Genomic DNA, 43,446 nt, shown 5'->3' with positions numbered 1-43,446 from the left:
TATATGTCGGGATTAACTTCACTTAGCGAAGAGGAACAGCAAGCCATCTTCGAATCTTTACGAATGGATGAATTGAAAAAAGGAAAATACCTCCTTAGACAAGGAGAACACTCCACCATTAAATGCTATTTTGTAATAAAGGGGTGTGTCAGGCAGTTTTTTGTAGATGAATCAGGTAAGGAGGTAACATCCAATTTTTTTACCGAAGAGCAAGCGATTCCCATTATCAACGACCAGAAAAGAAATGATGTATCAAAGTATTCATTAGTGTGTGTCGAAGATTGCCTATTAGTGGTTGGCGAAGTTGATTCTGAAAAAACAATGTTTAGCCAATACCCACAACTGGAAACCATGGTACGTAAAATGATGGAGATATCCCTTGGTGAAATACAGGAACAATTCGGAGAATTTATCAATTCTTCTCCTGAAGAGCGCTACGAAACCATCCTAACGAAACGGCCCCAGTTAGTTGACCGGGTACCACAGCATCAATTGGCTAGTTATCTTGGAATCACCCCTGAGTCATTAAGTAGAATCAAAAAGCGAATGAAGAAAAGTTAATTTTAATAGTTATAATCCACATTTCTCTCTCCTTTAAAACAGCATCCAAATAACCAAATAAAAAACGCTAAAGTCTCTAGACATTAACTTAAGTCAATGAAAGGTTTTAATCCCCTTGTTACGATTAAATAAATTCAAAGCAAGGAAAATCTAAGCCTTTCATTTTTAAGAAAATTGGAGTGGTTATTTATGAAAGCCATCGTTTGTGATAAATATGGTTCACCGGATGTCCTTGAATTAAAAGAGGTAGAAAAACCAGTACCCACCGAGAATCAAGTATTAGTAAAAGTTCATTCAGCCTCCATAAACTTCGGGAACTTGGTTCTTTTGAGTGGAAAACCTTTCTTAGCCCGCTTTGCCTTCGGACTTATACGACCAAAATACGCCATACCAGGAGGTGACATAGCGGGTACAATCGAAGCGGTTGGTAATGACGTTAAGCTATTTCAAGTAGGTGATGAAGTATTTGGCGACCTCTCTGTTTTTGGCTGGGGCGGTTTTGCTGAATATGTAACTGTACCTGAACAGGCTTTAGCCTTAAAGCCAGCCAATATCTCCTTCGAGGAAGCTGCAGCAACACCTATGGCAGGTGTAACTGCCTTACAAGGACTACGTGATAAAGGTAAGATTCAATCGGGACAAAAAGTATTAATCTATGGGGCATCTGGCGGTGTCGGAACGTTTGCGGTACAAATTGCCAAATCATTTGGGGCTGAAGTTACAGGTGTATGTAGTACAAGAAATGTAGAAATATTGCGTTCAATTGGAGCCGACCATATCATGGATTATACAAAAGAGGATTTTACCCAAAATGTGAAGCGTTATGATCTGATTCTTGGAGTCAATGGATCTAATTCCATTTCAGCTTATGAACGTGTACTAAAACCAAATGGGAAATTTATTCACGTAGGCGGTTCCGAATCTCAACTGTATCAAACACTATTTCTTGGACCTTTTATTTCAATGACTGGAAACAAGAAAATAGGTAACCTGTTACAGAGAGCAAACCAACAAGATTTAAATCATGTAAAAGAACTGCTGGAAACTGGAAAAATAAAACCAATAATTGATAAACGGTATAAGTTACATGAAATAACTGAAGCCTTTAAATATTTTCAGGAAGGTCACGCTCAAGGCAAAGTGGTCATTTCGGTTTAATTTTAAACGGACATCCCCTCTTACCAACTTAAATGTTGATTATCAATGAAAAAGCAATGCGATTTCCTCTGCGAAACGCATTGCTTTAATATTTGTTTTTATAGTTGTTGGTACAGAAAAAGAGCTTAAGAATTTCTTGCCGAACCGTCCACAAACATTAACGAATCGCTTCAACAAACCTCTTGGTTATCTCCATTGGTCTAGTAATAGCAGATCCCACCACTGCCGTATACGCCCCATGGTCAAATACAGCCTTTAATTCCTCAGGCGACCAGATACCGCCCTCTGCAATGACGGGAACCGGAATTTCTTTTGCCATTTTTTCAATTAAATCAAGGTCTGGTACCTGATGACCTTTTGTGTAGTCGGTATAACCAATTAAAGTGGTTCCGACACAATCGAAACCTAATTCATAGGCTAATTTGGCTTCCTCAAAAGTTGAGCAATCGGCCATAAAGAGCTGGTTAGGATACTTTTCCCGTACAAGAGGAAAAACCTCCTGAATTGTTTTTCCGTCTGGCCTTATCCTTGAAGTGGCATCTAATGCAAGAATATCTACTCCTTCTTGATAGAGGAGCTCGATTTCTTCTAGGGTTGGAGTAATAAACACATCGGATCCTTCCATATCCCGTTTGATAATGCCGATAATCGGTAAATCCACCGTTTTTTTGATTTCTTTGATATCTTCCACACTATTGGCCCTTATCCCGGCAGCACCACCCAACATGGCCGCATAAGCCATTCTCCCCATAATAAATGGACTATGAAGCGGCTCTTCCGGCAATGCTTGACAAGAAACAATCAGTTTTCCTTTTAACTGTTCCAATACTTTATTGGTTTTCATTTAAAAACATCTCCACATTGAAAAATTTACACTTGCACTGCTCTATCTACCTTAGGATTAGTATGTTCGTACAAACTATTAAAATATATCATAATGGAACAACATCATAAATCATTTACTTCTTATGTTGATCCATGGTTCCTTTCAAAAAATTTTATCCCTGTTCTCCAACCTCACTAAATTTTGGTAAAATAGTAAGAGTTCATTATCCAAAAAATACATACATACGCTACCAAAAATTGCAAAAGAAGAGGAATTTAAAAAATGAATGAAACCTACTTAAAGACAGCTTTCCAAAACTGGATGCGCCGGCAAAGAAAAACAAATGGGGAACTATACAAACCAGCTACAATCAATGCTTATACAACGGCACTTAAAAATGCCACTGCGAAATTAAACGTTCAGAATGTGCCGTCCGATATATTTACGATTACTTCTTCAGATGAATTTAGTGATTTACATGCCGTGATCACTTCAGCACCCAATTTTCATGAAGTAGATATTGCGGCCGGCAATAGAGCGTATTCGAATGCCCTCATCTTATATGGGAGATTTCTGATGGAGCACGAAGAACCCTCCTGTTGGATTTTCCAAGGAAATCCGAAATACTATGACATAATCGGGGCCGTCAACCATTCTGATACGCTCACTTGGTCGGTTAATCAATATACAAAGCAAATCAAAAAGGATGACAAAGCCTATATCTGGCTTTCCGGATCCGATGGCGGCATTATGGCCAGCGGCATCATACTGACTGATCCCGTAATGACCCCTCCAGATTTGGATGATCCTTTTAATCGGAATGAGACCTTAAACAGCGAGCCCCATTTGGCTGTTGAAATCAAGCTTCAAAAGAAACTCACGGACAAAATAGTCAAAAGAACCACGTTACTTTCCGATGACAGAACCAAACGAATGGAAATCTTAACTTATCCGGGTGCAACCAATTTTCGGGTGACAAAGGAAGAAAACGAGGTGATTGAAAGTATCATCAACGGCACTTTTGAGCCAAAACAGGTAACCGCCAGCCCAAGCACAGGCGACCGCAAAAAACGATATTGGATTTATGCCCCCGGTGAAGGTTCCCGGTTTTGGGAGGAGTTTTACGAAAAAGGGATTATGGGAATTGGCTGGGAAGAACTTGGGGACCTGAAACAATACCCATCAAAAGAAGCCATGAAGGAGAAAATGAAGGAACTCTATGGCAACGACTATACCTATACGAATGCCGGGCATGCCACCTGGCAATTTGCCAATGAAATGAACATTGGTGACGTGATTATCGTCAAAAAAGGCCTGAAAAAAGTGATTGGCCGAGGTATTGTCGCTTCAGACTATGAGTATGACAAAACAAGAGATGTGTATAACAACATTCGCAAAGTCCACTGGACCCACAAGGGTGAATGGGATCATGAAGGACAAATTGTCGCGAAGACCCTGACCGATATCACCCCTTATACCGACTATTATAAGAAACTGGAAAATATGTTCGTGGAATCGTCAGATGAGGACATCTCGACAGAAGAGGAAGCCTCAAAATACGACGTTTATACCGCTGCTGACTTTTTATCCGAAGTCTATATCAATGAAGAAAAATATAATACGCTGAAGAATCTTCTTCTCAGAAAGAAAAACCTGATCCTAATGGGTGTACCCGGAGTGGGCAAAACCTTTGCAGCGGAACGCCTCGCCTATTCAATCATGGGAGAAAAAGATACAAGCCGGGTGATGCTTGTGCAATTCCATCAAAGTTATAGCTATGAAGATTTTATTATGGGTTACCGCCCCACTGAAAAAGGATTTTCCTTGTCCAATGGGCCATTTTATCAATTCTGCAAGAGAGCTGAGCCCGATGACCGTCCCTACTTTTTTATCATCGATGAAATCAATCGGGGAAACCTCAGCAAGATTTTTGGCGAATTATTAATGTTAATCGAAACGGATAAGCGCGGAAAGGATATCCGCCTGTTGTATGCGGATGAACAATTTTCTGTCCCCGAGAACGTCTACATCATAGGCATGATGAACACCGCCGATCGGAGCCTTGCGATGATTGACTATGCCTTAAGGCGCCGGTTCGCATTTTTTGAATTTGAACCCGCTTTTGAGAGTGTCGGGTTTCAACAGTATCAAGAAATCGTGGCCAATAAGAAGTTTGATTCTTTAATACAGACCGTGATGACGCTAAACCGGGAAATTGCCGAAGATATCTCGCTTGGCACCGGGTTCCGAATCGGACACAGCTACTTCTCCACAGAGGAGGAAATCAATGATGAGTGGCTGTCAAGCTTAATTGAATATGAACTGATTCCGCTTATCCAAGAATACTGGTTTGACGAACCCTCCAAGGTGGAACATTGGATGAATCAATTGCGTGGTGCCCTTCGTGATTAAAATCAAGAATATCTATTATATGCTGGCTTATGCTTACCAAACGCTGAACGAAGCCGGTTATAAAGACATCCAGGGGGAAGAATTCGAAAATATTCATGATCTTATGGCCGCCATCCTGATTCGGGGTGTCGCCAACCAAATCAAACGCGGGTTGAACCGCGATTATCTGACGCAAACGGAATCCACAGGAAATTTACGCGGGAAAATTGACGTAACCAATTCTGTGAAGCAAAATACCTTGCTGCGGCAACGGATGGTTTGCCATTTCGATGAATTTTCGCCGAACACCATGTTAAACCAAATCCTGAAAACCACCATGCTGTTCCTGCTAAGAAACGGGAAGATAAAAAAGGAGCAAAGGAAGGATTTACGGAAACTGCTGCTTTATTTTGGAAACATCGACACGGTCCATCCTTCCTCCATCAACTGGAGCGGTATCACCTATCACCGGAACAATTCTTCTTACAAAATGTTAATCAATGTTTGTCAGCTGGTTATTAAGGGACTTTTAATGACCACTGATACCGGAGAATTTAGAATGAGAGAATTTCTGGACGACCAGCAGATGTCCCGTCTATATGAGAAATTTCTTCTCGGGTATTTCAAGAAAGAATATCCGCAGTACCGGGCAAATGCCTCTTACATTGAATGGAACGTGGATGATGGGATGACCGATTTTCTGCCGGCCATGAAATCGGACATTACCCTTACCTTTGGCGGGAAAACCTTGATTATGGATGCCAAGTATTACGGAGAAACTCTAAAGACCAACACGATGTTTCAAACGAAATCGATTAGTTCCGCCAACCTTTATCAAATTTTTACGTATGTAAAAAACAAGGATCGGACGGGTTCTGGAAATGTAAGTGGCGTCCTGCTGTATGCCAAAACAGAGGAAGAAATAACACCGGATCATGATTATCAGATAGGCGGTAACAGGATAAGTGTGAAAACGCTCGACCTTGACGCAGACTGGTCAGGCATTGTGAACCAGCTAAACGCGGTAGCTGCCCTGATGAGTGAGATATGAAAATACTATGAAAAAAGGATCAGGCTGTACAGGTAGCATGTTCCGTTACCTTTCGTTAACATTAACCATGTAACAAGAGGAGTCCCAAATTGTATATGAATTTGGTACTCCTTTTCTATGGATATAAAGCCGAAATTGCCCAAAAATTGTATTGGAAAATGCCCCCCAATTTACCGCAAAAGTTAGTTCTAGAAGGAAATTTTTGGACTAATATGGAATAAGATTCGGTAAATATTCGAGAAAGGTGGTCTCCTATTGGATAAAAAATTTTTTATGTGGTTCAGCATCAGTGCTATAGTTTGGTTTATTATAATTGGTATTTTCAAAGGTAATTTTGAGTGGGACAACTTAGCTACTGTACTTGTGGGTGGATTTGTTGGTATTGCTGTTGCTTCTTTTTTAAAAAATAAGTCCAATAAAAACAAACCTTCGTGAAGAAATGACTGGGCTGTTTTTTATAAACAAAAAGCACCGCAAATACGGTGCAAATGGATAGTCATCTTACTTTACATATTTTGCTGTACATTCACTGAACTAATAGGAGTAGATCCTTTTCCCCATTAAGGTAGGTCACCACCACCTTCACTTCATCTATCTTCTCAGGATGAATCTTTAGAATATCCTGGTCCAGCACGATAAAATCGGCATGTTAACCGGCTTTAGTTGGGCAACTTTGGCAATCAAAGAATAGCGGATAGCAAAATTTCCAACTGTCCCCCTTCTCAGTTTCAACTCAAGAATATTGTATTTGGACGGTGAACCATCCAGAATCCCAATTTGAGCACCTTTGGATGGTCATTCTATTTCATATATGCAAACACTGTCATTTATTGTCTAACGAAAAACGAAGGAATTATTGGTATTTCGGCAAATTTGTAACATGGTAGATTTATTGTACAACATTCCATATCGGGGGTTATTTTTGATGAAAGAGTATAAACAAATTAGTCTATTCGAAAATATTGAAAGCGTGGGTAACTCCCCCACTCGGACACTTCCAGAAAATGATGATAAAATAGAAAAATCGGAAAGCGAACAGTACGATGATGAGACAATGGAAGATGATAATAATGAATTCGTGGACGATGAGGAGGAACAGGATGATGACCCTGTGTCCTTTATTATAGGGAGAAAAGTCGATTTTAATCGATCGGAACGCAGAATACGAGATTTAAAAGCGGATGAATCTGACGGTATTTTGGAGAAACAGCCTATTTTTCAACGAAATTACGTTTGGAATGACAAAAAAGCATCGCTATTAATAGAGTCCATCCTGCTTAACGTCCCGATTCCGTTAATCTTTACTGCCGAAGACAAAGACAGTGGAACCGAGCTAGTTGTGGATGGCCAGCAAAGAATCACCTCGGTCTTCGAGTATATCGATGGTAAATTTCCCCTTTCCGGTTTAAAAATTTTTCATGAATTAAACGGAAAGACGTTTAAACAATTGGATAGAGTTTACCAGCTAAAAATTAATAGATACCCTTTTTCTGTAATAAAAATATCCGGAGACTCTGATGAGGAAGTAAAATTCGAGATTTTCGAACGGATTAACAGTGGGGCAGCCAATTTAAACGATCAAGAGTTAAGAAATTGCATATATAGAGGCTATTACAATGAATTTATTAAGAAACTGGCCAAATCAAAGCTTTTAGTTAATCTGATGTTTGGGGGCAACGTCCCGAAACGGATGGAAAACACAGAAATGGTCATTAGATTTCTAGCTTTCCATTTGGGTACTTTATCCAACTATCCTGGCAGCTTAAAACGTTTTTTGAATGCCCATATGAAAGAAAAAAAGATATTTTTTGATAATCTTGAAGAGCCTGAACGGGAAAGCATATTTAAAAACTATCAAAAAAAATTCAATGATAGCCTGCAACTAGCTTTTACCGTTTTTGGGAACCGGGCATTCAGGTCGGTTACAATCAATAGTCACGGCCAGTTACAATGGACAAAACTGAACAAAGTACTTTTCGACCTCATCATGGTAAGCTTTGCCCAATACGAAAAATCCCAAATTATACCTTATAGTGACTCCATCCGTGAAGCACTTATTCAGCTTATCCTAAATGATCGGAAATTTTTACCGCAGGATGGTACATTATTAAAACTAAATGTCCAATACCGGTTTAATTTATGGAATGCGGAATTGCAATCCATTGTTGGCCATAAAAAACAGCCAAGAAGTTTCAGTTACCAATTAAAGGAGGAACTTTACAAATCGGATCCAACCTGCAAATTATGTCATCAAAGGATTCACCATATTGATGATTCTGTTGTTGATCATGATAATCCATACTGGCGTGGTGGTGAAACCATACCGGAAAATGCCAAACTCATGCATATTGATTGCAATCGAAGAAAGAATGGAAAATACTAGACTTTATTCATCATTGATTATACTAAACTACTATGTTACGGATAATCCACCCTGGTTAGCCAAAACTCAAGGTGGATTTTTTCTTATGATTAGGCACGGATTCTTAAAGGTTGTGGATGAACCATTGTCTTTTGTCCAATAGGATGGAGGCAATCCCATTCATGAGTTCCGCATAGTTCCATTCTGAACCGATATTGCTGAAAATGATGATGGATAGGTCCTGATCCGGATAATGGCTGCCCCCTACTCTTAAGCCTGGCAAGGAACCGCCATGTGCAAATTCTCTCTCGTTAAAGGAGATGATTCCATCCGATACATACCAACCATACCCATACCCTATTCCGAATGGATTCACTTTAATAGTAGAAGTCATCATTTTTTCTTTTTGTTCAGGTGATAGCAGGATATTTTGCTCAATCGCTGACAAATAGTTGGCCATATCTGCTTTTGTTGATAAAACATTACCTGAAGCCATTAACAATGATGGATGAATTTGTTCCACCAACTTCCCTTCTTCGTATCCCTTAACCATCACTTTTTTCATATTTTCTTCGTTCATAATGATGGTATCACCCAGTCCTGCTTTTTCAAAAATATTCTTCTCCAAATAGGAAGCATAATCCACACCTGAAACCATTTCAATGATTTTTCCCAGCAAGTAATATCCCGAATTGATATAGGCAAATTTCTCCCCAGGTTCAGATTCAAGAGGTTCGGAAGCAAAACTGCTGATAATTTCTTCATAGGTATGGGCTTTCGTGAAATTTTTCCTGATCTTTGGAGTTTCTAAAAAATCAACATACCCGGAAGTATGATTTAACAAATGACTTAGCGTGACCTTATCACTATTTGGAAGATCCGGAAAATAGTTCGACAATGGATCTTTCACAGACAGCTTCCCTTGCTCTTCTAGCTGTAATATAGAAATGGCCGTCATGGATTTTGTCATAGACCCAACTGGAAACAAGATGTCATTCGAAAAAGGGATTTGATTTTCTTTATCCGCCATTCCATAGGATTGATTGAAAATAATCTTGCCTTTTTGAGTTACAAGAATCGTTCCGCTGAATTGTTCACCTTTTACATAGGTCTCCACATACTTTTCTACTCGCTGCTGCCTATTCCCCTTAAGATCGGAGTGAGTCGTGCTCGTGGCCAAAGCCGCAGCCCCTCCCAAACCCATTAATGCAACCAATAAAAACCCCGTTATTTTTAAAAATTTCTTCATTTGTCCTGCCTCCCTGGATTCACGATACCTAAACAATAAACATTTATAGTCATAGCGAATAGTGAACAATGGCTAATTCGGGCTGTCAAAAAGTCACATTATCCGGCACCGCACGGATCGGGCCACAAAAAAACCCTCTATTCCAGAGGGATTTCTACGCTATTTTTCCTTTACTATTTTTTCATTCATCGCTTTCATAATCGCGGACGGCCGGTTTTTAACATCTAATTTCGAATAAATAGTGGAAATATAGTTTTTTACGGTCCCCAGTGACAAAAACATTCTTTCTGAAATGGCTTTATTGGAAAGCCCTTGAGCCAAATAGTATAAAACCTTTCGTTCCTGCTGATTTAATTCATAGGTTTCAACCGCAGTTGATGGCTCGACTAAGCCCTCTTTCACACCGGGATGAAAGGATTGAAAAACCTCTTTTGCCAGTTCTTTTGGGATCAGGGAACCACCATGATAAACCATCTGAATCCCCTTGACTAAAAACTGTGGGTCCACTGCTTTCAAAATATACCCTTCAGCGCCAGCATGTAGAGCATCGAACACATAGTGAATATCTTGAAAGGTAGTCAAAATGATGACTTTTATATGTGGCAGGCGCCTTTTGATTTCTTCTGTTGCCTTGACCCCATCCATCTCTGGCATTTGGATATCCATTAATACCATTTCGGGGTTTTCTTTTTCACACAAGGCAATCGCTTCTTTACCATTGGCAGCCAACCCAACAATACGAATATCTGAAATGCTTTCCAAAACAATCTTCATACTTTTCCGGATCAGCTCTTGGTCTTCTGCAATAATCGTCTTAATCATACTCCTGACACTTCCTTCATAAACGGGATGAAACATTGAGTTTTCGAATCCTTAGGTGATGAGGTATGCTTCTCTTGCTTTATCCAAACCATTACTAGCTAGAATAGAGATTTCGTATTCATCGAATAACGTTTTTATCATTTTCCTCACATCGATACAATAACAACGAAAAGTCACATCCTAAAGTGGCTGAAGGTCATAAAATTGGTCTAAAAAAATACAAACACACCAAAAAAGAGAGGTGAAACTAACGAGTTCCGTTTTCCTATCGCAAATAGGTAATTTTGCAATCAAAATTGAAGTCCAATTTGTACTGCCTTATAGTTTCTGTATTTGCAAAGGAAAATTAAAAATGGCTCAGTACACTAAACTGAGCCATTTTAACATCCATTTTTGACAGCTTGTTTAACGAACGCGGCCGTTGCTTTAAGCCAATAGTTCACAAATTTTCTTTGCTAGGACTGGTAACACTTTTAATAAATTCCATAGTATTTTTGATTAAGTCTGATTATTTGCCATGCAGACGACCACCTTGCCCTTGACGTTACCTTCGCCAAGATGAAGAATAGCCTCTTCAACCTGATGTAACGAGTATCGTCTATCTATAATAGGTACAAGTTTACCAGCAACGAAAAGTTCCTTTAAAAAATTTTGGTCATTTTTGTTAGGTTTATGAATAAGAAGAGCCATTTTTTTACTTTCAGCTTTAAAAATCATAGGCCCCAGTATCAACAGTTGCAAGATTCGAGACGTGGAGCCTCCAATCATAACATATCTTCCTTTAGGATTTAGTACCCGCTTGTAGTCGAAAATAGAACGAGTTCCTACAACATCGAGAATCAAATCATAAAACTTTCCTTTTTTTGTGAAATCTTCTTCAGTATAATCAATAACATGGTCTGCACCAATGGACTTAAGAGTATCTAATTTTTTCTTACTGTCCACACAAGTTACTTCAGCTCCATATAATTTGGCAATTTGCAATGCGAAAGTCCCAACGCCTCCACCTGCACCATTAATTAAGACTTTTTTAGCTTCATGAATCTGTCCTATGTCACGAAGCCCCTGTAGAGCTAAAACTCCCGCTTGTGGTATCGCAGCAGCCTCATCAAATGTCATACGGGCTGGCTTTAACGTTAATGCCTCTGCATTCACACTTACATATTCCGCAAACCCACCCCAACCACACCAGGATATGTCACCAAATACCTCATCCCCTACAGAGATATGATTGACTTCTTTACCAATTGCTTCAACCTTTCCTGCTATATCCGCACCCAGGATTTTGTATTTTGGTTTTAGAAGACCACCAAGGCGATTCAGGAATGGTTTACCTCTAAGGAGATCCCAGTCCCAAGAATTTACAGAAGCTGCATGAATCTTTACTAATACTTCATTTTGTTTTAGAGCAGGTATTTCTAGTTCTTTTAGGTTAAGAACGTTAGTCGTTCCGTATTTATTGTATATCATTGCTTTCATTGGGTTCTCCTTCACATTTGAGTTTTGATAAAAAATTCATTCAGTTCTGCCTTTATTACCTTACTTATTTTAATGAAGTTATAAGGGGTATTTGTTTTTAGAAGATTAACTTTACAGACTAATATATATGTGGAATATTGTATACTTCTCCCTAATTTTGTTAATTCCTTCTTCAAGTAACCTGACCCGTTTGTTCAACAAAAAAATGACCGCCGCTACGATCATCCTCTTTAACTCAAGCCCCTGTTATTTTAATTACAATTCTTCACAATCTTGGATTTATTATTGAATAGGTTAAACACAGCTTATGTGCAAAAAAAGAATAGATAAAAAGAAGAAAATATTTGCTTTATCTATCCCTTTTGTTCTTCAAATAACTTATTACTACTACACAGGTGTTGTTGTAAGATTCCCACTATTATCAACTGTTAATAGCCAATGGGTATTATTTGGTGCTGTTAGTATGATCCCATGACCAGCACCCCTCATCTCGATATGCCCATGTCCCACAATTAAAGTAACAGTAGGTACAACCTGTCCACCTAAATAACCAGCTAAATCCAAAGTGCCTGCTCGGAGACTTCCACTACCGATTACGTCACTTTCTGGAACTACCTCTAAATGCTGGCCAACAAAAACATGGTTGTTAAAAATGTTATTTGTGCCAAAAAAGAGGGTATTCGATAGTGCCTCAAAGGCTCCGTTCACTTGTAATTCGCCACCCACAGTAAAATCGCCACTAGTTGTTAAATTATCAATCACTATTTCCGCATTTAAATTTCCATTGACCGTTAAATCACCTTGTATGGCTGTATTTCCAGCTACTGTTACAGTATCTGTCAATGCATTACCTAACTGTGTGTTACCCTGCACCGTAAAATTCCCTTGTACTGTTTCACTTCCTGCTACATTAACGGTATCTGATATGGAATTCCCTAATTGAGTATTTCCATTCACTGTTAAATTTCCTTGTACCGTTTCACTTCCTGCTAGATTAACGGTATCTGATATGGAATTCCCTAATTGAATATTTCCATTCACTGTTAGATTCCCTTGTACCGTTTCACTTCCTGCTACATTAACTGTGTCTACAGATGAATTGCCTAATTGAGTATTCCCATTCACTGTTAGATTCCCTTGTACCGTTTCACTTCCTGCTACATTAACTGTGTCTACAGATGAATTGCCTAATTGAGTATTCCCATTCACTGTTAAATTTTGTGTGACTGTAATATCACTAAACGTAGCCACTCATTCATTTCCCCTTTCTAATTACTTCATATACATAATACAAATAATTGTTAGAAACGCTTGTACACTTGTCCAGACTTGTCCAATTAAATTTATAAAATGGTACTTAAATAAGGTAAAAGCGATTCTTCGTTTATTGAAGAATCGCTTCCGTTTATAAAGATAATATGATTTTATATTTAAAGATAAGTAAACGAATAGTAAATTATTGCTGAATTTCTCGCATTGAACCTAATACGATATTATATCCATCGGGGTCTTTTATACAGGTATTTTTAAACTCCCATTTGCCATGTGTATCCGTAAAGGGCTCGACTCCAATATTTCCACCATTCCGTCGAACTTCTTCAACTAGAGAGTCCAAATCATCCCAACTAACGTGAATAAACGTATCCCATCCGAATTCAGGACCTTTCCAATCGGTTGGATAATCTGAACGGCTTTTTGATATCGCGTTTGGCTGCACATCTTCTGGGGAGTTCGATTGTTGGAGAATAATAGTCATTCCATCTCGTTCTGCATGTCCCCAATCATCAACTTTACATCCAAGTACATTCCGGTAGTATTCCTGCGATTTTTTCAAATCGGAGACTAAGCGGACTTGAATGGTTTTCCCTAATTTTGCTTTTTTTTGTTGGCTTGCTTCCAATCATTTTCACTCCCTAAAGCGAAGTTATTAGCTGTATAGGCAAGATTATTATTTCTATAAATTACAACAATTTCCTCCTTTGTTTTTGTAATAATTGTTCAAAAACGATAGAATAATTAATCTTCCCCATTAGTGTGAGTACTTTTTTTCACAAACTTCATTTTTCTTAACATATATATTCAATTAAAATGTGCTTCTTAGCTTTTTTTGTAAGACAATTTGCTAGTCCAATGGAGGTGAAAATTGTAGGATCCAATGGCTGTTGAATTCCTACAATTTGGGGTGCATTTTCCTATAATTCCACAAATGGTTTAACACACAGTATAGATATGTTTGGGTCATTCAATATTTAACAGTTTCGGCAACGGAACCATGCATGTCACCGTAGTTCCCATTTTTTGTGAGGACTGAATTTTGAAAGTTCCTCCTACGGTCAACATCCTGTCAGACATGGAGTTCAAGCCAAAGCCGTATTTGAGCTCATCCGTCCCAGTTCCGTTGTCGGTTATCTGCATTTGAATCGCGTCATCTAAAAACTGAATAGATAGATAGATTTCTGTGGCATGACCATGTCTTACAGCATTGGTCAAAGACTCCTGAAGGCAACGGAATAAAGAAGAACGTACCAAGTATCCCAACGTAGGCTCCTGTCCTTCTGTATGGATCTCCACCTTTGTTCCTGTATGCTTAATAAATTCATCCACTAGATCTGTACAGCTCTCCAAGAAAGTTTGCTCTTTTTCTTCTACAGGTAAGGTGTGGATCGTATGACGCAAATCGGTAAGCCCTTTTCGAGCTAAATTGGATAGTTCCTTAATGTATTGATTGGCTTCTTCCTTGTCTGTAATAAAGGGGAGTGCATCCAGACTGGTAATAATGGCTGTAAAGACATGACCGACGGTATCATGCATATCTTTCGATAGCCTTCTTCTTTCTTCCAGCAGGGTTAATTCTTCAATCCTGTTAGAATATTGTTCTAACGTTCTAGAAAACACTTTCAGGTTAGAATAATTGTCCTCAATCGTATTCATCTGTTGGATGGCTGTTTGAATGAATTCATCCGGTGTAAGATGGTCTTCTTCTGATGGTTGTTCGATTTTATGCGGTTCTTCACTGATTTGATGGGCAGTAGTAATAACTTTGCTAATTAAGCTCTTTATGTTGGTAACTGCCGTATTGAAACCTTCGGCCAACTTCCCTAAATCATCTTTTCTGTTGATTTTAAGACGGATACTGAAGTTTCCCTGCCCTAATTCCTTTACGGCGTTGAGTAAAAGTTTAAGTGGAGACAAGGTTCTTTTTAGGGCAAGCGTTTGAATGGTAATGAAGAATAGAAGTAATACGGCAAAAGCAGTAACCAGCCGGGTTAAAACCTTTAGCTGGTCTTCCCTTATTTTACTGGCACTCATATCCATGACAAACATGGCGATGACTTTTCCGTTCTCATCCTTAAAGGGAATTAAAATACTGGACCATTCACCAAGCATATCCCGATAAATCCCGGAACTTCTCGTTTCCCCTGTCCGCGCAATTTCCTTGTACAACTTTACAAAAGTAGGATGCTGTTCCACTAAGTCCCCGGGTCTCATGCCAATATCCAAGTAGTTTTGATGTATGGCCAATGCCATCGATTGGTCTTTTTCATTTACTCCAATATCCACAATGACAACCTGTGCAATATTGGGATTTTCCTTTGTTATTTCTGTGAGTTCCTTTAAAATTCTTTGATGAACATCGGAATCTAACTCGTGATTGGTTTCGATTTCCTTAATATCCTTTAAGTCAAAACGGCTAAAAGCCATTTGCGCCACTCCCCGAGCCTGCTTATCCAGATTTTCAGACATGAGTTTCCCTTGGATATAGTAGCTGGCGGCGGTGAGCACGGTTCCAATCAGGATGATGCTGATCGTGGATAAGAGGATGGTCCGTTGTACGATAGAAAACTGAAAGTATTCCCCGCTTCTTTTCATGGTATATTCCTCCGAACTTATTAGCATCGGAATAGATGCAAATCAATCCAGTCACACATACATATTTGGCTACCATAATTATCCTATTACCAAAGGCCTAGGGTCAATATAATACTGAAAAAAAGCCTTGGAGAAGATTCCTAGCTTAATAAGCTGCTAGGAACATCACCACCGCTACGGTATGGAGATATGGATAGGCAAAGTGAAAAACAAAAGTAAATGGTTATTTCAGTATGTGCAGGACTTTATAATTATTTATTCCAAAAATTCACATTATTAGGAATAAAATTTGTATAATATGCTTGTACTATCGTCGGGAATTTATGCAACATATACAAACCAACACCCCCGACAATTCAAATCTATTAAAGGAGGAAAACAAAAAATGCGAAAGACCCAGCACAAACTCGTATCCCTGACCATGGTCCTGGCCATGTGCCTGTCCCTGGTCGTCTTCAGCTCCCCGGCATCGTCATCGGCTGCGGCAGATGGCAAGTCGTCCAGTCTGCGCCCGATGGAGTACCTGACACGCGGCCTGGTCGCCGCCCAGGTCCAAGACGGAGTATTCCTGAGCTGGCGCTTCCTGGGAGACGAGCCTGATGGCCTCTCCTGGAACGTCTACCGAAAAGACGGAGACGCCGACTTTGTAAAAATTGCCACCATCACGCCCCGGGATGTACAGCCCGAGAGCAACTACGAGACAAACCCCGGCATTGTCAAAGAAAACGTCACCCCGTCCAACTACAATGACCCGGATGGCCTCGTCACTTCCATCTATGAGGTAGCACCGGTCATCAACGGTGTTGAGGGGTTGAGGCAAGGCATGTCCGTACCCATGCTGTCGGCCCTTGCAGGAAGCTCGGGTCAGGCGGGCAGAGGCGCCGTGCAATATATTCCGATGAAGCCGGCCCCGGACCCAGTGCCGCTCGCACACTTCACCTACCGCGGCCATAGGTTCGGCCCAGGCACCAATCTGAAACAGGATGAAATGGTTATCCCCGGTACGGGAGGACAGAACTGGTACGTCGTCGACATGGATTTACTCAGGGCTTTCCGTGAGCCCCATGACAACAAGACCCCGGTCAGCGTGGCAGATTTGAGCGGTTGGGTGGACAAGCTCAACGGATACAATCATGAAACCTGGCAGCCGGCCCATTCCCTCGGGAACGACGGGATCATCAGCGACGCCCTGTACGCCGAGCTGGAAGCCAAGTTCATAAAGTACGTCGAGGAACTGGATAGCGGCACTAAGCTCCCCTACGCAAAAACCAGCACCGGCGAGATCTATACGTCGCAAAGCAGCGCCTACTCTACCCATGACATGACGGTGGGCGATTTTGACGGCGACGGCGAATATGAGATCGTCGTTAAGTGGCGCAGCACTCAGCAAGACCCCATGTATTCCGAACCAATATATGCTGGCAGTAACACCACGACAGCCCCCGAGTACATAGATGTGTACAAGCTAGATGGCACCCTGCTGTTCCGCGTCGACATGGGTTATAACGTAAGAGCAGGCAACGACCACGAAACCACCCTGTTCAGCCAAGACTTTGACGGGGACGGCAAAGCCGAGCTGATGCTCAAGACCGCCCTAGGCACACGTATCGGCAACTGGGACGAAAAGTCGCAGTCCGTCATCTATCCTGACACACTAAAAACCGTCGTGGGCGGCGAGGACGGCTTGAACGCCACTACGGACAAGTTTAAGGAATATTTCGCCACTGGCAACGAAAAGGCACTCGACACCTACTGGTCGCTTCTTAACAGTTTCACTATCTCCTACCGCAGCCCGATCGCCGTAGGCGGCAATGACGGAGTTAATGACCCGTCTGTCAAACGGTGGATCAAGACCTACCACGTGGGACCGATCGGCCCAGCCAAGGACGACCAAGAGTTTTTCTCGGCCTTTAAGTGGGACGCTGACGCTGGAAAGGGCGTGCTCGTGGACAGCGCCAAATATCCGTTTCCTTATAAAGGCAGCGTAGACGGAGAGAACTGGGCCATGACGCCTGCCACCCAGCGCGGCAATTTCTCTTATCTGGCCTACCCTGGCCCAGGCGCTGGCAGTTCATCTAGTGATTATAAAGCGCAGATAATGGCCGAGAAAGAATCCTACTGGCTTGAACATCCTTGGAAAGCGGCCGTGTGGGGCGACGCCCAGGGCAACCGCGCCAACCGCTACCTCGGTGTCGTAGCCGCCCTTGACGGAGTTAACAACTACGCCGTCTCCCAGCGTGGCTACTACGCAAGGACGACCTTTGCCGCCTTCAACATCGTGAACGGCAAGGTCAACCTCCAGGCCAGCTTCGATTCAGCTGACTCGCGGTACTGGGCCCTGGGTGGAACAGCTTACGACTACCAGAACCGCGGCAACCATCAGACCCAATCCGCCGACCTAAACGGCGACGGCCGAGATGAAATCGTCATGAAAGCCATGGTCCTCGGACTAAACGCCGACAAGACCATGATTCTGCCAAAGGTACTTAACGGCGACATCATGCCAACAATCGAGGGGCAGAACAGCATCCCTCCGGTTGCTAACAACTTTGAGTTCGCCACCGACGCAATCCGGAACAACCCGTTGAACGTGTGGGCTCCGCTCCGCCACGGCGACCGCAGCGCCCTTCTCCCGGTTGACAAGGACAACAACATCCGCATGTGGTCCGGCAACGAGGAGCACTTGCTTGATGACATACGCACCGGCAAACAGTACGGCTGGCTGCCAGGTCCGGACGCCCACGACCCGATGAAGGGCAAGCGGCTGAACGAACAAGGCGATATCGTCTATGAAAATTCGCTCATCTTCAGCGTATACGCCGGCAGCGACGCCGAAGGCGCGGTGGCCGGAAACTTTTCTAACCGATGGCCCGGCGCGCAAGGATACTCGCAGAACGGTGCCAGAAGCATGGTCACCGGTGAGCTCTTGAACGGCAGCAAAAACCTAGGCAGCGGCCAGTACGCCATCTGGTTCGGCGGCGGCCTGACGGCTATGGCTGTAAGCGGTGCCACTATCAATACGGTTGATGATATGACCTTCGCGACCTCCCCATATCTCGCGACCGGCCTTACATCGACCGGCAATAAGAGCACACCAACACTCAAAGCCGACATGTTTGGAGACTGGCGCGAGGAGCTCATTCTCCGGGCGAGCAATAACCGTCTGGCCATCGTCACGACCCTGGCGCCTACTGAGTACGGCATCCGCACGCTGATGCACGACCCGATGTACCGCAACGGCGTGGCAAACAAGAACACCGGCTACGATCAAATGGGATTTTCCAGCTTCTATCTGGGCGACGAGGCAAAGTTGCCCACTAAGAGGACAGACATCGCTGTCCCAACGATGGCCTCTGCCAAGACCCAGGTAAGTGTCAAGAGCGTGACGGCGAATGCAATCGGGATTGAATGGACACCAGTTTCCGGCGCTACTTCCTACACCCTGTACAGGGATGGCGTGAAGATTGGTGAACTCACCGGCACGAGCTATCTTGACAAGGGTCTCGAGCAGGGTACCACGTACAGCTACACCGTGACCCCGGGCGATGGTGTGAACACTGGCGTGGAATCCCTCCCGCTGCAGGTCACGACCAAGACGGCCACCGTCAAGGCTTCGGTCCAGAAGCTCGATGGCAACCGGAACACGCTGACAATCACGGTCACTGAAAATGATCTGGACGGGACCCCTTCGGATTACACGGAGAGCTACATCATCAACAACAACGCCGCCGGCACCTATGTGGTCGGCCCGTACGAAGTCTATGTGGACACCAAGGGCAACACCCAAGTCCGCGAGTGCTACATCATAAAGTAAAGCTTCAATAGAGAGGCAAATCCAGTCAAAAAAATCGGAGGGCGGCGCGATGCCGCCCTCCGATGCGTTTATACAGGCGAAAAAGAAAGCCGCGGAAGTTGCGCGGCGTGCGGTTTTTTTAAATCACAATATTGATCTGAGTTGTCAATGAATGAAAAGGCGAACAGTGCCTATTCACTGTTCACCTTTTCTTTTCCTATAGGGATTGTTATCAATGGAACGTACTAGAGTACATTAGCTTTTGGTTTGAGCGTGTGCTTTAACACCTTTCCGCTAGCATTTCGAGGCAATGAATCAAGGAATTCTACTTCCGCAGGCAGCTTATATTTAGCTAGTTTTTGGCGGCAATAGGAAATGACGTCTTCCTCTGCCAAAGATTTGCCTTCTTTTAACACAACATACGCTTTTGGTACTTCGCCGTATACCTCATGTGGAACACCGACTACAGCTGCCTCGAGGATTTCTTCCATCGCATATAAAACTTCCTCAATTTCGACTGGGTAAACATTTTCCCCGCCGCGGATCATCATGTCCTTTTTCCGGTCCACAATGTATAACAATCCATCCTCATCCAATCGGCCCAGGTCGCCGCTGTACATCCAGCCATCCTTCATGGTATCCCGCGTCGCTTCCTCATTTTTCAAATATCCCTTCATGACCTGGGGACCCTTTACAATAATTTCCCCTACTTCTCCAACCGGAACATCCTGCCCGTATAAATCCACAACCCTTACTTGTGTATGAGGGAGCGGCTCTCCCACAGAGCCGATTTTATCAAGCGCGTAATGATCTTTTAGAGTGGTCGCCCCCGGAGAGTTTTCCGTTTGGCCATATAAGTTTTGGACTCTTACATTTGGATAAAGCGTTTTCACTTTTTTCACCAATTCATAAGGCATTGGCGCGGCACCATACGTAAATAAACGTAAATTGGATAGGTCCGTTTGGGCCAGTTTTGGGGTATTGAGCAGAATGCTGTAAATTGCTGGGACTCCAAAGAAAATGGTGGCTTTTTCCCTTTCCATCGTTTCCAACGTTTTTTCTGGTGAAAAAGCCTCCTCAACGACGACCGTTCCGCCCCGTAAGATTGTGGGTATGGAAAAACAATGGCTGGCTGCGCAATGGAACAGCGGTGTGACGATGTGCATGCGGTCAGAAGAATCGATTTTCAAAGACTCGGCCCAAATATTCGCAATTGCCCGGACGTTGCCAGCAGAAAGCATGACACCTTTTGGCTTTCCAGTTGTGCCGGATGTGTAGAAAATAACAGCCGTATCCTCTTCCTTAACATCTGGTTTAGTATAAGTAAACGAATCATCCGCTATGACCGTCCTGAAAGATTCGTTGCCTCCCACCTCAAGAAGGTCTTGGAACCGATCAATCGGAGTCTCCATTTGATCGAAAACGTCTTTTAATCGTACATCATAAATGAGTGCTTTTGCTTCAGAATGATTAAAAATATATTCTACTTCAGGTGGAGCGAGCTTGGTATTGACGGGAAGCACTGCAAATCCTCCCAGTTGACATGCATAGTAGACAATAAGAAAATCATCAGAATTCTGCAGGTAAAGGGCAATAATGTCTTCTTTTTTATACCCTTTCTCTTGAAAATAGCCTGCTAGATTGATTGCTTTTTGAAAAAAATCCCGGTAGGTAGTTTCCCTGTTCTGAAAAGTGGTGATAACTTTATCAGGCTGTGTCTGCGCATGTTGTGCCAACTGTTCAAAAATAAACATAGTACACGCTCCTTTTAGTCTGTTCGCAATCATTATACTAGATTTAATATTCTGACAACAATAGTTATATTATGCAGCAAGAAGATTCCGGCAGTTCCAGGTATAGATTTTGTCTATTCTTTTCCATCTATTTCTTAAATATAATCATGGCGGTGTATTTTGTATCTGGATTTACTCCATATTCTGTATGTGAGCTGACAGCGAGAGGAACCGTATTGTATTTAACATCTACAAGCTTACCTTCCTTTAATGAGCCAAGAAAATCATTAACTAACCGAATAAGCTCTGTAAAGTCTGTACTTTGAAAACCTTTTGCCTCGTACATTTATTCACCCTCTTTTCATAAAATTTAAAGTTTTGATAAAGTTAATCCTATTAAAACAAAAGGGTTGTCTTTAAGACACCCCTTTTAGGTTTAATAGTTTTATTGACCGCGCCCTGTTCAAAATAGGCTATATATAAAATTTTAAGAATTAGAAACGGGAGCAGTGTAGTAAATTCCTAAATTTTAGATGTTAGGTAATGTAACTTTATGACGATTGATAGTTTTTAACAATAAATCCTTGAAAGTTAAAATTGGAAAGGAAGAACTTATCCAATCTTTTTGTTTATTAAGTCTAGTGCTTGATTTTCAGTAATACCTCTAATGACACCAAGTTCACTAATAAAAATTTTTCGTGCGCTCTCTAGCATCTGCTTTTCGCTTGTATTGAGTGATTTACTTTTGTTTAATCGCATTAGATCCCGAACAACTTCAGCGCCTTCTTGAAAATTACCTGTTTTAAGTTTTTCCGTATTAATCTTGTATCTTTCTTTCATCGAAAGAGTGGTGTCTGTTACGCCATGATAAAAAATGTCCATAACGTTTTCAAGATTATTTAAATCGGTAGCTAAGCGGATTCTTAATTTGTCTACATTAAAGCGCAATAGGAATCATAACTTGCATTTTATTGATTCTCATATTTATTATACAATACTGCTGTTGCTTCCTTGAATTTCCTTTAGCTCGATTGCTTCAATAACTCCTACTCCCTGCATGGGATAAACAATGTAATCACCAATGTGAAACAACTAACCACCTCCAAATTAAAAACATCTTAATTATAACACAAAAAAATCAAATTAAAAATTTATTATTATATCACCCACTTAAAGTTAGAGTCAATATTTTTTTCGCGAGAGCTATTACTGAACCTCTCGGCTTTAAAAATCCCAGGTTTTTAAACAACTACCAACAGTTACAAAGAAACCGGAAAATTCAAAAGGGAGAAAGAAAATCGCTCTTTTCCTCTCCCCCACCGAACCTAGGGAATGCAATTCTCCATAATCTCACTAGGAGCTAAGAATCATTTATTCATTAATTCCTCCCGATCATCAGCTTGAGGAGGTTCCTCTAACCATCCATGTTTAATCATGATATTAGCTCCGTCTTCCGCATACAAAGCAATTTCCGGGATTAATGTGGCATATCTTTTTGCTTAAATCTCTTCTAGGACTTGCTGCCATAGCCATTCGTAATTTCCTCATCCCCGCCGCAACCATCGCAGAGATTTGAAACATCATAATTTTGTCTGAAAAAATTCTTGTCGTGCAATCAGATGTATTTGGCAAGTAAAAAATGCATTAAACGGCAATTAAAAATGTATCCACTTTGCCAACATTCATTTTAAGCTTTTAGTAAAGATTCTTTATAGCGATGACTATCACCATTGAACATCACGAGAATGATGAACGAAACAATCGAGTGACTGCCTCCGTCAAAATGATCACCAAAAGATGTGACCTACTGACCAAACTGATTAGTCGCATACTGTCGTTTCTTGCTTCGTAACACATCGAAAATAACCTGGAACAAAATTCTCCACCTGTTTATGCAGCGGTATGTAGCCCAGCTCATCAAGGATCAGGCAGTCCAGCTTCTCGACGGTTAAACAATTTAATAAGTGTTCCTTTTTCATTTGCTTCAAGAAGCCGATTTACCAGCTCCGCAACGGTAGAATTATCGACTTGGTGCCAACCTTTGTATGGTATTTAAGCCAATCACAATGTTGTTGCTGGCAGTTTTTTTTTTCTTGCCGGGCAACGGATCACGCCGTAAAAATGCATTCTCCTTGTCGTTCAATAACCTCGTTTACTAGACTGTCCTTAGTCATTCCTGCCGGAATTTGTACCTCATTCCAGTCAAAAGGCTTGCCCTGTACTTTAAAGTGTAGCCTGGTTGGATAGTAGATTGGTCCCATGTCTTCTTCACGTTGCTGGAGCTCCGTCAAAATCTTTAATGGGGTCATCTTCGGTCGCAGCTTAGCTTCATGGAAATGCTCTTAATCCAGCCAAGCTTTTAACCTCTTTGCGGTTCTGAATTTCGCCTCGTATTATGCATCGCCCCTTTATGAAGCCGATCAACGATTGAGCCCTCAAGCATTTCAGGCAGGGAAGGAAGCGTCATTTTCGGTTTTATTTCTTCCGATTCCACGGCCATTGATAAGCTGATAGAATACTTGTTTTATGGCATCCACGGAGGGATGCCCGTGTTCAGTGGTGACAAGCGCTTTTGTTATAAGACTGAAATCATGCTCTTTCAAAAATTAAGCATAATAGTTTCAATGCTTCTGACTTTTCTGCCACAGTACAGGATTGAAAATAGTTTTTCCATTCTTCCGGCAGCTTGGATCAAAGAAACTGGTGTATTTAAGTGCCGTAGGGCGTTTGGCCATTAGCTTCAAATAAGGCTGCCACTTCATTGATTTTCGATATTGACCATAAAGCCTTGAATGCTTAACTACTAGAAGATTCTCCTCTATCTGTAACTTCAATCGAGTTGTATGAAATCTTACGAGAACCTCTTTTAGCGTATCTCGGCGAAGTCGAATATAGATTGAGGTCCACCCTCACATAACCGTATTTATCAGCTTTTAGGGTCTCATATCTTACACATTCGTATTCCTTTGCCGGTATTAGTAAGAAGGCGGCCTTATCCTCCTCAAAACAATTCAGAAATTACTCGGATCCTGATAATGTTTCCTTTGGACGATCTTTCTCGGCCTTTCCCCATAATTCCTTATTTAACTCATCTAATTAATCACATGGAGCCCTGTGAAGAAAGTTATTCCAACATATTCTGACCATTGCCTCCACATGTCCTTTTTCATTTCATGCGGGGTTACAGAATTCACATTCAAAGCTGTAATGTAAAACGAAGTTTCAACTTGTTAATTGCTGCCTCATTTGGCGCAATATTTTTTTAACGGCAGGTGTGAGATTATCAAAGCGAATCGCTTTGGCACTCCTCCCATATAATGAAATACTCTCTTAAACCTTCTAGGAAACACTCTTTATTCTGTGAAGGAAAGACTTGAAAATAAAAGCCATTGCTATTTGGAAATGACATCACAAGAAACGGAAGAACAATTTCATCCCCTCCATAAATAAATGGGGCCTCACCAAAATCCAATTCAGCTGTTCCAGGAATGGGACTCAAGTGGTGCGCTGCTTGATCCGCCTCGTTTACCACCTTCTTCTCCTAGAAACATAATCACGAACAGAGTTCTATCAGAACCTTGTAACCACTGATCTGTAACAAAATCCCATATCTTCTTAGCTGTTCTACGAAACTTCTTTTTCTTCTTTAATCCTCCTTAAGCCAATCGTCAATTATTGGCTTCACTGGCCCTAAACCTTTTTGATGTTCTTGTTTGTTTCTCCTTCGGCTGTTCGTTAAAGTCTTCCTTATCCGCATACTTTAACTGTTCTGGGATCTAATCCTATCTTTTAGCTACATTTGAATACCTGCAGCCTTTATTATTAACCTGTTGTCTGATATACTTGATTTCGGCCACTGCCAACATCTTCCTTAATACCTCCTGCACGACTTGTCCCAACAGGAAGTGTAAGGTTTTAATTTATGGCACTTCGGGGGGCCTGCATAAATTAAGTGCCATACCCTACATATTTAGAATGCCATAAACAAATCAGAAATTCCAGAATCCCAACTCATTGGAGCAGGCAAGTCCTCTTTGGTTAAAAAGTGGCTAAAAATGTCCATATGTTTTTGGGCTAATTCTTTTCCCCTTAATAAATACTGCTTTACATCGTCCTTTTCCGCAATTTGAGCAAATCCAGTTATCAATGCCTTTCCAATAGCGTTGGTTTGAACATTCAAAAATAAATGGGTAACTTCCACTGCTGTTAAGGATCTTTTCTTCCCGAAAAAGCCAGCGAGAAACTGTTGTTTTTCCACGAAATCAACCTCATCAGGGGTCGATATAAAAGGAGGCCTGATATATGTTCCTTGTTTTAACATTAGTCTTCGTGTTTGGTCTTGCAACTGTATTGCATCTTGTAAAACAACTTTATGAAAATCGACCACATCTTCTCGTGTTACAATCCCTAACGATGCTCCACTTGCTGCCATGGCTAGGATGGACATTTCTCTTAAATACATTAAAACGAAAGTATCTGAAAAAAGCCTTGGTGCTTTTGGAATCACATCCTCTTCGGTGAATCCAATGGGGATAGGAAATTTTTCATTCATGAAAAGAGTTTTTAAAATAGAGATTCGTCTCTCGGAACATTTCAAAACCAATTCAATAATAGGAAGAACCTCTGCATCCTCCACTTTTTCGAGAAAGTGGCTGTTCATACATACAGAAACTGTGTCATTTATAAACTGAGCCCACAAAGTAGACATTTCCGCTGCGGTTAATCGAATTTTTGTTTGGTCTTCCACAGTTGTGATTCCTGCCTTCGATTTGTATTTAATATTTTTAGCTTTTGAAGACTGTATCTATTCAAGTTTATTTTCCATTTTTTTAACTTTTAAAGGTAGGTAATCAGTAATAGCTTGTGAAAAAATAAGATAAAAATCACCAGCTAGCAGCATTACTAGCCAAGATGTTTATGTTTATGGACAAGAAGGGATTAAAATTAGGATTAAACATGGATGGCTTGAAGAACCGCCACAAATGGAGGATCGAGCTGCTATCATAAAAGGAGAAACGCATTAATTTGTTTTTGCAGGTGAAAATAAACGTGGTGGTATTTATTACACCTAAAATTTTATGTGGAGGGATGTATTATGAATACTTCATTTAAAAGCTTACTATCAGCCCTGATTACTTTGTTGGTTAAAATCCATTTCTTAATTGAAAAGATAAACACCAAGTTAACATCTACATCAATAAGAATACCAACCTTGGCTTAAGCAAAAGTATTCCATAAATATCTTCATTTCCACATAGATTTAAAAAGGGCGAGTACATGATTTGTACTCGCTTATTTTTATGCAGCCCAGTTGCTGATTTCATTTATGCATCTGGAAATGTTAGAACACCAAAAAAATAATAATTGAAGTGACCTTCAGTTCCTTCTCCGCCAGTGCCCCTATTACCCTAACAGTGTCAAAAAACATAGCTTTTAATGAGAAGATGTTCAAGCTTCTCCAATTGGAATTTAAGGCTTGTCACTCACTTTAGGCGGTGATTCCATCCACCCTTTATCAATTAAGATATTCATGCCGTCGTCAACAAATAAACCAATGTTTATAAGGGTTCTAGCATACAAAAAACTAATATCTCTTCTTGCCGTTACGGCCAGTGAGTTTCCGAATGACCTTATTTTCATGGCGAACATGTCCACTTTATGGAACAACATGATTTTATCGGAAAAAGGTGGATAGGTAGATGTCGTCACCAAATGGTCCAGGTACGTTGGTGATTGAATATGTTCAAGGTGCAGTTTTTCCTGATACTGCTTTACAGCCTTATCCGTCATGTCTAAACCCCGTTTAAACAAAGCCTTTATCTTTTTATCTTGAACAATCTGATGAAAACCCAATAATAATCCCAAACTTGTTACGTTATTCTCAATGTTATCCCAAAGATGGATGATTTCTAACGCCTGTAATGGCCGTACATCACCCATAAAACCACTTAAGTAACTTTGTTGATCAATTTTATCAATTCCATCTGGTGTGGGAATCGTAGGAGGCGCTGCAATGAATTTTTTATCCATTAAGATATTATTTATTTGCCCTAAAAGAATAGTAGTACATTGATTACAATAAATAAAAAACTCCCTGATATCCTCCCCTCATGACCAATGGAACCGCTACTGCATAAAGACTCAATCCCGCCTTAGCAGCATATTTTAAATAGTGAACGTAAAATTCATCTTCATATAAGCGGGGAGCACCAAGATTAACATCATCTTTTGTAAATCCAATTGGGATAGGAAAACTTTCTTTTTTAAAAAAACCTTCTATCCTCTGAGTGAAATCCCCTGATAAGGCTAAAGCATTTTCCAATAGACTCTTGATTTCTTGATCCTCACAATGATGAAGGAAATAACATAAGATTTGAATGGACATGCTGTTTCCCATATAGGTAGCCCAAAGTTTACCTATTTCAAAAGTCGAAAAAGGTTGGGATTCATCTAATATAGGGGGATTAATATTTAATGGCTTCAACACATTCATTGGGTTTAAATCTTTATCGGCAGTCATAACTAATCTCCTTATTCCCGCATTATATAGGTTTATAATTTCCATTGGAAAATGATTTAATCCCAACAAAGGTGACCCTTTAACTTATATTGGCAAAAAAAATGGATTGTTTCTATGTACCAGCCAGAATTTTCCTCTTAGAAAAAATGGCAAAGAAATTAGGAAACCCACCATTTATATGCTACACTTGGTTTACCATTTGATTTACTGTTTTCATGTGCCCTACTCCTTTTTGAGTGGGGTTCTTTTTTTTTAGAAAAATAAAAAACAGACTTAAAAAGAGTCTGTCCAGGTTTAGATTATATTGCTTTTACGAACGTTAGCTGTTTATACCGCGTTGTCCTTGTTCAACATCGAAAAGTCAAAGCAGATTGACCTTCTTCAAGAGATTTGTAACCTTCGCCTTGAATCGTTGAGAAATGAACGAATAATGCCTTCTCCACCTTCACGTTCGATGAACCTGAAGCCTTTTTTCGTTAAACCATTTTACTTTTCCATTTTCCATGAATGTTGCTCCTAGTGTGCTTAGCACACAATGTATTACCATATCCTTGCTCTTAGTGATCATCAAGACGAAAAGTTATTACTTATACGTTCTCTTTGTCACTGAACAAAATAAATTTCTTTAAAATAGCATTATTTTGAAAGCACGGTATGTGGCCTTTTTTAAAAACGATATTCCCCGTCACTTTTAAAGTACATTCCTTCACTTTTGGGTTCGTGTTTCAACGAAAAAATAAGAAACCTGCCATGTAAATGAAATAAGAAAATAGCTTTTGAAATGATTTCACGTATTTCTGCCCATATTATTTTCATGCTTCTTTCACAAATAAGCAAAAATCGATTATACTGGATTCACTATCATATTCAAAAAGGAGAAATTTTTTATGACAGAGAATCATCAATCACAAACACCAAATAAGAAAATCAGCCTGCAAGAGGCTATGAAGCAGCAGCTTGAAAACAAAAAGAACCAGAACTCTGGTAAGGGAAAAGTGAATGCCGACCTTTCAGCTAAAAAAATGAAAAGCCAGCAAACGAAAAAACCAAGCAATACCCGCAGAAAAATGGGTGTCTAATGAACGGACAAAATCGGAAGGACATTTTCCCTGGTTTGGAAGTTGAAATTGTTTTAAAATCGGATCAAAAAACGGGAAAGCTCACCAGAGGCATCGTTAAAGATCTACTCACCAAATCGGGCACCCATCCCCACGGTATCAAAGTCAGGCTAACAGATGGACAAATCGGGCGCGTACAGGTAATACACTCTAAATAAAAAAGCCAAAAAAATATTCAAAGAACAGTACAAAAATACCTGCAGGCGAACACTCTTTTTTTCAAGTGTCCTACCTGCAGGTACCATTATCATTTAAAGAAGAACTTTTTCTTTTTCTTCTTCATTCTCTTCATCTTCATCATATTCTTCATCATATTCATCATCTTCATCTTCTGCCTTATCTAATATTTTTCGCAATTTAGTAATAATTTCTGCACTTTATAAAATCGCATACATTCTTCCATTATGGAAATAGTCAAATGGTATTTGGGTTCATTAATATAAAGAAAGCAGTTTTCAAGGTTTATACCATGTAACATAATTCACTAAATTCTTAGTTAATGCATTTATCGTTAATTTAGCCCTTCTTGGAAGAGTACAAATTCTTTCCTGATAAAAAAATTTTCCTTTTACATCTAGATAGCCTTGAAAAAATCGGCCGTATACGTCAATATTTCCATCACTCTCTAAAAATCTAACATTTGTTGGGACCTGTAACAATTCTTCTTTTACGTTAAATTTCAACTTATCATTAGACACTCAATTAGTACCTTCTTTCGTTCTCATTTAAGAACATTTTATCATGAGTTTTATTGATTGTCACCCTAAAGTGTTAGGTACTACTACATAGTTTAGGCTTAATAGAGAAACAATCCGTATTTTTTCGTTATAACGAACAAAACAAGAAACAGAGAATTCAAACAGAAAGTTTAACATTTTCAATGGAAAAAGCTGGCTAAGGCCAGCTTTAATTGAAAATCCTATGTCCTATTACCATAGGCCACTTTTTCGCATCTTCAAGAGAACAATCGTTTTTTAATGGCAACCCCTAATTATTTTTACTGGGTACATTTAAAATGGCGGGCAATTTCGTCGATGACCGGAACCCCTTTTCTGGTAGCCATATTAAACATCACAAAGGTTTTGGCTGCTTCGGTGATAAGGACATCTTCCTGATTATAAATTTCTTGTTTGATTGAAAAACTTTTGTTTCCTACATGTTTCAAAGTTGTCCTAATCTGAAGAATTTCCCCTAATCGTGCCTCCTTCAGATACGAGATATCAAATTTTCTCACGACGGTGGCGAGATTTCTTTCCCGCAACTCACGAAAACTTACCCCTGCCTGTTTGTGCCAATCACCGATCCCTTTTTCTAAAAAAAGAATATATTTCAGGTAATTAACATGACCGAGCTGGTCGATGTCTTCTGGAGCGACGATAATTTGTGTAATAGTCTGCATTTGCTTCTCCTGCCTTTTCAGTCATTTTTTTGGTAAAGAAACCTCCAGCTTCTGGCTCTGGAGGTGATCCTGCATTTTATTTAGGCTGCATCCGGATCGCGCCGTCAAGGCGGATGGTTTCGCCGTTTAACATGGGATTTTCAATGATGCTTTTTGCCAAGTGGGCATATTCAGATGAACGCCCCAAGCGCGGCGGGAAGGGAACCATGGCCCCGAGTGCCTGCTTGACCTTTTCCGGTGCACCGGCAAATAATGGGGTGTCCATAAGTCCTGGAGCGATGGTCAGCACCCGGATTCCATGCCGTGAAAGGTCGCGGGCAATCGGCAGCGTCATGCCGACAATTCCGCCTTTGGATGCGCTGTATGCGGCCTGGCCCATTTGACCATCAAATGCGGCAACAGAAGCGGTGTTGATAATGACGCCCCGCTCGCCTTCTTCATTTGGAGTGTTTTGCGTCATTTTTTCCGCAGTCAGGCGAATCACGTTAAAAGTGCCGATTAGATTGATTTGAATGACTCTTGAGAAAGTCCCAAGATCATGAGGCTTCTCCTTGCCAACGGTCTTTTCAGCGGCCCCAATTCCCGCACAGTTCACTAGAACATTTATCGCACCGAATTTTTCTATCGTTTGATTTAAGGCATTCACTACATCGTCTTCACTCGTCACATTTGTTTTAACAAACAGCACCCGGTCGGAACCTAATCTTTCAACTAATGCTGCCCCTCTTTCCTCTTGCAAATCAAAGATGGCGGCACATCCGCCATTTTCAACAATCGTTTCGACTGTGGCTTCACCCAGACCGGAAGCCCCTCCTGTTACCACTGCTATACTGCCATTCAGTTTCATATCATTAGCCTCCTTTATAAAATGGATTTTTTAGCTGATTCTTTCAATAATCGTGGCATTGGCCATGCCGCCGCCTTCACAAATGGCCTGCAGTCCATAACGGCCGCCGCTTCTTTCGAGTTCATGGAGCATCGTAATCATCAAACGGGCACCGGATGCGCCAAGTGGATGGCCCAAGGCAATCGCCCCGCCATTTGGATTCAGCTTTTCAGGGTCAGCCTTTAGTTCATCCAGCCATAGCAATGGCACTGGAGCAAAGGCCTCATTTACCTCGTAAGTATCCATGTCTTCAATCGTAAGACCCGATTTTTCCAGGACTTTTTTTGTCGCAATGGATGGACCCGTTAACATTAAGGTCGGGTCGGAACCGACAACCGAACGGGCCACAATCCGGCATCGCGGCTTAAGTCCCAGTTCCTCCGCCTTTTCGCGCGACATTAAAAGAAGGGCTGCCGCGCCATCGCTCATTTGGCTGGAATTTCCGGCGTGAATTTTCCCATCCTGAGTGAAGGCCGGCTTAAGGGAAGCCAGTTTTTCCAACGAGGTCCCCTTTCTTGGCCCTTCATCCTGCGTCACCGTGATGGTCGCCCCATCCTCGAGCTTAACCTCAAGCGGCATAATCTCACGGTCGAAGCGGCCTTCTTCCTGTGCCTTTAGGGCTTTAAGATGGCTCTCAAGCGAAAATTCGTCCAGTTGGCTTCGGGAATATCCCCATTTTTCAGCAATCCGCTCGGCGGACAAGCCCTGATGGATCATTTCATATTTGGACGTTAATTCTTCGCTAAACGTCGATTCCCGGCGGGATGCTCCCATTGGGATTCTCGTCATGCTTTCCACGCCGCCGGCAATGATCACATCCATATCTCCGCTCAGGATGGCCTGTGCGGCAAAATGAATCGCCTGCTGGCTGGACCCGCACTGGCGGTCGATGGTCGTTCCGGGAACGTGAACCGGAAAACCAGCCATAAGAGCGGCATTGCGGGCAATGTTTAACCCTTGTTCTTCCACTTGGATGACACAACCTAAAATGACATCTTCTACCAAATCAGCTGAGATTCCTGCACGATTGACCAATTCTTTCAAAACTTTTGCCGCCAATTCATCCGGGCGTGCTGAACCGAGCACACCCTTTCGTTTTCCTACAGGGGTACGGACTGCCTCAACAATAACAACTTCTCTCATCTAAAAACCTCCTAAAATAGTAAAATGGGACTAGACATTATTATTCTTTTAATAGTTTAAGTAGTACTGTAGAATCTCCTGATTATGTTCTCTTAGGCCCATCGTGTACCTAAGAATTGTCCATATGGGGTGGACAGATTAGGACTATTTTACGGATGTGCTTGTAAAGTTTTCTCTTAGCTGGTATTTTAAAATTTTCCCTGAGGCGTTTCGTGGAAGTTGGTCGATTTGATAGTAAATCCTCGGAATTTTATATCCGGCGAGTTCCTGGCGGCAATATTGCTTCAGTTCTTCTTCGTCGATCTGTCTGCCCGGTTTCGGTACGATGACGGCCGCGACGGTTTCGCCCCAGACTTCATGAGGAACACCAATGACTGCCGCTTCCAAAATATCCGGATGCTTGTATAGCACATGTTCTACTTCGGTGGAATAGACATTTTCCCCGCCGGAGATAATCATGTCTTTTTTCCGGTCTACCAAGGTGATAAATCCATCCTCATCGATTTTGGCGAGGTCGCCGCTATAAAGCCAGCCATTTTTCAGGACCTTTGCGGTTTCTTCCGGCTTCTTATAGTATCCTTTCATGACGGACTCAGATCGAATGATAAACTCCCCGACCTCACCAGGTTTCACATCATCCCCATGGTCATCGACCACTCTGGCATCCGTTCCATAATTGGCTCTGCCGGAAGCACCGAATTTAGTTTTGTGGTCTTCAGGCAGGAGATAGACTCCACCAGGGCCGCCTTCGGTTTGGCCGCACATATTAAAGAACTGGTCGGTCTGGAACAGCTCCATCGCTTGCCTCAAAAGGGCTGTAGGCATAGGCGCCGCACCATATCCGCACCGTTTGACACTGGATAAATCATACTGCTCTCGATTCGGAACCTGCAGCAGGAAGTTATACATCGTCGGAACGCCAAAGAATAAGCTGATTTTGTATTGATTAATATCCTGCAAGGTTTGGAGCGGATTGAATTCCTGGCGGACAATCTGTGTACAGCCAAGCATCGTCCCGGGAACCAGGAACAAGTTCAACTGGGCGCAATGGAATAACGGGGCAATATGAAGCAACTGATCTTCCGTCCCCATTTTAAACGAAATGATGATTCCAAGAGCTACATGGAGGACGCGGTGATGATCGAGGACCACTCCCTTTGGCAGCCCGGTTGTTCCGGAGGTATACAAAATCTCGGCATCATCCGATTCCAGTACATCGACTAGCGGGTCTGCCACAGAGGAACTTTGAAACTCGGATAAAAGCATTTGGTGGTCCTTTTTTGATGAACCTGCAATCACCTGAAGCCCGATTTTGTCATTTCCTTCTGCCGCCTTTTGAATGACCTCGGCCAAATCCTCATCGGCAAAAACCATCATCGAATCGGATTCGTCCAAAATATAGCTGGCTTCTTTTGCCGTTAAGCGGAAATTGACAGGAACGGCCACCCCGCCGGCTTTTAAAATGGCATAATAAACAAAGCAGAATACATCGGAGTTCTTCATCATCAAGGCGACTTTATCTCCTCGTTTCACACCATAACTGACGAGCGCGTTCGCTATTCTGTTCACTTGTTCATTATATTGTTTATAGGTATACACCTTTTTACCAAAGATAATCGCCTGCTTATCCGGACTATATTTGGCATTTCGTTCCAGAGCTTCAAAAAGATTCACGCATAAAACCTCCCTTACCCTCTTAATGGAAATTGGAATCATCAGGCGTGGCCGTTAAATAACCACACCCGGCCGCATCACCCTATAACCCCATGTTTTTCGCAATGATGGTTTTCATGATTTCATTGGTTCCGGCATAAATCGACCCGACGGCCACATCCCGGTACCTTCTGGCAATCTCGTATTCTTCCATATAGCCGTAGCCGCCATGCAGCTGCATGCATTCCGTGGCGACATTTTTGGCCAGGTCGGTGAGCCACCACTTAGCCATCGACACTTCATTGACGACATTTTTCTTCTCCATATGGTCGGCAATCAGCTTGTCAACAAAGGTTTCGCCAATCTTGATTTTTGTGGCCATTTCGGCAATCTTAAATTGGGTATTCTGGAACTTGCTGATTGGCTTCCCAAAGGCCGTCCGCTGCTTGACATAATCAACGGTAATATCGAGCATATGCTTACAGCCGGTAATGCTTCCGATCGCCAGCATCAAACGCTCCTGCTGCAGCTTTTGCATCAGGTAATAAAACCCTTTGCCTTCTTCGCCAATTAAATTTTCCCGTGGGACAACCGCATCTTCGAAAATCAACTCGGATGTGTCATTGGAATGCTGGCCCATTTTGCGAAGCTTCTTCCCCTTCTTGAAGCCAGGAGTCCCCTCCTCTACAACAATCAGGCTGATTCCTTTGTGCCTTGGCGTGGCATTCGGATCCGTTACACAAACGACAATGACAAAGTTGGCTGAATAGCCATTGGTGATAAACGTTTTTTCTCCATTGATGATATAGTTGTCACCACTTTTCACAGCCGTCGTTTGGACGGCCGCCAAGTCGGAACCTGTCCCCGGCTCGGTCATGGCGATGGCGGAGATCATTTCGCCGCTGACCGCTTTTGGGAGCCACCGCTGTTTTTGCTCCTCAGAAGCAAATTCGCCGATATAGGGCATGACAATATCATTATGAAGGCCGATGCCGCCTGCTCCGGCGCCCACCTTATCCAACTCTTCGGTAATCACCACCGAATAGCCAAAGTCAGCGTTTGACCCGCCATATTTTTCATCGACCCACGGGCAAAGAAATCCTTGCTCGCCGGCTTTTTTCCAAAACGATTTTGGCACTTGCTTGGCCTCTTCCCATTCTTCAAAAAATGGATAGGCTTCCTTTTCCAAGAACTTTCTGAATGACCGTCTAAAAATTTCATGTTCTTCTGATAAATATGGTTTCGTCATGAAAAATCCCCCTTTTTTCTTACTCGCCTTTCGGTTTCCACCATGGATAAAAATTGGGCATATCGGTGCTGACTTTCATTGGGAAGTTGGGTTTTCTTTTTTCAAAAAAGGACGTGATCCCCTCGCGGACATCATCCTGCTGACCGGTCCATTGAATCATTTTCGATTCAATTTTGTGAGATTCATAAGGATGGTCGGCGCCCAGCATTTTCCACATAAGCTGCCGGGACAAGGCAACAGATATGGCGGACGTATTCTCCGCAATTTCCTTCGCGATGGCCTCCGCTGCTGGGAGCAGTTCTTCCGGCGGCACAACCTGACTGACCAGACCGATCTTCAGGGCCTCCTCGGCCTGGATGACCTTACCGGTAAAAACCAATTCGGTGGCTTTGCTGATTCCCACGACTCTAGGCAAAAACCAGCCGCTGCAGGCTTCAGGCGTAATGCCGCGCCTGCTGAACACAAATCCCATCTTGGCGTTCGAAGAGGCAATCCGGATATCCATTGGCAGGGTCATGGTGGCCCCGATACCAACGGCAGGTCCATTAATGGCGGCAATGATGGGCTTTTTCAGCTCATAGATTCGTAGACTTAAAATCCCGCCGCCATCCCGATATTCCTCGACATCCGTTTCTTTATCTTCAAAGGTGCTGGTGCCGCTTCCCAAGTCTGCACCGGCACAGAATGCCTTGCCGTCACCGGTGATAATGATGGCTCTTACTTCATCATTGTGATCCGCTTCATCCAGCACTTGGAGCAGTTCATTTAACATTTGCTCATTAAACGCATTTAAATTTTCCCTGCATAAGGTGATGGTCATCACTTTGTTTCTTACCGACGTTTTTAATGTTTCAAACTCGATAGTTTGCATCCTTGTCACCTCCTATTTTAAGGCTGTTTTCGTTTACTTTGTTTTTTCTATAAACCCCTAACACCTGAATATATGGGCTATTAACGACTGGGCTGGTGTTTTTTTCGGCGTTCGGTCGTTTATAAATAGGCGATATGTTTTTACTTTTTCTTGTAGAAGAAAAAGCAACATCCTTATAGTAAAGAGCCTATTTTAAAAATGGGCGGGGTCCCAGCTTTCTTCTTGCTGGTACTTTCGCAGTATCCGGCGAGCGATGGCGCTGGTATGGACTTCATCCGGTCCGTCGTAGATTCTGGCATAACGCGCTTCCCGGTACATTTTTTCAAGCGGTGTATCGGAGGTGACTCCTAAAGCGCCGTGAACCTGAATGGCCCGGTCAATAACATCGTGGAGGACCTTTGCCCCGAACACCTTAATCATGGCAATATCGATACGGGCCTCTTCTCCCTGGTCAATTTTCCGCGCCGCTTCCAGGGTCATCAGCCGGGCCGCTTGTATTTCAGTGGCCGAATCGGCAATGAATTTTTGTATCATTTGTTTTTCCGATAAAAGCGAGCCATGAGCAAAGCGCGTCAATGACCGGTTACACATTAAATCAAATGCTCTTTGGGCTTGGCCGAGCCATCTCATGCAATGATAGATTCTACCAGGTCCCAATCTTTTTTGGGCAATGACGAAACCGTTGCCCCGCTCCCCCAACAGGTTCTCCTTCGGCACTCTTACATTCGTCAAGCGAATTTCGCAGTGACTTCCAGAGGTATGGCCCATGGTGGGAACGACTCTGACAATCTCGTAACCACGTGCATCGGTCGGAACAATAATCATCGAAGCCCGTTTATGGCGGTTAGGTTCATCAGGTTCTGTCACGCAAAAAACAGTCGTAAAGGCCGCACGGTTTGCTCCGGTCGTAAACCACTTATGGGCGTTGATCACCCATTCGTCCCCGTCCAAGAAGGCGGTTGATTGAATTAAGGTGGGATCGGACCCGGCCACATCAGGCTCCGTTAATCCTACGGATGGGTTGATTTCCCCATTCACCATCGGGTACAGCCATTTTTGCTTTTGCTCCTCTGTTCCAAACAGATGTAACATCGTCCCGTCCTGGGCCGTATGGGTGCCCAGTGCCAACATGGCCGCTTCAGAACGGCCAATCACTTCATTGATATAGACGTAGTCCATAAATCTTAGACCGCCGCCGCCAATCTCTGTTGGCAGACCTAACGCCCATATCCCCTCTTCCTTTGCAAGGGCCTGCAATTCCTTTAGAACCCGTATGCCATCTTCCCCGCCTTTTTCAATGAGAGTCTCGACGGGAATGACCTGTTCATCAATAAACCATCGTACGTGGTCCCGAAGCTCCTTTACCTGTTCCCCTATGCCAAATCTCTGCTCGACCTCATTCAAAATGGATTCCCCCCATTCTCCTGACAGAAAAATTTTTACCGAACCAGTGCCATTTCAAATTTTAGCTGCTCTCTTAGCATCTTTCTTAAGGGGAAAATGCACTGTTCTTCCATCTCGGGATTCACTGTACTTTCCTTATATAAAAAGCGAAGCAGCTGGCATTGAATTTCATTCAATTGCTTCCATTTCACCGTCACATCCACAATCGACGCCGTTTCTTCCAAGGCAGTTTCGAGCTCTTCCACCCAGTGGAAGGTGAAATGAGCCATTCGAATCTTCTGTAGCAATTCGTGAATAGTTTGAGTGATTAACTGGTTTAACTGTTCTTTTGGCTGTTGATTTTCAACGGTATGGGTATCGATGTTTTTTAAAACGGATAGAAGGGCAATAGCCTGTTCCTTTGCCATGTCATTGGCTAGATGAGGAATAATCACATCCTTGATAACTTCATTGGCGGTTTTCAGCATAAAGGATTTATCGAACATCGCTAACCTCCTAATACCCCAGTAATTCGGCAACCATCCCCCGCATCAACGGCCAGCGGTAGCCTTGCCGGGCCATCCGCAAATCTGTTGTTTCCCCTTTGGCGAATGATGTTCCGGCCGATTGGGAAATCAGCACAAAGCGGACTTGATGGAATACCTCATAATAATGCAGAACTTTTTCATCCATTTTTAGCCCAGTCAATTCGCTGTACGTTTCCAAAAACATGCTCCGGTCCAATAGGTAGCACATGAGGGGAGAATCCATCCGGTTCGATTTGGCACAAACATAGGCCACATCTGCCAGCGGATCCCCGATCTCCGCAGCCTCCCAATCCAGGATCCCCGTAATGTCGTACTGATCGTATAATAGGTTACCGGTACGGTAATCGTTATGTATGAGGGAATACCTTTGGGCAGCCGGTTTGTTGGCCTTTAGCCATCCAAGGGCATCGACCATCACCGGGTCCGGACTGACTTGGTACCGGTAGTACATATCCTCTAAATCTTTCAATTTATCATCGATAAATCCGTACTCGCCTTTTGGCTCGACAAAGGCTTTGGTAAAGCCGGCTGCACGATAATCAAGAAGATGCAACTTCGCCAAGTACTGGACAAATTGAACCGGAACTTGCCCATCCTCATGAGCACTTTTGAAAAAATGCTGCCCCTCTTTGGACCAAGGAACATAACTCTTCCCCGGCAGCTGATCCATGACATAAAACGGTCCGCCAAGAACCGATTCGTCCTCTTCATACCAGTAGACGCCCGGAACAGGCAGGTCACTATGTTTGCTGAGAAGATCCAAAAACTGGAACTGTTGATAAAAACTCCTGAAATCCAGCGTCAACCCGCCTTTGGTTTTTTTCCGAATCGCAAAGCCTTTTTGCTGTTTGCCTATAGGCGATTCCCAGTGGACAGTAAAAATAAACGACTCATCGGACCAACCGGAAGAGGGCTGGAAAAAGTCCTGAATTTCCACACTTTTTGACCCTGTCAGTTTCGTTTCAAAATAGTCTTCCAGCGCCTTTTGAATAGATTCTGTCAACAGACCCTCTCCTTTCCCTTTGCCCAACCCGATAAGAGGGCCGGCCGGGTTGGGCAACTTTGTTCCTTATTTCAAGACTTCGTGCTCCCTTAGCACCCGTTTCAGGATTTTTCCGGATGTATTTCTTGGCAGCTCACTTAGAAACTCCACATATTTCGGTTTTTTATAGGAAGCTAAGTGATTTTGGCAATGCTGAATGACCTCTTGTTCCGTTAGACTTTTTCCCGGTTTCAAGACAACGAATGCCTTGACGCTTTCACCCCACTGCGGGTCCGGAACACCAACCACCGCGGTCTCAAAAATGGCTTCATGCCGGTGAAGTGCTGCCTCGATTTCGGCAGGATAAATGTTTTCCCCTCCGCTGATGATCATGTCTTTACTCCGATCCACCACGTAAATAAAGCCTTCATCATCCTGGCGAACCAAGTCCCCGCTGTGGAACCAGCCGCCCCGGAAAGCTTCTTCCGTGGCCTCAGGGTTTTTATAATATTCCTTCATCACGGTCGGCCCACGGTAAATGATTTCGCCAATTTCCCCGACTGTCACATCGTTCATCTGTTCATCGACAATCCGCAATTCCACATTCATCGCAGGTTTTCCCACCGAATTGGTTTTGCGAATCGAATCCTGCGGCAAAAGACAAGTGGTGGTAGGGCTCATCTCCGTCTGGCCAAACGCATCAAAGATTCCGCCATTCGGAAAATACTTCATCATTTTGTTCTTCACTTCCAATGGACAAATGGCCGCACCCGTTGAACACCTGATCACCGACGTCAAATCATAGTCTTCAATCGTGGGAACATGCACCACCAAATTCCACATCGCTGGGACCATAAACAGTCCATTAATTTTTTCTTTATGGATAGTCTCAAGGATCGCCACTGGATGAAATTCCCGTTGAATCACCGTCAGGCCTCCAACCAAACAGCTAATCAACAGATTGCTGACACCGGCGATATGAAATAAGGGGGTGTTCAATAATTGCTTGGAGCCGTGCTCAATTTTGGAATCGATAACGCTGTTCAGTGCGCTTAACAGTAAATTTTTATGGGTCAACACGGCACCCTTTGGCTTTCCGGTGGTCCCGGAGGTATAGCAAATCATGCAGGCGTCATCATCTTCCACATGGCCGTCAACCGTTTGATAGGGGGTGGTTGTTTGATAGATTTGTTCATAAGGAATCATTTCCGGAGCTTTCACTTGCCCGACGACGACAATCTGTTCGACATTCGGCAATTGCTGCCTGATAGATTGAATCAAATCCTGGTACTCTTCTTCGATAAACAATACTTTTGTATCAGAGTGATTTAGGATATAAACAAATTCCTCCTTGGCCAATCGAAAGTTGATGGGAACACTGACACATCCAGCTGCCGCGGTGGCAAACATCACCTCAACAAAAGCCAGATTATTTTTAAAAATAATCCCTACCTTATCCCCAAGCTGCAGGCCTTTTTGCTGCAGCCAGACGGCCAGCTGCAAAGTCCTTTTTTCCAGCTCCAGATAGGTCACTCTATCATCACCGTAAATAAAGGCTTCTTGATGGGGTGTTCGATGGGCTACTCTTCTAATTAATTCACCTACTAATAACTGACGCGACATTTGTAAACTAGATGTTGTCAATGTTCACCACTCCCTTATAGTAAAAATGAATTTAAACCTACATTAGAAGGCTTTTCATTTTAGTTGAATTGTTATCAAATTTTATACTTCTTTTAGACCGGAGTGATTTAACCATAAGGCTCCATCCATCGTGACACATTCCCCATTGATATACTCTGCCTCGGGGGACAACAAAAAGTGGGCAAGATTGGCAATCTCTTCAGCCCTGCCGAAACGTTGGAGCGGGACTTGATTGATGGCCTTCTGGTAGCCATCTCCTGATTCTATTAATCTGGCAACGCCCTCTGTATTTTCGATGGTTCCTGGCGCAATGCAATTGGCTCGAATTCCATATTTCCTTCCCCATTCCACGGCAAGGGTCCTTGTCATGGCTAAAATGCCGGCTTTCGCACTGGCCGCATGAACATTCCCCGGCGCTGCTCCCCATGCAAACGTGGCGACAATATTCAGGATACTGCCCCTTTGCTTATTGGCAATCCATTCTTTCCCAACTGCTTGCGTACAATACCAGGTCCCGTTCAAATCAATATTGATGACAGCGTTCCAGCCATTAAGCGAAAGATCTTCCGCGGCACAAATGAAGTTCCCCGCAGCATTATTGACCAGTGCATCTATTTTTCCAAACCTTTCTTTTGCTGCTTCCACCATCGATTGTACGTTTTCCGGTAGGCGCACATCCATTTGAAAATCTAAAACCTGTCCGTCAAAGGTTTCGATTTCACTTTTGGCCTGCCTTAGCCGATCGGCATTCCTGCCGGTGATCATGACATTGGCCCCAAAGCTTGCAAACTTTTGGGCCATCGACTTGCCAATCCCGCTGCCACCGCCGGTAATGATAACTGTTTTCCCGTTCACTCACCGATTCCTCCCGTTCTTATCTAAATAGTCATCTACTTTTTTCGGAGGATTAGCGATGCTTAAAGGACGGCGGGCGTTTTTCTATAAAGGCTTGGACCCCTTCTCTTACATCTTCTGTGCCAAACACTTCGGCAAAAAGCTCAGCTTCTTTTTCCAACCCTTCAGCAATGGAGGTATCGATTCCTTTGTGCACGGATTCCTTGATTCGGCTTAAGGCCTGCAAAGAATAACCGGCCATTTTTTTCGCCATGGAAAGCGCCATCTCCATTCCTTTTCCGCTCTCGACCACCTGATTGACCATCCCGATTTTACAAGCATCTCCTGCCGATAACGGGTCGCCTAAAAACATTAATTCTTTAGCTTTCGATGGTCCTATTAATCTAGGTAATCGCTGTGTTCCGCCGCCTCCTGGGAATAGCCCCAATTTGACCTCAGGCAGCCCTACCTTCACATGCTCTTCGGCAATTCGGATATCACAGGTTAACGCCAGTTCGCAGCCTCCGCCAAAGGCCAGTCCATTTAACATGGCAATGGTGGGTTTGGGAAGATCGGCAATAAAGTTTAAGACTTCATGCGTCTTTAGATTATTTCTCTCCAACTCTTCTTTTTCCAGGCCCAACGATTGCGGGAATTCCTTAATATCGGCACCAGCCATAAACGCCCGGTTGCCCGCCCCTGTCAATACGGCGACAATGACTTCATCATCTTCCGCGATGCTAGCAAAAACTTCGCCAAGTTCCTGTACGACCTGCCTGCTTAACACGTTCATGGGCGGGTTATCAATGGTGACAATCGCCACCCCTTCACTCTTTTCAAGATGGACTAATTCTGTCATGGCAAGATCCTCCTTTAATTATTGGATAACTTTTAATTTCTCTATATTAATGTTTGATAATCAGTTTTCCCCATGTTTTTCTTGTGGCCAATAATTCCAAGGCTGTGGGCACGTCCTCAAAATCGAATTCTTTATAGATTAATGGTTTTATTTTTCCTTCATTGTAGAGGTTCATCAATTCCTCATGTTCTTGGATGACTTTCTCAGGCGTTAAGCGATTGAAAAGGCCCCAATGAACGCCGACGACGGAGTAATTTTTAATGAGGACATGGTTGGCTGGAATCATCGGGATATCCCCTCCAGCGAAGCCGATAACCAGGAGTCTGCCATCAAAGGCAATACACTTACGGGAACGATCAAAAACAAGCCCGCCTACCGGGTCATAGATCACGTCCGCCCCTTTTCCACCTGTTTCCCTTTTGACAATCTCCACAAAATCTTCCTGCAAATAATCAATCACCACATCGGCTCCAAGATCCTGACAAATTTGAGTTTTTTCCGGTCCACCGGCTGTGGCAATCACATAGGCGCCCACCGCTTTTCCAAGCTGAATGGCCGTGGAACCCACTCCACCAGCACCGGCGTGAACGAGCAGCACTTCGCCTTTCTGCAAATAGGCGCGATGGAATAAAGCATAATAGGAAGTATGATAGGTGATAAACATGGCGGCAGCTTCATTCCACCCCATTGATTCTGGAATGGGATAGACCTGGTTTTCGGGTACTGTTATGTATTCTGCCAGCCCGCCATTGGGCATCTTGGGCAATGCTAAAACCCGCTGCCCTTCTTGAAAACGGCTGCCCTGATCGGCTTTTACGACGACTCCTGCTATTTCCGAACCAATGGTAAAGGGCAGGGGCGGCTTTTCTTGGTATTTCCCTTGACAGAGAAGAATGTCAAAAAAATTGAGTGCCGTTGCTTTGACCTCTATTAGCACCTCGGATTTTTGTTTCTCGGGCAATTCCACGTGCATGATTTTTAAAACATCACGGGGTTCGCCAAGTTCAGTGACCTTCCAGCTTTTCATATGGACCCTCCCAACATGTTTATGTTAGCGTTTTC

At 42.7% G+C, this 43,446-nt stretch carries 40 protein-coding genes and 2 pseudogenes; 9 read left to right on the top strand and 33 right to left on the bottom strand.

What is annotated here, in order from left to right:
- Together ACY8D0_RS27965 and ACY8D0_RS27960 are read left to right on the top strand one after the other, a co-directional pair.
- A partial coding sequence (locus ACY8D0_RS27965; RefSeq protein ID WP_462413740.1) for a Crp/Fnr family transcriptional regulator occupies positions 1–561 on the top strand: 561 nt, incomplete at its 5' end.
- A gap of 189 nt (positions 562–750) precedes the next feature.
- Positions 751–1,719, top strand: coding sequence for an NAD(P)-dependent alcohol dehydrogenase (locus ACY8D0_RS27960; RefSeq protein WP_462413739.1), 969 nt, complete (start codon positions 751–753; stop codon positions 1,717–1,719).
- A gap of 157 nt (positions 1,720–1,876) precedes the next feature.
- Here the strand turns inward: ACY8D0_RS27960 and ACY8D0_RS27955 are convergent, their stop codons facing one another.
- Positions 1,877–2,563: an N-acetylmannosamine-6-phosphate 2-epimerase gene (locus ACY8D0_RS27955; RefSeq protein ID WP_462413738.1), complete on the bottom strand. Its 687-nt coding sequence runs from the start codon at positions 2,561–2,563 to the stop codon at positions 1,877–1,879.
- A gap of 264 nt (positions 2,564–2,827) precedes the next feature.
- Between ACY8D0_RS27955 and ACY8D0_RS27950 the strand changes: the two genes are divergently transcribed.
- From ACY8D0_RS27950 to ACY8D0_RS27935, 4 genes are all read left to right on the top strand, one after another.
- Complete coding sequence (locus ACY8D0_RS27950; protein ID WP_462413737.1) at positions 2,828–4,957, top strand: AAA family ATPase; 2,130 nt, start codon at positions 2,828–2,830, stop codon at positions 4,955–4,957.
- Positions 4,950–5,987 (top strand): 5-methylcytosine-specific restriction endonuclease system specificity protein McrC, encoded by a 1,038-nt coding sequence (gene mcrC / locus ACY8D0_RS27945; RefSeq protein ID WP_462413736.1) that lies wholly within the window; start codon positions 4,950–4,952, stop codon positions 5,985–5,987. Before ACY8D0_RS27950 ends, mcrC begins: the two co-directional genes overlap by 8 nt.
- Before the next feature lie 255 nt (positions 5,988–6,242).
- Positions 6,243–6,422 carry a hypothetical protein gene (locus tag ACY8D0_RS27940; RefSeq protein ID WP_462413735.1) on the top strand — a complete coding sequence of 60 codons (180 nt, stop codon included), beginning with the start codon at positions 6,243–6,245 and terminating at the stop codon, positions 6,420–6,422.
- A 490-nt stretch (positions 6,423–6,912) separates the two neighbouring features.
- The gene (locus ACY8D0_RS27935) at positions 6,913–8,370 is read left to right on the top strand and encodes a GmrSD restriction endonuclease domain-containing protein (protein ID WP_462413734.1); all 1,458 of its coding nucleotides are present in this window, start codon (positions 6,913–6,915) and stop codon (positions 8,368–8,370) included.
- A gap of 103 nt (positions 8,371–8,473) precedes the next feature.
- On the opposite strand, the gene ACY8D0_RS27930 is transcribed toward ACY8D0_RS27935, so the two are convergent.
- The 6 genes from ACY8D0_RS27930 to ACY8D0_RS27905 form a co-directional block, all read right to left on the bottom strand.
- Complete coding sequence (locus ACY8D0_RS27930) at positions 8,474–9,598, bottom strand: serine hydrolase domain-containing protein (protein ID WP_462413733.1); 1,125 nt, start codon at positions 9,596–9,598, stop codon at positions 8,474–8,476.
- Positions 9,599–9,757: 159 nt separating this feature from the next.
- The gene (locus ACY8D0_RS27925) at positions 9,758–10,420 is read right to left on the bottom strand and encodes a response regulator transcription factor (protein WP_462413732.1); all 663 of its coding nucleotides are present in this window, start codon (positions 10,418–10,420) and stop codon (positions 9,758–9,760) included.
- 498 nt (positions 10,421–10,918) lie between these two features.
- Complete coding sequence (locus ACY8D0_RS27920) at positions 10,919–11,899, bottom strand: NAD(P)-dependent alcohol dehydrogenase (protein WP_462413731.1); 981 nt, start codon at positions 11,897–11,899, stop codon at positions 10,919–10,921.
- A gap of 387 nt (positions 11,900–12,286) precedes the next feature.
- The gene (locus ACY8D0_RS27915; RefSeq protein ID WP_462413730.1) at positions 12,287–13,150 is read right to left on the bottom strand and encodes a hypothetical protein; all 864 of its coding nucleotides are present in this window, start codon (positions 13,148–13,150) and stop codon (positions 12,287–12,289) included.
- A gap of 205 nt (positions 13,151–13,355) precedes the next feature.
- Complete coding sequence (locus ACY8D0_RS27910; protein WP_462413729.1) at positions 13,356–13,799, bottom strand: VOC family protein; 444 nt, start codon at positions 13,797–13,799, stop codon at positions 13,356–13,358.
- A gap of 338 nt (positions 13,800–14,137) precedes the next feature.
- Complete coding sequence (locus tag ACY8D0_RS27905) at positions 14,138–15,769, bottom strand: sensor histidine kinase (RefSeq protein WP_462413728.1); 1,632 nt, start codon at positions 15,767–15,769, stop codon at positions 14,138–14,140.
- A gap of 385 nt (positions 15,770–16,154) precedes the next feature.
- Here ACY8D0_RS27905 and ACY8D0_RS27900 point away from each other — a divergent pair, with 385 nt between their 5' ends.
- A complete protein-coding gene (locus ACY8D0_RS27900) occupies positions 16,155–19,583 on the top strand; it encodes a rhamnogalacturonan lyase family protein (RefSeq protein WP_462413727.1) in 3,429 nt (1,142 codons plus the stop codon).
- Positions 19,584–19,807: 224 nt separating this feature from the next.
- Here the strand turns inward: ACY8D0_RS27900 and ACY8D0_RS27895 are convergent, their stop codons facing one another.
- From ACY8D0_RS27895 to ACY8D0_RS27840, 12 genes and pseudogenes are all read right to left on the bottom strand, one after another.
- The gene (locus ACY8D0_RS27895; protein ID WP_462413726.1) at positions 19,808–21,316 is read right to left on the bottom strand and encodes a class I adenylate-forming enzyme family protein; all 1,509 of its coding nucleotides are present in this window, start codon (positions 21,314–21,316) and stop codon (positions 19,808–19,810) included.
- Between the two features lie 127 nt (positions 21,317–21,443).
- A complete protein-coding gene (locus tag ACY8D0_RS27890) occupies positions 21,444–21,641 on the bottom strand; it encodes a sporulation protein Cse60 (RefSeq protein ID WP_462413725.1) in 198 nt (65 codons plus the stop codon).
- Between the two features lie 266 nt (positions 21,642–21,907).
- A pseudogene (locus ACY8D0_RS27885) lies at positions 21,908–22,387 on the bottom strand (CarD family transcriptional regulator).
- A gap of 275 nt (positions 22,388–22,662) precedes the next feature.
- Complete coding sequence (locus ACY8D0_RS27880) at positions 22,663–22,758, bottom strand: hypothetical protein (RefSeq protein ID WP_462413724.1); 96 nt, start codon at positions 22,756–22,758, stop codon at positions 22,663–22,665.
- Positions 22,736–22,858, bottom strand: coding sequence for a hypothetical protein (locus ACY8D0_RS27875; RefSeq protein ID WP_462413742.1), 123 nt, complete (start codon positions 22,856–22,858; stop codon positions 22,736–22,738). The genes ACY8D0_RS27880 and ACY8D0_RS27875 overlap by 23 nt, the downstream gene beginning before the upstream one ends.
- A 257-nt stretch (positions 22,859–23,115) precedes the next feature.
- Entirely contained in the window at positions 23,116–23,283 is a 168-nt protein-coding gene (locus ACY8D0_RS27870) for a hypothetical protein (protein WP_462413723.1), read from the bottom strand.
- A gap of 120 nt (positions 23,284–23,403) precedes the next feature.
- Positions 23,404–23,604 (bottom strand): hypothetical protein, encoded by a 201-nt coding sequence (locus ACY8D0_RS27865; protein WP_462413722.1) that lies wholly within the window; start codon positions 23,602–23,604, stop codon positions 23,404–23,406.
- A 487-nt stretch (positions 23,605–24,091) separates the two neighbouring features.
- Positions 24,092–24,271, bottom strand: a complete 180-nt coding sequence (locus tag ACY8D0_RS27860) for a Mu transposase domain-containing protein (protein WP_462413741.1) — start codon at positions 24,269–24,271, stop codon at positions 24,092–24,094.
- Between the two features lie 994 nt (positions 24,272–25,265).
- Complete coding sequence (locus tag ACY8D0_RS27855; protein ID WP_462413721.1) at positions 25,266–26,042, bottom strand: DUF3231 family protein; 777 nt, start codon at positions 26,040–26,042, stop codon at positions 25,266–25,268.
- Positions 26,043–26,764: 722 nt separating this feature from the next.
- A complete protein-coding gene (locus tag ACY8D0_RS27850) occupies positions 26,765–27,325 on the bottom strand; it encodes a DUF3231 family protein (RefSeq protein ID WP_462413720.1) in 561 nt (186 codons plus the stop codon).
- Positions 27,326–27,368: 43 nt separating this feature from the next.
- A complete protein-coding gene (locus tag ACY8D0_RS27845; protein WP_462413719.1) occupies positions 27,369–27,815 on the bottom strand; it encodes a DUF3231 family protein in 447 nt (148 codons plus the stop codon).
- 347 nt (positions 27,816–28,162) lie between these two features.
- Positions 28,163–28,320: pseudogene (locus tag ACY8D0_RS27840) on the bottom strand (cold-shock protein).
- Positions 28,321–28,702: 382 nt separating this feature from the next.
- Between ACY8D0_RS27840 and ACY8D0_RS27835 the strand changes: the two are divergent.
- Both ACY8D0_RS27835 and ACY8D0_RS27830 read left to right on the top strand, forming a co-directional pair.
- On the top strand, positions 28,703–28,894 hold the full coding sequence (locus ACY8D0_RS27835; RefSeq protein WP_462413718.1) for a hypothetical protein: 192 nt from the start codon (positions 28,703–28,705) through the stop codon (positions 28,892–28,894).
- Positions 28,894–29,091 carry a YwbE family protein gene (locus ACY8D0_RS27830; protein WP_462413717.1) on the top strand — a complete coding sequence of 66 codons (198 nt, stop codon included), beginning with the start codon at positions 28,894–28,896 and terminating at the stop codon, positions 29,089–29,091. The genes ACY8D0_RS27835 and ACY8D0_RS27830 overlap by 1 nt, the downstream gene beginning before the upstream one ends.
- Before the next feature lie 297 nt (positions 29,092–29,388).
- Here the strand turns inward: ACY8D0_RS27830 and ACY8D0_RS27825 are convergent, their stop codons facing one another.
- The 14 genes from ACY8D0_RS27825 to ACY8D0_RS27760 form a co-directional block, all read right to left on the bottom strand.
- Entirely contained in the window at positions 29,389–29,631 is a 243-nt protein-coding gene (locus ACY8D0_RS27825) for a hypothetical protein (protein WP_462413716.1), read from the bottom strand.
- A gap of 299 nt (positions 29,632–29,930) precedes the next feature.
- On the bottom strand, positions 29,931–30,332 hold the full coding sequence (locus ACY8D0_RS27820) for an acyl-CoA thioesterase (RefSeq protein ID WP_462413715.1): 402 nt from the start codon (positions 30,330–30,332) through the stop codon (positions 29,931–29,933).
- 76 nt (positions 30,333–30,408) lie between these two features.
- Positions 30,409–31,179, bottom strand: a complete 771-nt coding sequence (locus ACY8D0_RS27815; RefSeq protein ID WP_462413714.1) for a 3-hydroxyacyl-CoA dehydrogenase — start codon at positions 31,177–31,179, stop codon at positions 30,409–30,411.
- Between the two features lie 30 nt (positions 31,180–31,209).
- Complete coding sequence (locus tag ACY8D0_RS27810) at positions 31,210–32,361, bottom strand: thiolase family protein (RefSeq protein ID WP_462413713.1); 1,152 nt, start codon at positions 32,359–32,361, stop codon at positions 31,210–31,212.
- Positions 32,362–32,505: 144 nt separating this feature from the next.
- The gene (locus ACY8D0_RS27805) at positions 32,506–34,035 is read right to left on the bottom strand and encodes a class I adenylate-forming enzyme family protein (protein WP_462413712.1); all 1,530 of its coding nucleotides are present in this window, start codon (positions 34,033–34,035) and stop codon (positions 32,506–32,508) included.
- An 82-nt stretch (positions 34,036–34,117) separates the two neighbouring features.
- Entirely contained in the window at positions 34,118–35,263 is a 1,146-nt protein-coding gene (locus ACY8D0_RS27800; protein WP_462413711.1) for an acyl-CoA dehydrogenase family protein, read from the bottom strand.
- 19 nt (positions 35,264–35,282) lie between these two features.
- A complete protein-coding gene (locus ACY8D0_RS27795) occupies positions 35,283–36,134 on the bottom strand; it encodes a crotonase/enoyl-CoA hydratase family protein (protein WP_462413710.1) in 852 nt (283 codons plus the stop codon).
- Positions 36,135–36,326: 192 nt separating this feature from the next.
- Positions 36,327–37,538, bottom strand: a complete 1,212-nt coding sequence (locus ACY8D0_RS27790; protein ID WP_462413709.1) for an acyl-CoA dehydrogenase family protein — start codon at positions 37,536–37,538, stop codon at positions 36,327–36,329.
- A 35-nt stretch (positions 37,539–37,573) separates the two neighbouring features.
- Positions 37,574–38,023, bottom strand: a complete 450-nt coding sequence (locus tag ACY8D0_RS27785) for a hypothetical protein (protein ID WP_462413708.1) — start codon at positions 38,021–38,023, stop codon at positions 37,574–37,576.
- Positions 38,024–38,033: 10 nt separating this feature from the next.
- Positions 38,034–39,068, bottom strand: a complete 1,035-nt coding sequence (locus ACY8D0_RS27780) for a phosphotransferase family protein (protein ID WP_462413707.1) — start codon at positions 39,066–39,068, stop codon at positions 38,034–38,036.
- A 66-nt stretch (positions 39,069–39,134) separates the two neighbouring features.
- Complete coding sequence (locus ACY8D0_RS27775; protein ID WP_462413706.1) at positions 39,135–40,691, bottom strand: acyl-CoA synthetase; 1,557 nt, start codon at positions 40,689–40,691, stop codon at positions 39,135–39,137.
- A gap of 81 nt (positions 40,692–40,772) precedes the next feature.
- A complete protein-coding gene (gene fadH / locus ACY8D0_RS27770) occupies positions 40,773–41,546 on the bottom strand; it encodes a 2,4-dienoyl-CoA reductase (RefSeq protein WP_462413705.1) in 774 nt (257 codons plus the stop codon).
- A gap of 52 nt (positions 41,547–41,598) precedes the next feature.
- On the bottom strand, positions 41,599–42,384 hold the full coding sequence (locus ACY8D0_RS27765) for an enoyl-CoA hydratase (RefSeq protein ID WP_462413704.1): 786 nt from the start codon (positions 42,382–42,384) through the stop codon (positions 41,599–41,601).
- A gap of 46 nt (positions 42,385–42,430) precedes the next feature.
- Entirely contained in the window at positions 42,431–43,411 is a 981-nt protein-coding gene (locus ACY8D0_RS27760; protein ID WP_462413703.1) for an NADPH:quinone oxidoreductase family protein, read from the bottom strand.
- Positions 43,412–43,446: the final 35 nt, after the last annotated feature.

The organism is Neobacillus camarae (assembly GCF_054950115.1).
The sequence above is the reverse complement of the archived record's forward strand: the minus strand, read 5'-3'. Positions and strand labels throughout refer to the sequence as shown.

Coding starts and splice junctions, on each gene's coding strand:
- ACY8D0_RS27960 (WP_462413739.1), top strand. CDS start 751: ATGAAAGCCATCGTTTGTGATAAATATGGTTCACCGGATGTCCTTGAA.
- ACY8D0_RS27955 (WP_462413738.1), bottom strand. CDS start 2,563: ATGAAAACCAATAAAGTATTGGAACAGTTAAAAGGAAAACTGATTGTT.
- ACY8D0_RS27950 (WP_462413737.1), top strand. CDS start 2,828: ATGAATGAAACCTACTTAAAGACAGCTTTCCAAAACTGGATGCGCCGG.
- ACY8D0_RS27935 (WP_462413734.1), top strand. CDS start 6,913: ATGAAAGAGTATAAACAAATTAGTCTATTCGAAAATATTGAAAGCGTG.
- ACY8D0_RS27930 (WP_462413733.1), bottom strand. CDS start 9,598: ATGAAGAAATTTTTAAAAATAACGGGGTTTTTATTGGTTGCATTAATG.
- ACY8D0_RS27925 (WP_462413732.1), bottom strand. CDS start 10,420: ATGATTAAGACGATTATTGCAGAAGACCAAGAGCTGATCCGGAAAAGT.
- ACY8D0_RS27920 (WP_462413731.1), bottom strand. CDS start 11,899: ATGAAAGCAATGATATACAATAAATACGGAACGACTAACGTTCTTAAC.
- ACY8D0_RS27905 (WP_462413728.1), bottom strand. CDS start 15,769: ATGAAAAGAAGCGGGGAATACTTTCAGTTTTCTATCGTACAACGGACC.
- ACY8D0_RS27900 (WP_462413727.1), top strand. CDS start 16,155: ATGCGAAAGACCCAGCACAAACTCGTATCCCTGACCATGGTCCTGGCC.
- ACY8D0_RS27895 (WP_462413726.1), bottom strand. CDS start 21,316: ATGTTTATTTTTGAACAGTTGGCACAACATGCGCAGACACAGCCTGAT.
- ACY8D0_RS27890 (WP_462413725.1), bottom strand. CDS start 21,641: ATGTACGAGGCAAAAGGTTTTCAAAGTACAGACTTTACAGAGCTTATT.
- ACY8D0_RS27875 (WP_462413742.1), bottom strand. CDS start 22,858: ATGGTTGCGGCGGGGATGAGGAAATTACGAATGGCTATGGCAGCAAGT.
- ACY8D0_RS27865 (WP_462413722.1), bottom strand. CDS start 23,604: ATGACCCCATTAAAGATTTTGACGGAGCTCCAGCAACGTGAAGAAGAC.
- ACY8D0_RS27850 (WP_462413720.1), bottom strand. CDS start 27,325: ATGGATAAAAAATTCATTGCAGCGCCTCCTACGATTCCCACACCAGAT.
- ACY8D0_RS27845 (WP_462413719.1), bottom strand. CDS start 27,815: ATGACTGCCGATAAAGATTTAAACCCAATGAATGTGTTGAAGCCATTA.
- ACY8D0_RS27835 (WP_462413718.1), top strand. CDS start 28,703: ATGACAGAGAATCATCAATCACAAACACCAAATAAGAAAATCAGCCTG.
- ACY8D0_RS27830 (WP_462413717.1), top strand. CDS start 28,894: ATGAACGGACAAAATCGGAAGGACATTTTCCCTGGTTTGGAAGTTGAA.
- ACY8D0_RS27820 (WP_462413715.1), bottom strand. CDS start 30,332: ATGCAGACTATTACACAAATTATCGTCGCTCCAGAAGACATCGACCAG.
- ACY8D0_RS27815 (WP_462413714.1), bottom strand. CDS start 31,179: ATGAAACTGAATGGCAGTATAGCAGTGGTAACAGGAGGGGCTTCCGGT.
- ACY8D0_RS27810 (WP_462413713.1), bottom strand. CDS start 32,361: ATGAGAGAAGTTGTTATTGTTGAGGCAGTCCGTACCCCTGTAGGAAAA.
- ACY8D0_RS27800 (WP_462413711.1), bottom strand. CDS start 35,263: ATGACGAAACCATATTTATCAGAAGAACATGAAATTTTTAGACGGTCA.
- ACY8D0_RS27795 (WP_462413710.1), bottom strand. CDS start 36,134: ATGCAAACTATCGAGTTTGAAACATTAAAAACGTCGGTAAGAAACAAA.
- ACY8D0_RS27785 (WP_462413708.1), bottom strand. CDS start 38,023: ATGTTCGATAAATCCTTTATGCTGAAAACCGCCAATGAAGTTATCAAG.
- ACY8D0_RS27765 (WP_462413704.1), bottom strand. CDS start 42,384: ATGACAGAATTAGTCCATCTTGAAAAGAGTGAAGGGGTGGCGATTGTC.
- ACY8D0_RS27760 (WP_462413703.1), bottom strand. CDS start 43,411: ATGAAAAGCTGGAAGGTCACTGAACTTGGCGAACCCCGTGATGTTTTA.